Raw genomic sequence first — 52,842 nt, forward strand, 5'->3', positions numbered from 1 at the left:
AGCATTATAATGGCTGGAATATAGTTATATCAAGTATATTCTTTACTATTTCTGCGTGCGCTTCATCATCTCATCACACTTTAAACAAACCATCTAGTGAGGCAGAGAGCCTCCGTTTAAACGAGGCTTATCATCGCTTAACGACCGAGCACCCCGAGTTCAACTGGAAATTCGTTGAGGGGCTCAGCAATGATTAAACCTATCACATCACTGGCAGCTTGTATTTTTATCGCTGCACCTTCGCTCTCGTTTGCAGCTTGCAAGTTTTACGACGGCCATTCACAAAAACAGATAAATATAAGTATACCTTCCACGCTTTCCATCCCCAGAGACGCAGCAGTCAACACCGTGATTTACGAATCCCCGGCTATGACCTTTAATGGCAACGCATCGTACGAATGCTCGACCACATTCACGAACGGGATTAAAAACAACGCGGGTGCGGATTCAACGTCAACTTATTTCCCAATAGGTAATACGGGGCTTTCGTGGCAGTGGATTTATCAGGGAAATGCATATATCGGATTTGGCGGTGGAACACCTCGACAACCTGGCGGATACGGATTCAATACCACTACAAACGCCCTACGCATAGTTAAAACGGGAGAAATCTCACCAGGCGCAACCATACCAGCCGGAGTCCTAGGGTATATACAAATAGAATCGGCAAGCGTAAGACCTTTAGCAATGGCAACTGATAATAGCTCAGCCATTATACTTCAGTCGTGCGAAACTCCAAACATCGCCGTTACAATGGGCGAATACAACCTAAGCATATTTTCAAAAAATGGAAATTCCACTCCACCAAAAGCGTTCAATATACAATTGAATAACTGCCCGAGTGGGATCCAGAAAGTGAGCTATAGCTTATCTGCCACGTCAGGCTCCCCGGCGGTGGACAGTGCACTCGGCATTATCGAATTAAACAAAAGCTCGACAGCGAAAGGTATAGCACTGCAATTACTTGACCGCAATCAGGCCCCCATACAACTCGACAAAACTTATATCTTCAACGAATACTCCACAGGCGGAGGAAACTTCTCGATACCCTTGAACGCCAAGTATATCCGTACCTTACCGACTGGTAATAATGGCCAATATGATGAAGGGATGGGTGCTGGCTCCGCCAACAGCGAAGTGACCTTCGTTATGAATTATCTGTGACTACTGTCTGGAACGTGGCGGCTTTCCGATAGCTGTGAACGCCTGTGAACGCCTGTGGACGTCGTACCCACGTTCATATTGCTGACCAGCTATCGAGGTGGGCCATACTGTCACCAGCTCCCGCTCTAGCATCAGCCCGTGCTAGCAGCTTGAAGATGGCGACGCGTATCGCTGTTTGGTCTCAATACAGCTGTGGTTCAGCCATAAGCGCAGCCTAGTGCAGCGGAGCCAGATCCTTCCCCCGCGCCTTGGCGACAGCGCGCGACTGCCAGTCGGAGACCGCTTGGAATAGCGACTCGGCCAATAGCCGCAGGCGCTCGATTTCTTCAGGCGGCGCGCCACGGTCCTGGGCCTAGTGGTACTCCCGCATGGCGTCGACGGCCTTCTGAATCAGCGGCTCGCCTGCTTCGATCAACCCTGTACAGCTGCGCTTTTCCACTTCCCTGCTCCGTGCCAGCCAGCAGGCTCGTCGCCACACATCACCGTACCCGAGACCTCCGGCAAACACTTCAACCAGGCGGTCGAAGCGAAGGGCTTCAAGCATCGCCCTCAGTACAACTGCCGGCACACTTATGCCACGATGTGCCTCATGTCAGGGATGAACCCGGCTTTCATTGCAGGGCAGCTTGAGCACTCGGTTCAGGTGCTCCTTTCCACCTACGCGAAATGGCTGAATTCGGCTAACGACTGGACCAAACTGGCGAAGCTGGAAGCGAACGTAATTGGTACAGGATTAAATTTCGTTCACGTTGCGCCCTTTGGATATAAGGCATTCGACAGGCGTTCAGCCATACTCCAGAGATGTTTTCCGCGTTTTGGTGAGTTTTCGAAAGTGAGGAAAGCCCGTGTTTACGGGCCTTCCAGCCCTCCCAGCCACGCTGCATCCCACCCCAAAACACAGCCATTGGTACAAAAATTGGTACGAGCCGGCTGTACACCTATCCAGTGGTTTCCAACCCGTCTCCCGGCGTTCTGCCGACCTAACCCCAACCCCCTTTACGCCCCGAAGTCAAACGCCTCTGGCGATTGCGTCGTCACGTAGTGCGCCAGGTAGTTGTCCAGCACCGACTCTGGATCCTCGAGCAGGCGGTAATCGGCAAAGTCATCGTTCTTAACGTGATAGACCTTCCCATCGCACTTGCCTTCGTCAAGAAACAGGGCATCGCCCGCATCAGTCAGCAGCCAGCAACGCAGGTAGTGCTCGGAACTCGCCTGAATGCTTTTGACGAAATCCCTGATCATGGCCTTCTTCACCCCACGTAGCACTCGATAGCGTTCGATTGACAGACGTCCGCTGTAGGAAAACGGGGTGTTGGTCCAATCAATGGACAGATAGGAATACTCGGTCAGCATAAAAGAATCGAAATAGCGATACAGCTCCTTCCAACGGGGCGGCAGCATCGCACATTTTCTTTCGAACTCTGCCCCCTCTGCTACACGTGTTTCGGATATCAGGTAGAAGAATAGGTTTAGCGCGCGCCCTTCAGCCGCAAGCGATACTAACCAAGTACCCTCAAAACGCTCGCACAGCACTATCGGCAGCGCATACTCACGCTCGATTGCCGCCACGGTACGAGGAAAAGCGGCAGCAAAGCCAGGAAACATTTTACCTACGCAGGCGCCTAGTTTATCGATCACCACGCTGCTCACGTGCGGCCGCTGGGCCTCGCCAACATCGACTGCGCTCGTGCAGACTAAATCGTACCCATCCTTGTCAAGCATCATCTATCCCTATTCGAGTTCCATCGTCTGGAAACCTGTATCGGCCGGACGGATCATTCCTCCAGCTCCGGTATAGGCTCGGCCATGATCGGTACTAAATAGATCTGTATTGCCCACATTACCATGCGCTATGCAATGGGGTTTAGCGGGTGGGGATGTGTAGGTTTTACTGGCTGAAACTCCCCTCTATCCCCCACCAAAACGCACTGGTTGGTTCGGCGATTGGTCCGGCAGCCTTCAGGCGTCTGCGATGCCGATTCGGCATAACGGTCGCAACCTGGTATCGAATCAACGGATTTGCAATCCGGTCTCAACCTGCTATTTTATTGGAGCAAATCGCTCAACCCCCTGTATCCATTGGGGTTTCCCTCATTTTCCTGCATCTTGATTCATCATCATTTGGGACATTCAATGTCCCAGATTTGTCCCACGCTTCTTGCCGTCCCTCTCCGGCGTTCTGCCGACCGATTCCCTTCCTTTATATAACTCCTCACAGATCCGCGCCATCCAGCGCCCACAGCCTGGCCGACTCGACCAGTTCGAGCATATCGACCTCTCGCCGCCTGCGCGCGGCATAGGCCATCTCATCGAGCGCTGCTGCACGCCCATCGGGATCCTCGACCAAGGCAACCTAGTCGTCCAGTTCTGACACCCAGGCCTGCGGTACCCCGGCCATCATTCCTATCTGCACCGTCCGCTTTCGACCCATTGCGGACATTCAACAGAGGCTACAATACAGCACCAAATCACCAGCAACTGCCTGCCCTACTGTCTTCCTCAATAAAGCTCGCAATCGCATCAAGGTGTTGTATTGGGAGCGTCGACAGCCAGTCTCTGCCTAGCGTTCGTGCGCCAGTCGCCATGAAGGCGAGAGCTGTGATTTCTCCACGCCGCGGCACGGCGTGATAGAAGGCACGTGTCAGGCGCCCGAAGACCCTCGATAAGTGCTGCCCCTGCCTGAGGGCCTAAAGCATTGGTTAGGGGCCGTCAGCATCCTGCCCCGGGGCGACGGAATGCTGCATCCTTAAAATGAATTGCTGGGTTTCGGGCAATAGTTTCTGGAACACCTCGTCCAGTTCCGGGGCAATCTGGATATCCCCGCCTCGTAAACCCTGGGCAACCTGATCCTGGTAACGCTCAACAAAACGCTGCCGGATGTGCAGTGCCTCGGGGGTATCGTTGGCGACAAGTTCTTCAAGAACCCCTTGCACTGCCTGCATGAACACCAAGCTGCGCTTGTACTGCTGGTCTCGAAGCCTGGATTGCTCGAGCGCTGCTGCATAATGCTCATCCATGACCTCAACCCTTGCCTGCAACAGGTCATTGGTGCTCTGCAACGCCTCAAACGCTTTTGACATTCCCGTCGTCTGTCCGCCCTCGGCGCGCTTGCCCGCTTTCGCGACTTGGGAGAGTTGTTGGTACATCAGGTCAATCATTGTCTCCTGGCGCTCAACAACGGCCCTGAGCTGCACTGCCTCCTCGAAATACTGCCGGAGATGCCCCCTCAGCGGCTCCAATTTTTCATTGGCGCACGCCGCCCCCGCATCCCAGCCTTGCGAGTAGCCTTGGGAATGCCCTTCATCGAAGCCCTCCTTGCGCCCTTCTTGCTGCCCCTGGCTGCGCCCGACATGCAAGTTGGAGATCGCATGGTCCAGCGACCCGGTATAACCGCCATCCAGGCCGCCACCGCGCCTGCCCGCACCCCAGTTGTGATCCATCCGCCACCTCCTTTGATCCGCCTGTCGTTAGCATGCCCACCGGCAGTCTGGCACAGGGTGGCGGATGAATGTCAGCGTCGTACAGCGCTCGGAATCGGGCAACATTAGTGTGGGTAGCCTTGGGCTGGCCATGTCCTTGTTGCTGCCAGTACCATCAAAGTGCACCGTGACGTGCAATGAATCATTCATGCCATTTCCCTATGAACATACGTCGGATCAGTCCGCATTCAACTTCAGAATGTGATCACGTATTGCAAACCCGGCCTGGTCGATGAGTGGCTCCCAGAACTCACGCCCCCTGGTCATGAGTGGCGATCCTCGCAAAGCGTCCGCCGAGGCATGCAGTGCAAGCACTCCGAACTCTTCAGCCATGCTGGTGACGCTGCGCTTACGCCTGTCCAGGTTGTCATACGGTTTCTGATACCACGTCGCGATCTGGAACTCGACACCCTGCTCTTCGAACTTGGCGTACAGATGAGAGACCAGTGAAATGATGGTTTCGCGAATCAGGCCAGGGTCAACGCCCTGTCTTTCCAGGAAAGCCTGGGTAGCAATCTGGGCAACCGCAGACAGATCTTCGTGGGTATAGCCAGACATCGGCGGAAAAACGCCATCCGGCAATTCCATCTCGGCACCTAAGTCGTGGCAGGTATTTTCATCATCTTGCATGAAGGGCTCCAGAGCAGTTCAGCTCATGAAAATGAATGCCGACAAAGTGCAGTTGAACACATGCAGCCCTTGCTGGGCGAGTGTGGCCAGGCTTACCCAGCGCTCGTAACGCCGGTCGAGGGCTCCATCCTGGCTCGCGAGTTTGCCCACGAACGTGCCGCACAGCAGGCTGACGTCAGCCAAGACTGGCTGAACGCTGCCGATATACCCACCACAGGGATCATCGAGTCAGCCGCAGACGGCATCTGGAACATGAACCCTTAGCCAAAAATGCAGGCACAAAACCGACAAAAGCAGGTGAATTCACGCGCTATCGCGAAGCAGTCTTGAACTGCCGGGTGCTGTCCTTGCACCCCATGGATGCAACCGTGAACAACACCTCATACCGCGTGTATGCACTGGCATAAATGCTCGATGGCCTAGGCCCCTTGTCCACGGTCTTGCTGTATGCAAGCACCGCATCGCACGCGATAGCATCCACGACCTGGTTGCTGACACTAGCCGCACGCTGGCGCATCCCCAGCTCGAACTGCGCATCATCCAGAACAACCGGCGTACGCGCTGGCGTGGTCGCCAATGCAGCGTAAGTCCCTTGGGTTTCCCCCAGCAAACGTACGGCAATCGTGATACCGCCACCGTTCTCGATCCGCGGATACCCGGCAAACCGCGCAGTGAACTTATCCGTAGCCGCCAACTGGCTTACCGTGCGACCCACCACTTTGGCCCAGTATTCATTTGGCGGATTGGACGGCTCATAAGCTGGCGCCCCTCGATCATAGGGCTTGCCCGCCATCCTGAGCTGCTCCTGGCGCAAGAAGTAGCTGGAGCGGCATTTATTACTAATCTGCGCCTCCAGCGGCCGACCAGACTTTGCGCTGTAAAGCAAAGCAGATGCGCATTGCAGCTCGAACTGCCCATTGAGGTACAGTGGCTCACCGGTCCCCAGCGGGCTTATAGTGGGGATAAGGTTGACCGCCCCCCCACCTGCACCACCCGCAACCCCGGTCACAAGGGCATTAGGCATCATCGAGGTCAGCGAATTGACAGCCTCGTCCGAAAAGCGAATCTTGGTGGTCCCGTCCGGCATCTGCTCGGTGGTTACACAGCCCGCCATTCCCGCAGTCGCCAGCAGGAGCAGGATGAGTTTGTACTTGGTCATGCTTGTGTCCTTACTTGAAAAATCGAACCAATTTATCAACCCCACCTGCCTACAAGGTGAGGCCTTAGTTTACCGTGGCATTACTGGCTTACAGTTCCACGGCAACAACGCTTCGAAGTCACCAACTGTTGACGTATGCGGCAACAGTTTCAGTGCGTAGCGCAGCCACGCATAGGGGCGCTGGCTATCGATCCATTGAAACTCGCATGAATGTGACGATGTTAGGCCAGACCGACTCAATACGCATGACGCTGAGGTTGCCTGAGCATCACGCAAGCAAAGGGCGAAGGAAGGTTCTCTCGTAGCTCACGATGAACTTCAATTCGGACGCTTCCTCAACCAAACGTACACATTCAGGATCGACTGCGGCTTCTTGCCGATACCGTTCGTAGTCGGCAAGGCTGGAGAAGCTAAAGAGGCAATACGCGACGTTATTTGCTCCTTCAGCCGGTAGGAAGTAGCCGTGATGCTGGCCACCCATTCGGGTTACTACCGGAATCCAAGAGCGAGAATAGCGTTCGAACGCATTGATCTGATGGGGGTCGATGATGTACCGGACATGACAGGTGATCATGAAATCGTTCCTTGATTTGGGATCGCTATTTTAGGGGGGGGCAACGACGGGTCAAGAGCAATGACAATCGATCACGTGCGGATGTGATTCTTGAGTCGCTCTTGGTTTGGTACCTCGAATGGCTGCAAAGGGTCGAAAGCAGCCATTCACGACCGGCAACTAACGCCCCCTAGCCGCGGGGCGCATCGAGCGGCTCAAGCTGCCTCTTCATCCTCAATCAGTGCCCACAGCCTAGCCGTCTCGGCAAACTCCAGCATGTCGGCCAACTGACCCGCATCAACGTCCCCGCGTCGGTGCGAAGAAATCGCGAGCTCGGCAAGCACCGCGGCTCGGCCATCAGGATCAGCAACCAGGGCAACCTGGTCATTCAGCTCGGCCAGCCAAGCCTGCGGAAGTTCAGTTGCCATAAGCGCCCACCACCCGGCACCACCAGGATTGGGCGTACAGTACCCCGTCAATTTCCTCGACACCGTTGATGTTGATGCCGAGCTGGGCCATGCCATTGAGCTTGGCGTCGTGCAGCCGGGGGATGATGTCGGGCCCGGGTGACGGGTTGAACACCCACGCCTGGGTCGACACCCGGCCCAGCGGCTCACTGTGGTGGTCGCCGATATGGATGTCGGCCCGCAGGGGCTGGATCTTCCTGAGCTGATCGGAAGGGATGGCCACGCCATTCACACGGCGGCGAACGAGGAGGAAGTACATGCTGCACCAAATACTGTATATAGATACAGTATTTCAGCATCAGGCAAAGCACCCGCGCCAGTACCGCCCGGCGGACTATGCTTGTTTGCTCAGGCAGGAGGGAGGCGTATGTGTGGAAGGTTGAGCCAGTACCGGGGTATACACGACTTCGTTGAAACCCTGAGCCTGCCAGAATCCTGGAGGAACAACGTCGGCGACCAACCGCTTGGCCGTTACAATGTCGCGCCAACCACGCCGGTGGCAGTGCTGCGGGTGGATGATGCAGGCCCGCGGGCGGACCTGGTGAGGTGGGGATGGCGGCCGCATTGGGCGACCGACCGTGCTGCGCCGATCAACGCCAGGGTCGAAAAAGTGGCACACGGCACATTCTTCCGAGCGATCTGGCCGCACCGAGCCATCACACCCATCGACGGCTGGTACGAATGGGTTGATGAGGGTGGACCGAAGAAGCAGCCGTATTACATCCGCCGCTGGGACGGGCGCCCAGCCCTATGCGCCAGCATCGGCCAGTTCGCCGGCAGCGAGCACGACGGGTTTGTGATCATCACCGCCGACGCCCAGGGCGGCATGGTCGATGTTCACGACCGCCGGCCTGTCGTGCTGTCACCTGAGCTGGCGCACGAGTGGATCGCGGCAGGAATGCCGAGCGAGCATGCAGAGCAACTGGTGCTCAACTTGGGCGAGCCGGCCGAGGCCTTCGAGTGGTACCGGGTCAGCACGGACGTTGGAAATGTGCGGAACCAAGGGGCAGAGCTGATCAACCCAATCAGTGAGCCTGGCCAGCAGGGCCGCCTAACGCTTTGAGCTGGTAGTCGGTGACCGCCTGGAACTGCGACTCGGCAATCATCCGCAGACGCTCCACCTCTTCCGCCGGTTCATCAGAAGCCAGCGCCTCATGGTAACGCTTCAATGCCTCTACGGCGTCGGTATACATGGGATGGTCAGGGTAAAGGATCGGCGGCTTACACTTCATCGGGGTCCATCCTGAGGAGGCCATCATTGAATGGTAGACGGTGCCCGCCCCGCTTGGATTAACTGGTAATCGATAACCGCTTGGTATAGCGAATCCGCAAATAGGCGTAGACGCTCGACCTCTTCAGGCGGCGCGCCACGATCCTGGGCCTGGTGGTACTCCCGTATGGCGTCGATGGCCTGCTGGATCAGCGGCTCGCCGGCTTCGACAATCCCAATGAAGGTGCGCTTGTCCATTGCCCTGCTCCGATCAGTTGACTAGCGCATCATACTCTCGCGACCCAAGCGGCGACGGTTCGGGAGTACCAATGTGGGTCGAAAACCTGTTATTTGAGGAAAATCCTCTTTGCTGCCAGGATGGCCGCAGCACCCGCTAAACCAACAGGACCGCCAATGATAGTGGCTGCGCCAATGACTGCAGCACTACTCATTGCTTCCTTCGCCGCGACTTTGACCGCCGTCTTAACCGGTTCTTCAGATTGTGAGGCCGCAGCTACGACAGCAGCTACACCTGGGACGATAGTGGTTCCAGGAATACCGGCGGCGCGGAGCACATTTCTAATCTGCTCACTGGTCGAAGCTCCGTAAATGCACCAGCTCACAAAATGCTCGCAATTGTTGGTGACGAGGTTGTAGGAGTTTTCACCCAAGCGCGAATATCCTCGGGCAATTCGCTCTTCGGGATCGTAAACAGCAGCAGGATGAGACAAAACAGTGGTTGGGTTTCCGCCACTAAACCGATCCAAGCTGGCTCTGCAGATAGGCCCCGAAACACTGTCTCCGAAGCCGGAATAGTGAAGGACCTCTCCACATCCAATGTAGATACCATGATGCGTATAACCTGCCCGTAGGCTTACGAGATGGTCTCCCCGACGCATTTGGATGCTCCTTAAAAACGGAAACCAATCATGGCACCGCGCCATCCTCAGAACAATCGTTTCAAGGACAAATGCTATCTCGGGTCGCTGAATGCTCCACTATTTCTGATTTTTTGATGAATGGCTTCACATGCGATTCCTGCTATTCGGCTTCGCTCAAGCGCTGCCGCGAGGTCTCCCGCCATTCGGTCAGCTTCTTCAAGCAGTCCCCCGAGCACCACGACGGCAGAGGTTCCTGCCTGGCGCTGCTGGGTAGCGTTGGTATCGCAGGTTGCTGATCGGCCGGCGCGCAGTCGGGCGATTTCCCCGCGCAGCCCGCCAGCAGCAGACTCAGCAGCAGTAGCGCGGTCGGTGACCTCTTCCAGTTTCTTGCGTGCATGCTCACCTTCCTCGTCTGCCACCTTCTGGCGGCGTTTCTCCTCGGCGCGCGCTTGTGCTGCAACTCGCCGATTGTTCTCTGCGACCACCAGGCGGTAGTCGGCCAGTTCGGTGCGTGCCTCAGCCGTCCCGACCTGGGCTACCACCACCCGGTACTGCTGACCGCCGGCGACCAGCACCATGGCGATCAGCCACCAACACCAGGCCGGTCCCGCGCCAAGCCAGTTCACGCCAGCGCCCTCCGCACACCCTCGTCGATCACCTGGTCCGAGTACGGGTTGCCGCCGTTCTCGTGAACGATGATGCCGAGCACCATGCCGCGTAGCGTGGCCGGGTCCTTGATGTTGATCGGGTCGGCTGGCCGTACGCCCAGGCGCTTGGCTACAGCCGCAGCGTAAGCTTGGGTGTCGTTCTCGCTACTCGGCGCCCAGCGGTTGATGGTTTCGAGCACGGTATCGATGCCCTTCCCGCCCACGCTGGGCATTCCGTCTTTGCTGCGGTAGTTGATCAGCAGCTTGCCCAGGGCGCGGATGCCATTCTCGGGCTCGTCGAACCGGGCGAAACGCGGCTTTGGAGCGCCGACCTCCAAACCGAGCTGGCCCTGCCAGGCATTCCTTGGGTTGAAATCGATGTTGCCAGGGTTGTTGTTGCGTACACCTCGTGGTGTTGCCATAGGTTTTCTCCAGGCACAAAAAAGCCCGCACTGGGCGGGCTGTGTGAATTTGGTATGAGGGTCAGTTCTGCTTGTACATCTCGAATATCTTCTGCGCGTACAGGGAGTGGCCATAGTCGTTCGGATGCCACATTACGCCGGCGGACTTGCCGCGGCCCTGCGTCCCAAGGATCGCCGCAATGTCAGAAACGGACCTGTATGGGACCCGCTTCAACGCGGCGATTGAGCGCATTTCTTGATCGATTTTGACCTGGTCGGCGGGGTAGATCCCGTTCGACTCCAGCGCCGATGGGTACCAAGGGCCCACCGCGACGACCTTAGGGTGACTGCTCATCCCCTTGGCCATGTCCAGAAGGCGGCCGTAGTCAAAGCGAAACTGGTAGACATCAGCCTCGGCATCGTCGTGCTCACCAAGCTGGATCACCACCAGGTCTGGCCTCGCATCTGCAACGTTCCTGAAGCCTTGAATGCGCTCGGCAATGCTCCCGCCGCCTCCATAGGTGTGATAACAGCGGACAACTGGCTGACCTCGATCCTGTTGGATCAAGCGAGATACCACGCCGGGAAAGTCCATCTGATCGCTGGTTGCAGCCATGCCGGAAACGTGATCCCACCCAAGATCACGAATTGTCCCCTCGTTGACAGAGTGCCTGGTGATGCTGTCGCCAATGAACAGGATGCGGAAATGCCCAGGCTCCGGCGCTGGACATGCGATATGGTCGTCCAACTGTGACTTAGACCCAGCGAAGCAGGCAAAGCTGAAAACCAGTGACGCAAGGAATACAGCGGCGCGCATCGTCAACTCCTTTTTTCGATGCGCGCAATATACACGCGTTCCTTACAGCCATGGCCAAACTATGAGGATGTTTAAGCAACATCGGAAGGCTGCTCACCAGCATCCGCCGCAATTACCGTAACCGTGGCGGAGTAACGCTTGAGCAGTTGCGCAGTCCTCACGTGCGCGGTTGGTTGCTCCTCCAGCAGCTTGCGCGCCGCAGCGTCCGCCTCCTGCGCGCTGGCGTACTCATTTTGATGTATAGGGTCGAAGTTGTTGCTGGTGTTAATGACGATATATGGCATGCGCATTCTCCGGGCAAAAAAATACCGCCTAGTGGCGGTTGGGTTGGTTTAAGCGTTAGGTGAAGTTGGCATATCCGGCCATTCGATCGTATCGGGAAAGCCAGGCTGATCGGGCAATCGATTAAGCGCCACACGATAGCGCTTCCAAGCTTCCAAGGCGCCGATCTCACCGATAGTGGCGTCGTCCAAGTCCACTGCATCCTGTAGCGGCGCAATGGCCGTATCCGCTAGGGCCCTCCTCTGGCTAATCTCAGCCATAGCGGTATCTCGCTGTTGCTCGGCGGCCTCCTGGACTTTGTCCTCAGCGGTCACCAGGTGGCTCCAATCGATAGCGGCGTAGCCCTGCGCCGGCGCTGGCTGCTCTGCCTCCGGTATAGGCAACGCGACAAGGCCATCAGCAGGTGAAACGATGTCGCGCGGAAAACAGGCCTCCTGATTGGCGTCGACCGGAACAGGCAACTGCAGAGTAATGACCAATTCGCCCCCGATGCGCTCGACGGGGGCAATAATCCATGGGCACCGGGTTGCCTCACTTGGCAGCGTAGCCCCGTCGGGTAGTGGTGCGAAATCCAGCGTTAGCCCGTTGATGGTCAGGCTGTCGTCCTGCTTGTAGATCGTTAATGAGGCCGGTGTTAACGGGAGCACCGGGCTTAGCTTGATACGCATTAGAACCACCTGCCTATTGCAACGTACTGATACTGAATGTCAGCGGTTGTGGCGAACCGATATGACCATGAGTTCGCTTCTGCGAAGGTTGTAGACGCCCCCCACCAAACGCCGTTGTAGGCCTGCTGACCGATAGCAGATTGGTCTCCGCTCGCCGCGACGGAAGTCAACGGAGTGGTAAATATTTTGGGAACGGCTGCAAACACAGCCGGAAAATTAGATCGCCCAATGGATAGGCTACCCAGCGCTTGTTTAGGTAGGGTGATTAACCCCAAGCAAATTTGGGTGCCATCCGCGAAGCGAATGAAGTCACCGTTAGAATTTGCCCCCCTTTGGAAAAGCGCACCCGTGGGCGCTCCAGCGGTCTGGCTGACAGTTCCGAGAACGTTGGTCTTGAGATATGCCGTTGCGATTAAGCTATATAGTTCGTCAAAGTTCGCAATCGCCTTGAGCCAGGCGCTTCGACGATCGTCCCCTCCGGCGCCGCTGGGCGCGGTGCCGAGGTTGATGGTTTGCTTCGCCATAATAGTTCCTTAAAGCGGCTTCATTGGCCTGGAAGCGAACAGCGTTCGCCCGTTGGCTGTGAGCGGATTGATCCCCGATCCGTTGTCGCAATACATCTGCAGCACAGATCTGTTTCCAGGCAGAAAACCGCCAAAATTGGCGCGAAATGGTTGGGTTGTTTGTCCAATGGCAGTGACAGAAAACAAGGCATTCGCCAAGACATAATCTTGGTAACTCCCGGTCCAGGGCATTTGATTGCTAGGCGCATACCAAGCCCCACCTGTGAGCGGATCCCCAGCCACAACAAAGGAGTTGGACGCAGGCTGGCCATTGAGCAGCGCCAGGTTAGCGGTGGTGACAAATGTCCGGTTGCCTGCAGCGTCCCGGACCGAGGCTCCGTATTGCCCCGGAACTGCATCCGGCACCATGTAACTCGCGCAGAACCAGTTGATCATCATCGGATAAAGGGCAGCTTCTCCATGCCCGCTTTGGTTGTTCCAGGCTTTCAGCCTGAATCCGGTCCAGTTCCCTGGGCTACCTTTCACCGAAAAGTTACCGACCATCATGTAGTCATCGGCATTCAGAAAGACCATGGGTCGTTCATACGTGGTGATCGGCGCAGCGAAGTTCACATCTGCCCATTGGATCTGGTTCCTGCTACCAGGTCCCTGGAAGCCAATGTTGAACCTGCCGTTGTAACGAACCGTTAGCACCTGGTTAATTGAGTCGATCTGCGTTCGAATGTTGTTGTTCGAAGCGCGGATGCCATAAGAACCAGGAGCAGCGAACGGCTCGCCACCCAACGACAGAATCATCACCTGCCAGGTCTGGGTGTAGGGTTGCCGCAGTTGCAGCTGCCCCGTCGAGTACCATGCTTGTGGGCTGCTTGTGTTTTCTCCTCCGTCATACAGTGCGTCCACGACCACGAACGACTGCGCCTGGATCTCGGGAATGGAGATGTACTGGTCGAACGCTCCGTTGCCGGCAACCTGCATCATTTTCAGCGAACGCACCGAGGTGATGGTGGTGTCCAAGGTGATAGCCCCGGACGCATCGCGCGTCCGGAGCCCATACAGATCAGCCATCAGGTAAGTCTCCCCACTGCTGTCCGCTCGATGCCGTTGGCGTCATAGACGTACAGGCCGCCGTTGTTGAGCAGCGTCGAACCGTTGGCATCCTGCCCCCTTAGTGTGAACGTGCCCGCTGCGAAGTTGATCTCAAGCAGCGGTAGGCCCTGGGTGTTCAGCGCAGCAGATCGAATGGTCATACCGGCCACAATTTGCTGGATGAACGCGGTATTGATCACCGCCTGGTTGATGAACACCTGTCCGCCTTCGACTACGAACGGCAGGATCGTCTGGCCATTCAGGCTGTCGATGATCGCCAGCCGTTGGGCCATCAGCAGGATCTCCCCCTCCTCCCCATTACTGCCGATCGCGATGCCCGAGACGACCTTTCGGCCGCCTTGGTTCGTTTCGACCTTCAGCGTGGTTTGAGCCGATACCCTGCCATTGATGTCAGCCATGACCTCGCTGACCTGCTGGACCGACGCATTGGTCTGGCCTAACTGCGCCTGGACCGTCTCGACCTGCCGCCCCATTGCGATGCCGTCCGCGATCCGAGCCGATTGCTCGGTCCAGACGCCTACCAGGCCACCCGTTGCGCCGGCCAGGCCGGAGCTGTCACCTTCCATTTCCGGATTCACCTGGACATACAGCCCGTCCAGGCGGCTGGCCTGCGCGGTGATCGCGGTGCCCTGCTGCTTCACAGCCGTGTCCATCTGGCTGATCGCAGTAGCCTGGCCGCCAACCGCTCGAGCACTGGGGCCAGCGACAAATGGCGACGGGACGTTACTCTCCCCGATGCGCTTTTCGATCATCACCGAATCGATCACCAAGGTCAGATCGGCAACGGCAGTCCGGTTCAGGTAAAGCGTAATGGCTGCACGGGTGCTGTCCGTAACCGTGATCGGCAGGGTGATCCTTGTCCTGCTCGTGGTGTACGCCACGTCCGCGGAGATTCGCCCTGTGCCATCGAACAGCGAGGCCCTCATGGAACCTGCCGCGCTGCCTCGTACATACATGGATATCAGGTAGACGCCAGGCTCGATCCTGACGTTGTAACCGGCCACGTTATTGGTCGGGCTGAGCATCAGGAAATGCCCTGCTGTAGCCAAACCACCGACCTGATAGCCAAAGCCGGAGTCAGCCTCAGGAACTGCTACCCCAGCCCGCGTCACACCTGACGAAGAGACCAATGCTGGTAGCACTGTGGACGTTAACCAGCTGTACTCGTCACTGAGCAGGTTGGCGCCATTCCCCCCGATGCCCCCCACGCTGCTTTGAAGCTGCGTGAGCGCCTGGCCCTGACTGGTCAGTGTGCTGCCTTGCTGGGTGACACTCGCACCTAGGGTGCTGATGGCATCCGCGTTAGCAGTGTCAGCAGCTGTGATCCGCCGCCCCACGATGTTGCACCACAGCGCTCTCCCTGTGCCGTCAGCCGGCTGAATACGGGTCAGAAAACGCGCTGACACCGCTGTGGGCGGCGCCGTGATGCGCCCCGAAAAGGTCTGGAATCCACCGCCGGCCGAGAACGTGAAGGCGGTGACGTAACCGATGCTCGCCCCGGCCTTGTCGAAGAACTGCATCTGGAAGTTGCCGGTCTGCCCGGTGGTCATGTAGGCCCGATAGATGTCGGCAGACAGGTCGAACTGCTCGCCTCCGGTGGTCAGCACGTTGGCAGCTACGCCGCAGAAGCTGTTCGCCGTGAACGAAATCGCCTTGCCCGCTGACGCATGGGCAGTGAGACCGGCAATCGTCGGCCCAGCAGTCCATGGATCGGTCATCCCATCCTCGAAACTGCCACGTAGCACCAGGTTGTCCGGCTGCTGGTTCAAGGAAGCCTTCAACTGGGTCAACGAGGAGCCCTGACTTTCGATCGTGTTGCCTTGACTGGTGACTGTAGACTGCAAGGTCTGCAGCGCCGACGCATCCGCTTTGGAAGCCAGCTGCGTCAGTGCCGACTGGGCTGCCGCCGCCGCGTCGGTAGCCACCTTATCGGTCACCGCCACCCACGCCGAACCGTTCCATCGCTTCGGTGTATTGGCGGCGCCAGTCGTGTCGATCCACAGGTTCTCGGCTTGCCGGTCGGCGACCGCCGGTGTGCCGGTCTGGTACAGCACCTTGCCCTTGCTACCCGCCAAATCGGACGCCGCCTGTGCCGCCTGTTGGGCGGTCGTGACATTGCCGTTGGTGGTTTGCAGGCTGTTGGTCAGGTTGGTGATGCTGTTGCCCTGACTGGACAAGGTGTTGCCCTGGTTTGTCACGGTGGTGCTGAGCGCCTGCAGCGCCGAAGCATCCGCTTTGGTCTGAGCAACCGCTAGGGCGTTGGCCGCTGCCGCAGCAGCATCCGTGGCTGCCTTGTCAGTGACCGCCACCCAGGTGCTACCACTCCAGCGCTTCGGCGTATTAGCGTTGCCGGTCGTATCGATCCAGAGATTCTGGCTCAACCGATCAGCCACATCAGGCGCCGCTGATTGCACAATCACCTTGCCCTTGCTACCAGCCAGGTTCGACGCTGACTGCGCAGCCTGCTGCGCCACAGTGACGTTCTGATTGGTAGTCGCCAGGCTATTGCCCAAGTTGGTGATCGAGTTGCTGGCCGACGACAGTCCGCTCTCGGTCTGCGTCACCCGCACATCCAGCGCCTGGTTGGCCGCCGCCAACACGCCAGTTGCACGCGCGGACGGCCCCGCCACGAATGGCGAAGGGACATTGCTCTCGCCCACCCGCTTCTCGACCATGATCGAGTCCACAACCACCGAGGCGCTGGCCGCAGCATGGCGGTTCGGGTAAATCAGCAGGCCGACCTTGCCGCTGTCCGTAATGGTGATCGGGAACGTGATGCGCGTACGCTCCGTGGTGTACGGCTGGATCACCGAACGAGAAGTAACCCCGTCGTACAGGTTGGCCATCATGGAGCCGGCCGCGCCACCTTTCACATACATCGACACCAGGTAAACCCCGGGTTCGACCCGAATGTTGAGGTTTGCCTGGTTGTTGGCCGGGGCCATGACGATGTACGAAAAGACGCTGTCGGTCGCGGCATGCAGGGAATAGCCGAATCCGGAGTCAGCCTCAGGAACGGCCACGCCGGTTTTGGTCAACAAAGCGCCGCCCGTGACTGGCAAGGTGGGCGAGGCAAGCCAGCTGTAGTCACTGTCGAGCAGGTTGGCACCGTTGCCCGCCAGGCTACCGATTGAGGCCTGCAGGCCCGTGAGCGCATTACCCTGGCTCGTCAGTGTGTTGCCCTGACTGGTCACAGTATTGCTCAGTGTCTGCAGCGCCGAGGCGTCCGCCTTCCCTTGCGCAACGGTCTGCAGGTCGTTGTTCAGCTGGGTCAGCGCCTGACCATGGCTGGTCAGGGTAGTACCCTGCTTAGTAACGGTGGTCGTCAGGTTGCTCAGCGCATCAGCGTTGGCTGCGTCAGCTGCTGTCACCCGGCGTGCCAGGATATTGCACCAGAGCGAGCGCCCGGTACCGTCCGCTGGCTCGGTTCGGGTCACAAACCGGGCCGAGACCGCCCCCTCCGGCGCAGTGATCCGACCGGTGTACGTCTTGAAACCGGTGGTTCCCGCCGGCACCGTGAACGCGGTGAAGTAGCCCAGGTTGGTGTTGGTCTTGTCGTAGAACTGCATCTGCAGGCGGGTGGTCTGCCCGGCCGTCATGTAGTTCGGCCAGATGTCCGCCGCCAGGTCGAACTGCTCACCGCCCTTGGTCAAGACGTTGAAGCCTATGCCGCAGAAGCTGTTGTCGTAGAACGAAACGCCCTTCCCTGCCGACGGGTGCGCCGAGATATTGGTGATCATGGGGCCATTCGTCCAAGGATCAACCAGACCATCCTCGAAGCTGCCACGTAGGAGCAGGTTATCGGGCTGCTGCCCGATCGAGGCCTTGAGCTGGGTGAGCGCCGCACCTTGACTGGTCAGGGTATTGCCCTGACTTGTCACGGTGGAGTCCAGCGCTTGAAGCGCCGAGGCATCGGCCTTGTTCGCCACCTGCGCCAGCGCGCTGGCAGCCGCCGCTGCAGCATCGGTCGCCACCTTGTCGGTGACGGCCACCCAGGCACTGCCGTTCCAGCGTTTGGGCGTATTCGCCGCGCCGGTCGTGTCGATCCACAGGTTCTCAGCCTGACGGTCGGCCACCGCCGGCACCGCCGACTGGTACAGCACCTTACCCTTGCTCCCGGCCAGACTGGCCGCAGCCTGAGCGGCCTGCTGAGCCGTGGCAACGTTGCCGTTGGTGGTTTGCAGACTGTTGTTGAGCTCGGTGATGCTGCTGCCCTGGCTCGACAGCGTGTTGCCCTGATTCGCCACCGTGGTGCTCAGCGTTTGCAGAGCAGATGCATCAGCCTTGCCGGCCAACTGCGACAATGCCGACTGCGCAGCCGCGGCGGCATCCGTGGCCACCTTGTCCGTCACAGCCACCCACGCGGTACCGTTCCAGCGTTTCGGGGTGTTGGCGTTGCCGGTGGTGTCGATCCAAAGGTTCTGCGCCAGGCGGTCTGCAGCGGCCGGCGCAGTTGCTTGCACCAGCACCTTACCTTTGCCCCCCGCCAGCGTAGCCGCGTCCTGGGCGGCTTGCTGGGCGGCGGTGACGTTCTGGTTAGTGGTGGTCAGGCTGCTGGTCAGCGCAGTAACAGCAGAGGCGTTCGCCTCATCTCCGCTGATCCTGGCTGTGCGTTCATCTACAACCGAAGCCACCGACGCAGATGGCGCGATCTGACCGACTGCAATCCAGTCGATTTCGAACACATCGCCCGCCGCCGAGCTGAGCCACAGGTAGAACCTGGTGATCGTATTCTCCGACCAGTCGCTACCGCCGTTGGTCAGCTGCGACATGTCCCATTCGAGGACCATGGTCTGGCCGATCGCCAACCCCGGGTCGGCGATCAGCTTGCGGTACGACGAAGACGAAGCATGGCCCGCCGTAACGTAGGTCACCTGACCATTCCAGCCCGATCCTGCGCGCCGCGTGATACGGCAGCGAATACGATCGTGATCGCGCCCCTTGATCGAAACCACCGGCGAGTTCAGGTATGCCGCACCAGTATCGTCATTGGTCACGATCAGCCGGCCGTTTTCTACTGCGACGGCGCAGCGCGTACCGGTCCAGCCTTCAACGGACGAGGCAAAGCCGTAGTTAAGCGTGGAATCGAACCCGCCCGACTCGGCGCGCAGGCTCGCAATCTGCGAAGCCATAGCGGCATCCGCAGTGGTCCGCGCCGTGGTCTCGTTGCTGATCGCCGCGGCGTTTGAGGCGGTGCTAGCCGCCACGGTGTCGATACGCTGCCCCAGCGCCGAGTCGGCATTGGCCCGGGTGGTGGCCTCCGCCTGGATCGCGGCGGCGTTGTTGCCAGCCGAAGCCGTGACGGTGTCGATCTTCTGGCTCAGCGACTCATCCGCCGACTGGCGGGCCTGTGCCTCGCTGGTGATTGCCGCACCGCGAGCCTGGGCCTCGGACAGCAGGCCCTGCGCACGGGCTGCCGATTCATCACTGATAGCCTTGGTCCTTGCCTGGGTTTCGACGGCAATCGCCTTGTTGCGGTCCACCACCTCGGTGGCAATGGCCTGGTTCCTGGCCGTCGTTTCAGCGGCGATGGCCTGGCCGCGGGCCGTGGCCTCGGCCGCAATAGCTTGTCCGCGCGCTGTCGCTTCAGCAGCGATCCGCTGGGCGACAGAACCGTTCTGGGTAGGCGGCCCCGAGATCAGAGCGATTTCTTCCCGCAGCGCGGGCGCCAACTGGCCACCCTCGATCTTGTCCTTCAGCGCATCGAGCATGTTCTCGACATCAGTCGATGTAGAGGCCACGACTTTCAGGAAGGCGCTCACCCCGTAGGCATTCTTCGAGCGAACGAAATAGGCATAGTTGGTGGCAAACGCCAGACCGGTGTGGGTCAGGGACAGGCCTTGGCCCAAGTACTGACCCTCGGTTGCCTGCGGGTTCGTCGAGAAGAAATACTCGTAGGTGCCGCCATTCAGTCCATGCAGTATGTTGCCCGGGATCAGGGTAATGGTGTCAATGGTCGCCTGAACAACGCACGACTCTGGGATCGGCGGACCATCGATGCTCACCGTGATGCTGGCCTCGCCGGAACGAGTCAGCGGCCCAAGAGCGGCCACGCTCATGGTGTAGCTACCCGATGACAGACCGGACAAAGGTAGCTTGAGCGCCGTCGCCGGCACCTGTTGCGCCTGAACTGCGGTCGAGCCTTGGCGAACCGTGATGGCGTAGCTGGTCACCACGCCAGAAGGTGCCGCCCACGACAAAGTGCCTTGTACCGACTCGGCGTTATCATCGGTTGACCAAGTGAGCCCAGTGGGACTCCCGAGGCCACCAGCCGGCAGTTTGATAAAGCCGATTGGGTTGTATGGCTGGCCAACGGCGTCGTCAAACTGTGCGGGGTCGTACTGCTGCAGCTGGGCAGTACACCCTTGGTCCGAGCCCATACTCCAGTTGGTTACGATAAACTCGCCCAGGATGTTCAGCGACGGCAGGTGCACGCGCACGGCGCGGCCCGGCCGGCAGTTGTAGCCCATGAAGTTCATCGGCACGCTGATGGTGCCGCCTGCACGCCGGCGGCGCAGCTCGATGTTCGCCAAGCGCTGGGCCTGGTACGCATCAGTGACGTAGGAAAAGGACAGCGTTTCTGCAGCCTCGCCGCCGTCCTCGATTACCCATTCTGAAATGCTGACCTCAGGGTAGTCGGTCTCCGTCCACGATTGAGAGGTGTCAATGAACGTGCCGCGCACCGTGTTGATCGCGGCGTCGTTGGTCGGCTCGGTGCTGCCGGTGATGGTGCCGACCACCATGTCCTCGGTGATATCGAAGTCGTACGGACCGTAGTAGGCCCCAGCCTGGAACATCCAGCGACCACCCACACGGATAGTCCGGCCGCCGCAGGCAGCTTCGAGCTTCTGCAGTACGTTCGTGCGCTGCTCGTCGGCGCCGATCACACAGCTGCTGCGATAACGCGGACTGGTGGTGTTATCAGGGTTGGCGACAGACTCGTCGCAGATATTGGCACCGCTGGCGAACGTCTCGAACACGATCTCATCGTCCGGCACGCCACAACGATTGCGCAGGTACCACAGGATGTGAAGCGCAGTGTTCTCGGTGTAAACGGCCGTTCCGCTGCGCGGGTCGTAGATGTCGTTGCGGCCACGGACGATGAAGCGTGCGTCAGGGATGCCAGAAGGGAATTTCTCGGCGCTGTACTTCAGCGACAGGCGCACGAACGACAGCCCACGGCCGATCTGCTCGTCTTTCCAGTCCGGGCAGTTGGCTTTGAGAAACGCGTTCACCTGGGTCGGGTTTACAACCAGCTCATAGGTCGCGTGCTCGCCGTAGGTGGCGATCTCCTCCTCGCCGAGGTAGATGTTCTCCAGAGCATCGACCGGGCCCTCGCAAAGGACGTAGACCAGGTGCAGCCATTCGCCATCGGTTTGGTCGCCGGCCTGCTCCTGAGCCCAGACCAAGACGCCGCCGGTACTGACGCGGCCAAGGATGAAGCGCGCTGGCGCCTTGGAGGAGCGAACGGTCTGGGCCGACGGCTCGTTGTCGCGCATCGGCGACTTGGTGTTCAGCTTCTCCTGCTGCTCAGCCATGTAGAAGGCCATGCCGGCGCCGATAGCCGCCCCCACCGGGCCGCCCTGGACAAAGCCAATCACCGCACCAACAGCTACCTGAGCAATCTTCTTAACGCCACCAGACATTATTCAACTCTCCAGACTGCAAGCGGGTCGCACACCACGCGGGCCACGCCGTCGTCAGTGGCCGCCCAGAATTCGTTTGCCCAGTACACGGCCATGGACCGGCCGCCAGGTGCGTTGTACATGGCGATGTCGCCGCGCTGGATGAACGCCGGTGCCACCCGGGCGAAGCAGGCATCCCAGGCTGCCTCGAGGCTGCCGTGCCGCTTCTTCAGCGCCCGCTTCGCCCCTGCCTCGGTCTTGTAGGTGCCGCGGTACGCTTCAGCCGGGTCGGTACCGCACACCGCTACCGCGCAGTCCGCCGCGAACAGGCAGCAGTCAAATTCACCCCATGAAAAAGGCCGCTCTATGGCGGCCTTGATCACTTCACTGAGGCGTGTGGTCCAGTCTCGGTAGCGCATGGCTATTTCTCGTAGGTGAACGTCGGAGCGTCCTTCTTGGAGCCCCAGTAGATGGGCCATTCGGACATTTGGGCGATTGCATAGAAGAAGCGGTCGCCCTGGTGGCGGGCGCGGTGGTTCTCGTCGGTGAAGCGCTCGGTACCCGTGCGGCTCCACTCGGCCATCCGGTCAACGATCGGGACGGTGATCTTGTTGCCGTCTTCGCCATTGCCAGCATAGGAAAAGGTGGCGGCGTCCATGCGGCCGGAGAACAGGATGTCGGCGGCGTAGTTGCCCTGCTCGTCGAACACCACAAACATCAGCTTGCCAGAGCGCCCACGGCAGCCACGGATATTGGTCTCGGTGATGATGTAGCTGTCCAGGCCCGTGAGTGCTAGGTCGATCGACATGGGCGAGTTCGAGTTGTCGCTCTCCTGCGACTGCCCTACTTCGCCGAACTGCCCTACCCCCAGATACGTGATGCCGCCGATCACCAGGTCACCGGTACCCGTGTGCGCGTATACAGGGCCGTCTTCGAAGTCGAGCTGGCAGGCGTACACGCTGAGGAACCTGCCCGTGGCGATGATATCGACCACGCTCTGGCTGAATGGGAACGTCGAGGGCATCAGAAGGCCTCCCTGAACTGGTAGCTGCCGTTCGACACGGCCTGGCGCACGGTCATGCTCCAGGTGTCCTGGGTCATGCGCATTTCGGAATACGGGTTGAGGTATTCGATGGCCGAACCAACCGCCAAGGTTTGGCGAATGCGCTTGTTCACCTGCACCAATGCCTGCCCCTGGGCGTTGGCCACGGCCGGCTTGATCACTTCAAACATCTCGCCGGCGATCGTCATGTAATCCCCGACCGAGAACATCTGAGCGTTTGGTGTGGCACCGCCGACCTGGATAGAGCGGGACTGCGACGGGCCACTCACGACCGTTAGAGCACCCACACTATTGCCACGACGCCGCGTGAAGGCTGGCACATTGACCGTACCGAACATCCCGTCCAGTTCGCCCAAGAACGACGACAGCTGCCGCTCCTGCTTGCGCGTGAGCAACCCGAACGTGATGGTGCATTGCCAATAGGCGCCCGGCTGCCCAACGATCTGCTGGGCGTTAGAGAGCGTTGAGGTGAAGGCACGGCTGTTATTGACTATGCCCCACGTCATTTCAGACGGGCGCAGCGATGCCGGCCATTGGATAGCCATGCAGTACTCCTTCTTGCTATCGGTTTCGGGCGATCAGTTGCCGCGCCGGGCCGTTCATCTTGAGGTCGCGCAGCACAAGGTTGTAGCCATCCTGCGCGCCCTTCTGTGCGGCCTGCTGGATTCGGGCCAGGGTGGCGTCGTCAGCAGTACCTTGGACGCTGATGTGCTGAACGATCCCGGGCGCCGAACTGGTCGACGCTTCGGGTTGGCTGGCAGCCATTTGCGTAGCGGTCGAGGCTATCCGCGGCGTCACGAATCCGCCGGAGGCGTAACCCCTGACGTTCAGCCCCTCCAGGTAGTTGCGCATACCTGGCTGGGCCACCACCTCCTTGCGGAGGACGAATTCACCGCCGTGCACCACACCCTTCGGTTCAAACTTGCCGCCGTCTCCGGTATAGCCGCCGGTGGAAAGCTGTTTTAGAGGCTCACTGAATCCAGTCATGGTGCCCTGTCCCAGCGATTGGCTACCTCCGGTGAGGAAACCGAATGCCGAGCCAAGGAAGCCGGCCGCAGCCTGCCGAACCTGGATGCGGATCAAGTCCTCGATCACGCCGTCAGCAAAATCCTTGAACGACAACTTACCAGTCTTCACGAAGGTGACCACAGCGTCTTCCATGTTGCTGAAGGCGTTGGTGAACAACGTTCGTGTCTGGCCTGCTACGTTCTGCGCCTGCTCCAGGTAGGTATTGAACGCTGCACGCGCACCTAACGACCAGTCGGATTGCTGCTCGTCGACACGGAGGTAGTACTGCTCCTGCAGAGCCAGGCGCTGATCCAACGCGTTCTGCAGCGCCGCGTTTTGCTTCTGGTAAAGCTCTTCGCTGATCCGCCCCTCGTTGCGCTGCTGCAAGAGGTTGTCCATTTGCTGTTGGTATTGCTGCTCGATGCTGAACCGCTCTTGCAGGCGCTGCTGGGCCAGGTCGCCAAGACCCATGCCGGCCAGGTTGTTGTCCAAGCCCACCGATGCGCGCTGCAGCTGGCTGTTCAGGTTTGCTTCGAAGGCCGCCAGTTTCTGCGCTTCTTCCGTTGCTACTTTACGCAGTTGCATTTCGCGCTCGAGCCCTGCGTTGCGCTTCAGCTGAGCAGTGATCAGCTCCTGGTTCGCCAGCAGCGACTTCTGGTCGGCCGTCAGGATCTTCTTGTCCTTGATGTCCGCCAGCTGCTGCTCCCAGCGCACCAGGGCTTGGCCAGCTTCGCCCAGCTTCTGCATCTCGCCGCGCTGGGCACCGATTAGGCCATTCTGCTGCTGGAGCACCGAGTATTGCTGGCGAGCTTGGTCGAGGGCCTTGGTGCCGGCGTCTTCGCGGTAGGCAGGGGGCTTCTGGTCCTTGTTTCTGTCCTCGATACCTTTTACCAGGGTATCGAAGGCGCCCCCGGAGATCTTGACGCCATCGAAAGTCACGCCGGCAAGTAAAGCGCTCTGCTTTCCTGTTTCTTTTGCAGCATCCCGCAGATCGAAGAATTGCTGCTTGAGGTCTTGAAGTGCCTTTCCTCTCTTTTTTTCCGGGCTAGCTTTGTCGAGTTGGTCGTTAATCTTCTTTTGCAGATCAGCCTGCTTCTGTAACGCCGCCTCGCCGTCAGCCCGGCTCTGGCGCTCTTTGGCGCTGGCCTCAATCCTCTTCTCAATCAGCGCGATCTCGTCTGTGTACTGCTTTTTAAGCGAGTCACGAGCTTTGTCACTGAACCAGAACTGATTGTCGATGTCCTTCACTTGTTGCTGCAGGACCTGCATGCGGAACTGCTCAGGATCGGCCGCCACTCCTTGTTTGAGCTCAGCCCAATAACGGCGCACCGCGCTTGTAGCTTCGTCCCAGAGCTTTGCAATCCCCCTCGTCGAATCGGTGATCTCCTCATTGCGACGGGTCATCTCCGCGGACACTTCGCCCGCCAGCAACTTCAAAGCGTCCATGTGTCGCCCCTGGTCTTCCAGGGCTTGGATCTGCTCAAATGTCGCCAGCGTGATGGCGTGATACCTGGAGTTGAACTCCAGTGCAAAGGCGGATACGTCGTTCTTCGCCTCAACGAACTGCCCTACAAACTTACTAGCGCTTTCGCCGGTCGCTGCGGAAAGCTGGGTAGCAGCAAAGGCGACCGCCTCAAATGCTGCCCCCGTCAGTTTCCCGGACTGAACCAGCGCTAGCAGAGCGTCGTTGGCCTCACTGAAGTATTTCCCGTTCGCCAGCTTGTTCTGTAGGCCCACCAATTGATTCGAAGACTTACCTGCAGCACCCCCTGTCGCGACCAGAGCCCTATTTAGCTCGTTGAGGTCACTAACGCCAGCGAACGCCGCGACTGATAACCCTGTAACTGCAGCTGCTCCGAGTGTTAGCGGACTTATGAGCCCCGAAACGTAGCCACCCATGGCTTTTGCTGCAGCGCCAATGCCGCCGAAAGAATCTCGGATTTGCGAGCCCTGCTGAAGAAGCACCGTTAGCGGGGCTTGCCCCCCCTGCAGGCTGACCACAATGTCGCTGAACTGGGCTGGAAGCATCCGCATAGCCGCGGCGGTCTGCTTAGCGCTTACGCCAGACCTGCCCAGGACGTCATTAAACCTTGCCAGTTCCTCCCGGGACCTTTGAATCTTCGCGTGGTATTCATTGAATGTTGCTGGATCGAGGTTGCCTAGGGAGCGCTGCTTGGATAAGCGGGTTTCAAGGTCGTCGAGGCGACCAAGCGCCTTGACGGTTGGATCAATCTCCCCTAGCAAAGCGGAGAGATCTTCCGCCTGCCCCTTCAATGCTTGGCCAGCCTTCTTTGCGCTCTGCTCGACTCCCGCAGCAGCTCGTTCAGCCCTGGTACCAGCATCGGTGAGACGATCTAAGTCCGTGGCAGCCGAAGCCGCATCCCCGGAATCAATCCGAATTCCCAGTTCGGCGATGGTTGGCATATTTTCTCCAAGCAATAAAAAACCCGCCGAAGCGGGTCGTGGCGTTACAAGTTCAGATCAGCCGTTGAGGATCTTCGCCTTGGCCGCCTCAAACTCCTCGGGCGTGAGGTGTCCGCGCTCTTTCAAGGCTGCGAGTTTCTCGAGCTGCTGGTAAGGATCGCCGGGCAGCTCTATCGAGCTGGCGACTAGCTGCGGCTGAGCGGGTTGCCCTGTGATCGCTGAAGCAGACCAAATGAGCGCAACTAGCCATCCGATGAATGTCCATCCCAGAAACAGGTTCAAGAGGAAAATGGGGGTTCCGTTTGGATGCCCTCTTTTGCCAGCGATAAACGTAGGCAAGAAATAAATGATGACCATGATGGCCAGTAGGATGAACGCTCCGAACGAGCTCGAATCCCCAGACATGCGCACCCTCCTTGTTGATGAGGGCAATCTACCATCGCAGGATGCAATCACCAAACTGAGTAATGCCACAAAAAGAAAAGGCACCCGAAGGTGCCCTCTCGATGCCGTTTACGGCCCATGCCCTACCAAATCGAACCCAGGCTAACCAAGCCTTTGCCTAGCACACCGCAGCTCAGCGTACCTAGCAGAACCCAGCCATGCCGAACGATGGCTTACGCCTTCGCAATACCCCCTCACTGAAGGGGCATTACGCTGTTTTCAGCCCAAACCTAACCAAACCTTAACCTGCCATGACCCGCCGAATCATGCCGAGCCGTGTCGGATGATGCTTCGACCGCAATGCGTTCTCATAAGAAAGGGCATGACACTAATCAGCGCAAGGTCTTAGTTGCCATCCCGCGTAGCGCTGAGAACTTCGCCACCTGATCCAGGTTATCCCGTCGCTGGTCGTCGGTAAGCTCGGTGATGCGCAGGTTTCTCAGCTTCTGTCCGGTGCTGCGGAACACCTTGCGAACGTTTCGCCCTAACTCCTCCATGGCCACGCCGGTCTGCTCATGCGGTGGAACCCAGCGGTAGCCACGCCCTCGTACCGACTGCAGGCAAACCTGGTGATCGCGCAGCAGCTCAGCCTTGAACGCCTCGACGTTTGCCAGCCATTCGAACTGCCGGTCGCGGAACTGCTCGACCGTGAGCGACTTTGAGTCGCTCATTGAAGGCATACCGAAGCGCGCCTCAAGCCAGTCGTGGCCTACTAGGTCGCCGTACTTGAACTCTTTGAGGAAGTCCTCTACCGCCTGCTTGTGGCCTGGATACTTGGCGATCTCAGACATAGGCCACCTCGAAGCGCCCGAAGCGCGGCCGGTACTCGCAGACGCCAATCAGCTTGCCGGCATCCTCGATGGCCTTCTTCACCTCCTGTAGGTCCAACACATCGGCGTTGATCGCCACCTCAAGCTGGCAAGCCCAGTCGAGAAAGATCGGCCGGTACCGCATGATCTTAGCCTGGCCAACCTTCACGCCACGGCAGTCGACGAAACGCTGATCCTCCCACAGCGCCTCCGGCGTCGATGGGCCGGCGAATTCAAGCTCAGCCTTGTCAGTCATTACCAGCGCCCCGCGCTTCCAGTGCGTGCCAAGCTTCTGAAGCTTGGCGCCTGCGAGGAATGTCGCGTCGAAGTTCGCGCCCGGTATGAAGAACCCGGACGATGAATCGAAGTAAGCGCCGGCGATGAACTCCGACCGAGCAATAGCCAAGTGATCATCATCAGTTTTCTTGCGCTTAGCGGTCAGCTCCTTGTGAGCTTTCGTCGCAGGGTGCAGCGGGTTGGCCAGCTTGTCGCTGTGCATCATCAGGGGCGAAGTGCCCTTGATGCTCAGGGAGAGCAATTCCATGCTCATTTCACAGCCCTCCGCGCCAAGTGCTCGAATCGGCCGCGAAGGTTCACCACTGCCGCCATCAAGAATTCGAACATGTCAGGGGTCGAGACGGGGATATCCCCTGGCGACATGACCATGCCCTTAATGAGGTCGCGCGTCGACAGTACGCAGGCATCGTCAGGCACCTCATGGACTTGCTGCCCGCCCTTGTGATCGAACGAGACCAGATAGCGCTTCTGTGGTCCGCCAACGATCTGGACCTGATCGCGTCTCGGCAAAAACTCACCCTCAACCACCGCATAGGCGGCAATGAAGTTTCGAGCGCCATCCAGGTGCTCTGCCGGAATATCTGCTGCGGAACGGACTCCGAACGCAGCATGCACTTGAGACCAGATCTTTGCCGTTGCGCGCCGCTGAATGTGAACAGGAAGCGCAGCGACCTTGCCCTTAACGATTGCACCGAGCATGTGGAATCCATCGGTACCAATGGTCTGGCCGAGCAGGGTCATCGATTGGTTTGTCTCGCGATGATTCACTGCGCGACCTTGATTCCAGTAGGACCACAGTGCGTCGTCGCATTCATTCTGGTAGTCGATCACGCCATCGCGCAGTTCGGGACGAACCTTGCTCGCATGAATCGACATCAACCAGCCCGCGAGCTTACGCAGAGGGAGGCATGCCATTTCGTACTGCTTACCATCGGCCCCAGTTGTGGTGATCATCACCATAACTGAATTGAACCGGCCGCCTTGAAGCTTTGCATGCTGGCTCTTCCAATCCAGCCCCATGCCTTCAACCACTGGCTTCATTGGGATGAATGGTTGGCCGTCGCGCTCAACGAGCAGAAGCTTTGCTGAGCGGAACGGGATGACACTGGATGCAGCTGTGCTATTATCGCCCATGACGTTGTTTTCCTGATCGATGACTGCGTTGATTCCCAAAGCCCTGGCCGTTGGCGCGACCGGGGCTTTTTCATGCCCGCTGTTTCTGCCCATCTTGCATTTCCTCCTCCAGGGATTTCCTCAAGCGGAATACGATCTCGCCGCTCAGGCTGCGCCCGTTTTCAGCTGCACGTTTCTCGAGCTTCTGCCGCATCGTGCACAGCATGCGTACCGCAGTGGTGATCTTGCTGGTTGACATACATGCCTCCTTTTTTGCGTTTTGTGAGTTTTATTGCTTTCTATGAGTTTGTCAAACGCATTTTTGCTTTTTGTGCGTTTGTATTACTCTAGAGCTATCCACGAGGCCCCTATGAATACTGAATTCGCGACCAATCTCATTCGACTGCGCGGCGAGAAAAACCTAACCCAGCAGGAACTGGGTGATGCAAGCGGCGTTTCGCCTTCTCAAATCTCGAGATACGAGGCTGGCCAGGCCAGACCGCGGAAGACTGTACTCGGGAAACTAGCTTATGCCCTGGGCGTGAGCGTCGATGAGCTGCAGGGGCAGCCCCCTGAGTCAGGAACTGTCACACTGATCCTTGAGGAGCCAGGCGGCGAAGACATGCCGTTGACCATCGACCGATCTGCCTTTGAGCTGCTGCAGAAGGCGGCCGAAGAGACTGGCAAGCCGCTGGGCGACATCGTGTCGGATACCCTGGTCTGGGGGCTGCGAATGATCAAAGAGAGCCCCGAATTCGCCGCCAGCCTGAAGCGCCAGATCAAGGACAGCCGGGAGCTGGATGACGGCGAGTAAGCCCGGCCGGCCATGCACCGGGCTTGTTATTGGATAAATTCACAGTCTTCGATTATCCGCTGGCAATGGCATAATGGTGGCACTAGACTCGATCCACTCACCCCACATTCCTCCTCGCCAGGTCTTTAAATGGATATTACCTCTATACCGCCAACTGTGTTTGTTGCTTTTGGCGTTATAACAGCAGCGCTTCTGACTGGTGTTTTCTCTATAATGAACATGGTTAGCGCTAAGGAAAATAAGGTTTCTGAGTTTAGACTGGCATGGATTGATGGATTACGAAATGAGATCGCGGAATACACCTCCGCAGCACAGGAAATATCCAGAGCGTACAACCCTGACAGATTTAAGCCATTAAGAACACACTCCCCAGAAGATGCGCACAAGCTACAAATAGATATTTACAAGGAAACTCGCGAGGCCTATGCAAAAGCAGCTGAAAATCTTACAAGAATTCAATTACGCCTAAATCCAGTACAAATAGAAAAAAACCCTGATAGCGACGAAGCTAAGCTTATGGCTGCTGTACTTAAAGCCAGGAAGGTTGGATCAAAATCACTTAATGACGTTATCAAAAACAGCAACGAGATAAGGAAAGCCGCTGCACCAATTCTTAAGAGCACTTGGAATTCAGTAAAGCTTGGGGAGCCTTCATACCGTAGATTCAGATCAATTGCGATCACAACGGTAGTTATAGGATTTTATTCAATTATCATTACTGCCGCTTACATCGGCTACAGCACTTACGCGCTAAAAAAAGAGAATGCGCACCAAGAGCAGATAAAAAAAACCATCGAGCTCAACAAAAAGCCCCAGCAAAACCAAGAGCAGAAATCTGGCTTATAAGATAACAAACTCGTTGACTTCTCCGCCCCAATACGCCAACGCACATCACAAGATTAGTAGCCTAAACAGAGAGCCCAGCGCGGGGCTGGGCTCTTTGATCAGCGCTCAGAGGTCAGTTGCTCATCCGATATATCTCTGTAGGCATCTTGCTCGGTGATGCGAGTGACCTTCTCAACTTCAGCTTTGACAAGTTTTCCAGCCCTGGTCTTCGTGACCAAATGAAGCATCACGACCTTACCACCCCACTCAGCTTCTTGGATTACATCCAAGATTGCATCAGAGACAAATGAGCCATCCCTAGGCAGGGTGGCAGTAATTTCGGTTTTACGCACTACATCATACAATGACAGCTTGTACTCAGCGGTCGATTTGTGATCGACCCCTAGAACTCTAAACACGCCGGCACTGCGATCCTCTACCGAAACGTTTCGTGGAGTCTTGCTTAGCTCTTCAACAACCGGGCCAGATAGATCGATCCCTTGCACGCTGATTGAGTCCGAATCCTTGGTTGCAGCTATTAGCTTATTATATGTGCCCGCCATGTGCTCCGAAATCGTTTGAACCTGTGGAGCGTGCTGCACGACCATGCCCATCAGCTGAGCGTATCGCTCAGAAGAGGCATCTGACACTTCTTTGACAAGCTCAAGCGTTTTCATTCGTTCTTGACGCTCAGCGTCAGATTCGATTTTAGCTAGCTCCGCTTTCCTCGCCTCGGATTGATGGTCGAGATGATTGCTATAACCAAGATAGCCAAACGCCATGGCTCCAAGCGCAAGAAACGTGATCAGCTTGTGCCTTGAATCCATGTTTTTGAACCCCTCACATAATCCGGCTGTGATGGCAGAGGCCTGCTCCTCCAGCTTAGCAACGAACCCTGAGCTTCCTTCACGAACCTCCACGAGGATCTTCAGGTCATCACGATCAGCATTCGTCAATCGCTTGCTGGAATCCGAGTAGCGAACCAGCGCGAACGACTTGTTGATGGTCTTCTGAAGGTCAAGGAAAGACTCCATGAGCTCAGGGGTGATGGTGGAATGGTAGCGCTCGCCTTTGACATGCATCTCAAAACGAGGCCAGTCCTTGAACTCGACGTCCGGTGCCGGAAGGTCGGGATCTCGTAGAAGAGTCTCCAGCAAAGCCAGCGCTGACTCATCGTTGTCAATTACTACCGTGCCCATCCTAGGTCTCCCCATCGCGATGGGCCGGCACACTACCATAGTGCCACTACGAATTCCCAGCGTTCAGACGAGCGCCCTGTCCACCCCTCCACCCTGGACGGAAAACCAGTAACCCGCCCAACCACCGCTGTAGTAGCGTTTGGCCTTCAAGACGATTAGGGATATTTGGAGGCAGAAGTGAAGATGCTCAAGAAAGCAGTCCAGTTGATCCGAAACGAAAGCAAGCGGCCCTGGTCGGAGGTTAGTAGCTGGGCCCTGGCTCCAATTGGTGGCGCAAGCAAATTTATCGCATGGGCTCTAACACTGGCCGTGTTGGGTGTAATGCCGGGCCTGATCCAAGCTACAAACGAGGTTGGCATTACCGCTCTCGGTGTCGGAGCATACAGCGTAATTGGTTTGATGGCATTGACCGCCGGCCACTTCAGGACTGTGGCCAAACGCTGCTCCGAGCTGCTCTACCAACGCCATTACAGATAATCCACTGACCGGATAACCAGCTTGGAAATGTAGCAGACACGCAAGAGCAGAAAGCCCAGCGCGGGGCTGGGCCGGTCGCTTTGACCTACCAACTACTGCGCTTGGGACGGTAATAGAGAAACAAGCTCACGGGTATCAAAAGCGCTATCAACAAGCAAAGGATGCTTACTCCACCATCCAGCTTCAGCCAACCAGCAATCGCAAGAATTTCTCCAACTATCCATGCAAGCACCCACTCACCCGTCGAGTACTTCCTAGGTCCTCCGCTCGAGCTCGCTCGGTTTTGCTTGGCCTTGTAAAGCGTTGAGCTTGAAATGCCGGTACCTGGAATTCCTGCCGTGACGCGAGTGCCGCGCTTGCTGAGATTGACAGTTGCCCCTTTGACGCCGAGCGAGGTGCTAACGCCACTCTTGCTAAGGTTGATTCGCACGCCGGGGGCGACTTTGATGCTTTTTCGAAAACGCAGCGCCATAGCTCGACTCCTTGAGGAAGGCAATGCGCCATCATCCATCAAACTTTATCCTCTCGCCATCCTGTCCAGCCATCCAGCGTGGATGGAAAGCCAGTAACTGGCCTGCCTGACGCCGTAGTAGCGTTATGCCTCCACAATACAGAGGTGGTGAACAATGCCGTACTTCACGAAGGATTCAGCGCAGTATTTTCAAGAGGAAACACCGGTTCGGAGCCTTCTGGGTGGTGACATATGGGGTACCGCGTATCCAATCGCGTCTGAAGTTCCTGTATCAGGCATCTATCGCTGCACAGGATGCGGCGACGAGATCACTTCGAATCGCGGCGATCGCTTCCCGCCCCAGAATACCCATCAGCACAACAGCCTTTCTCCGGTTGCCTGGAAGCTGGTTGCGCGCACAAAAACCAAATAATAGAACCGCCCCAGTCCGTTGCCGGAAAGCCCATGGACTGGGGCACGCACTAACAAGGAGCTGTGAATGTCGTTCAAAGTCGTTTCGCTAGGTATCGATCCCAGCGGTCGGATCCTAGTTACGCTCAAAAAGCAATCTACAGATGCTTCCACAACCCTTTGGGTAACGCCTGGAGTGCCGGTGGAAAGCCTAACCATTGGGCAAATCGAGCAACTCGCTCGACAGGAAGCAGCCAAAGAGCACGCCTGCTAAACCCTAGCGTGCAATTCCATGGCGCTGATCCGCTGAGCTAAAGCAGCATCAGACGCCGCTCGTTGGCTCGCCTCATTTTCGAGGCGAGCTGCTAGAGCCGATAATGCTTCACGAGCCTGCGTCAGCTCAATTTCCAATTTTTCGACTCGAATGCTTTCGCTCATCATTTTATCTCCTGCGGATTAACAGTTTGATTTCGCGTCCCGATGACGCAACACAAGGCGCGCCCGGTCGAGCCAGGGTCCTCCGGATACGACTATTCCTAAGACCACCCTAATCCGCCGCCTCGGCCATCACTACCAGCGCCTCGTTCTCCATGAGGCGGAGATCGTGAAAGGCTTCCGACAACTCGCGCCGCTTCAATCCGAGCATCTTGGCGGTTCCGGGGATGGCTGCGTAATCGAGCCCTGACGGCCCCCCCGGCCCCAAGCGCCATTGTGTACCCAGCGCTTCAAATAGGCAGAAGGCCGGCCATGCATCCGGCCAGACCTCTACATTCTCGGTTTCAATGTCGTCCAGGGTGAGCCCCAGAAACGCTAGCTGCTCGGCGGAGGGGCCCTGCTCATACAGGGCCCGCGCCGCCGCCTTCAGTTTCCCAGGCGGGCCGGGTTGTAGGCTTGCTGATAGGCGTCCAGAACTGCTTGCGGAGCTCCTACGCAGGTGGTCACCAGGTCAAGGATGGCCTCGTCGGTGAACCTGTCGTCGAAGCCCCAGCCAACGGTGACAGCTTTGATCTGCTCGGCCTGCAGCTGGATTTGTCCGGCAGTGAACCGCTCTAGGCTCGCGTTTTCAGACTTGGTCTTCTCAGCGTTGTCTTCGGACGCTTGGTTCCAACTGTCGTAGAGCTTGGCCAGCGCGGTGCGGTCGAGGTAGCGGAAGGTGAACTCCACCGGCACCGGCTCTCCCCCAACGCGCGGAATCTTCACCTCAGCGGTGAACGTGGGATTCTGCGCAATCTTGATCTTCGCCATGAGGACTCCTTACGCGCCGGCCAGGTAACGAAGCGAGCGAGCCGACAGGCCGACGCTGATGGTGCGGGTCATCACGTTGTTCCGCTCCATGGTCGGGTCGGGAGTGATGCTGACGTAGCCCGGGTACAGGATCTGGTCACCGTTGCGGAGCTTCATGCGGATCACGGCCAGTTCCTTGGAGGCGTCGTAGCCTTCCACGGCCTCGACGTACGCGGCGGTGGGCTGGTCCTCGACCACAATCGACAAGCTGGTTGGGTTCCGGTTGGTAGGGAACTGCTTGTCGTCGTCATCCTCCAGGTAACCAACAGTCGCATACTGCTGCTCGCCACCCGAGGAAGTGAACGAGGTTACCTTGGAGATCTGCACCCAGTCAGATACAGGCAGCACGGAGCCGACGCCGGCGCCAGCGGTGAAGCGCTCCACATTGCTGGTGTCCAGGCCTCCTAGGGAGAACGAGTCTGCGGCAACACTGGATGCCTTGACGGCTCGATCATTGATCAGCGCCCAGCCGGAGTTGACCAGCAGGATATCGCCGTTCTTGATGGTGTGGCCGGCAGCAGTAGCGACTGGTGGCTTGGCGTTGGTCAGCTTGGTAAAAGGGATGGCGGAGCCAATGACTCGTGCGATCTCAAGCACGGCGCCGTTCGGCAGCGGGAAGCGTGCGGCCATGGGTTGTTTCCTCTTGATAGCCCGCCAGACGGCGGTTGGTTATGCCCCAGCGGGCGGTTGGTCCGCGACACCGCGGTAGGTGAAGCTGGCCGGGACCGTGTAGGTCGCCGACTCGGTGATGGTTGGGCCTTGGTCAACTGGTTCGGTGACTAAGCCCTCGAAGCCGTTGCGGCTGAGCAGTGAGTCGACCCGGAACAGTCCGCTGAGCTCTTCGACTAGTGTCTCGGCAGTCGTCAGCGCCTGGCCGGCCGGGCAAACGATGCTCACCTGGTAGACACCGGTGTATTCGTAGGCCTCACCGCCTAGGTATCGGCAGGTGGTCGCACCAGGTAGCTGAAACGCGTGCAGGTATGTTTCACCCTGCTGAGCCACGAACTCCTGTTCGAAGTTCGCAACACGGATCGGGCGCGCAGCGGCCCAAGCCATCAGCTTGATTTCGATAGCTTGGCGGGCCTTTGCTTGGCTCATACGCGGTTTTTCCTGATGGCTTCGTCGACGATGCGCTGGAAGTTTGCGAGCGTGACCCGGACCATGCCGGCCGGAGCCTGCGACGAATGCCCGTATTCCAGCGGGATGGCATACGGCAAGTTGTTCACGATGAACGCGGTCTGGCCGATGGTCAGCGCCTGCACCTGGCCCATGAGCTCGGCAATAGCTTGACTGCCCGACGGGTCGATGCGGTCGAGCTCTTCTGCCGCCGGAGAATCGATGGAGAACTGCCAGTTGCCCCGGAACCGTCCGCCCACATAGCCCTGGCCCGCCACCAGTCCGTTCACAGCAAAGTTTTGCTCGCGCTCGGTCTTGGTGAGGGGCTTGGCGTATTTCACGCCCTTGCGCAGCCTACCGGCCTTGGTGAAGTTGTCCTGGTTTAGGTTGATCAGCGTATTGCGCACCGAGACCTTGAAGTCGTAGTCGTCGGCAGCCTTGTTGGCCTTGGCCCGGTGGGCCACGTTGGCCGCCCATAGTTCCGGGTTGCCCACCGGCGACATGAGGATGACGCTGCTGCCGATCTCGATCACAATTGTCCTGAAGGTGGAGTCCAACGCCTGCTGAGCTTGCTCCGTAAATGCTCGAATGCTGTCGGCAAAATCACCTTCAAGCCCTCCGTATCGTTGAGCCATATGCGAGCCGCGCGACATGTCACTTCCTCAGTTGGATAGTCCAGGTAGCCCTAGCCGGGTCCTCTGATACGTTGAGCGCCCGGTAACCACTGACTTGATCGCCAATCTTGGGAACTGCCGGGGTTTCCCCAACCACTCCGGCCTGCTGCTCAAACAGTTCGTTCTGCAGTACCAGCAGCTTCACATCCTCAGTCTGGATGCGTGATCCGTCGATCTCCTTGGCCAGGTAACTGCCAAACACCCCGCGGCCAGAGTATTGGATGGTCTTGGCTGGGGCAGCACCTCCTAAACCTGGGTCGTAGATCCCTTTCACCGTGCGAATGCCGGCGACTGGCCTTACAGCATCAGCCAAACCGTCGGGATCATCGAATGACTCGGCCAAGTCGGACTGAATATCTTCACGCAAGCCCATGGCTATCCCCTTTTCACCGCAAAGGCGAATGGGTTACTGCGCCAGGGTGCCAGAATGGCCAGCGCAAGCTGTACGGCGGCTGGCTGGGCGAGAGAGCCCGTCTTATCGATCGAGCCAAATGTCTTGCTTGTCGATACCGAGTCAGCCTTGACCGTTTTCGATTCGAGCGTACCCTCGGTCTGCTGCACGTACAGCTTTCCTTGGGAGGCGCACTTGGCCAACCGGGCGCCGGCCTTCTTCACGTCGTCAGGGATGTTGCTCATGTCGATGCCAACCAGATTGAGCGCGGTCAGATAGGCGTTCGCCTCGAAGACCGCCTCTTCCTTCAGCCCTGCATCTGCCCAGTCAGGCCCGAGGATGGTGTCCACGTCAGCCACGGTGATGTAGGTAGCCATCAGGCCTCCGCTTGAATGAGTGGGGCCGCAGCCCCGGGATTACTGCTGGCCGAGTTCAGCGACCTGCTTCTGCAGCGACTCTTTCGAGGCGTTGGCGCGGTAGGTGACGTTCGCGGCGTCGAGCTTGGCCTTGAGCTCGGCGACCTCTTTGGCCTCGCGGCTTTCTTCGGTCTCAAGCTCCCGCTTGGCTGCTTGGGCCAGCAGATCGTCCACTTGCTTCTGCAGCACTCTGGCCTTCTCGACTTCACCGTCGCGCTCGAGCTGAAGGCTCGCGATACCGGCGTTGACCGCTTCCAACACCTGGAATAGGTGGCCAGCAGTTTCGCCAAGCTCGCCTTCAGGGCGCTCCAGGCGCTGCGCAGCGAAGGAGTCGACGATCACACCGATGGATGCAAGCTCGGTGACCAGTCGATCGAGCGCTGCAGGATCGGGGCCTTCGACAAGAGCCACACGTGTCGGTACCTCAACCACTGACACATCAGCGCCAGCGGCTTCGTAAGCATCGACCACCTTGGGCCAATCGCCAATCACCACAACCGATTCGACGCCTGGTTCGGCCTGATCAAAGTGTCGTGGGTTGCGATAGGTACGGCCTTGCTCGAAGCCGTCACGCTGGGTGGTGTAAATCAGTTCCATGGATTATCTCCAAGGCAGGCCCGCTGGACCCGCCTTTGCTGTGGCCGATTAAGGCGCGGACAGGTCGATCAGGACGCCGGCAGTAGCCTTGTCGCTGGTCGCGTGCTTACGCCAGTTCGCGCCGGTGCCGAGCGCTGCGAGGTTCGGGTTTACGCCTGCGGTGTCCTTCCAGGAGTAACCCATGATGTCGACGTTGAAGGCGCCTTCCGCGCGATAGCCGATCGCCAAGTTTTCCTGGGTGTTTACCGGATACGAGCGCACACCCGGGGCTTGGGACTCAGTCACCGAAACAGCGCCCACCTGCAGGCCGAAGATGCGCTCTTCGGTGACCTTGTCGGATACGAGGACCGGTTTGCCCATGGTGCCAGGTGAGCCGCCGTAGATGACCACGCCCGCCTCTTCGTAAATCTTCTGGTCGATTGCGTCGTCAACCAGATCGAAGTAGGTGGCGGAGTCCATGGCGAAGAGCGCGATGCGATTGAAACGATCGCCAAACTTGCGCATGCCCTTGGTCAGCACCTTCTTGTGATCGACTGCGAAGGAGCCGGTGGCGACCATGTTGGCGTTAGCACCGATAGCCGCGCCCAGTGCCGCGAAGGCAGTCTGGATGTAGTAGTCCAGGGCTGCGTCGGCCATATCCTGGCCAACCAGCATGGAGAACTCTTCGGGGCTTCGCGCACGTCGCTTGAAGGCCTCCTCCGTGGTCTCGTACGGGCCGTACTTCCACGGGGTTTTCACGCCGACCGCTTCGTCGGCGCCGATCTTGATGCCGGCTACAGTGGCGTCGGAGTTGACGTTACGGTGGCCCAACGTGCCGCCGATCTTGTAGAACGAACGCTTGCGCAGGTCGCCCTCGATCAGTTCGTTACGCAGGATCAGCGCACCGCCCGACGAGGCGTTGAACACCTCCAGAACGTCCTGCAGACGCTCCAGATAAGCGGTTTGGGCAAGATCGTTGTAGATGATCATGTCCGAGTTGAGGGTGGTAGGCATCTGCTACTTCCTATTTTGGCAATTTGAGGTATGCCTCCTGCCCATGCGCTTCGATGTATTCGCGCTTCTGGACAGAGGTCATTTCGGAGCGTTTCTGTGCGGCCCCGCCGCCTTTTCCAGCACCGCCGGCCCCGCCGCCAGATGCCTTGCTGCCAGCGATCAGCGGGCCAAAGGCCGGATCGTTGGTGAATTCTGCTTTCAGCTCGTCCAGCGTTGCCGCCGAGAGCTTGCCGGCGGCGTCCAGCACGACAACGGTGGGTTTACCGTCGCGCTGCTCGACACTCAGCCGGCGTTCGATATGGGGAAGCAATGCCTTTGCGGTACCTGGCACAGCCAACTCGGTGGCCAACTCGGTTGCGGTACGCCCCACGGTCAGATCCCGGATCTGGCCCTGCAAGGTTGAGCGCTCAGTTTCCAGAGCCGAGGTCAGCTCAGCTTCGCGACGGTTGAACTTGTCGGACCAGGACTTCTCCAGGCCCTCGATGTCACCTGCCTTGCGGGCAGCCTCCTCGGCCTCGGCGCGAGCCTTATCTTCAGCCTCGCGGCGTGCCTTCTCGGCCGCCTTCTTCTCGCCCAGGAGTTCCTCCACCTTGGCCTTCAGGCCGGTGACATCCTCCTGCTGCGGCAGACCATCGATGCCGAGGACGAACTTGCCGTCCTTCTCGACATACAGGGCTGCTACCGATTCATCGACGCCTTCGAGGCTGTCCAGTTGGAATTTCAAGGTCATTGCTGTCTCCCAGAGACTTGTGCAGGCCCTGCCTGCGGGCATAAAAAAGCCCCGCACTGGGCGAGGCCTTGGATTTGCGCGCCACGTTTAACGAGGCAGCTTTTTGTGGCGCGGGGAGCTCATAACGAAAAAGCCCCGGCGGATGCCAGGGCTTTCATTGATGTCTGTAGCTCAGGGTTTGTCGAAGTCGTCTTCGAGCTTTTGCAATACTGCATCTGCCATCTGCTTGCTGAGTTCTCTCCAGGCTTTGCCGCCATCAAAAACGCCAACGCCTCGGGCAAGATTCGCCTGATGCTCACGCCGGGCTTCTTGAATCAAATCCTGCGCGCTTTTTTTGTTGGTCGTCATGATCTCTCCCGGCTGTATTTCAAGCCCACCCTGCCGCTCAGGATACTCCAGAACTGGTGTTCAGCTTCCGACTGGGTATGCTCGCGTTCAAGCTCGCCTCGATTGACCAAATCATACACGCGTTTTATGGCCTCTTGCTCGACCTGGCCAGACAGCCTGTCGACGACCTCACCACTTGGCCATCCCTTTTCAGCAACCATCGAATAGCGAAGGGTCGGGCCGACGGCCCGCAGTTCATACAGGCCAATGTAGGATGCAAGCTCAACATCCTCAATCGAGAACGGGCTATTGCCCGGATGATTGTGGGTGAAGGTCGTTCCCTTCAGCTTGCCGAACTCGCTCACTGGGAAGCCGACACGATCAGGCTGACCCTGACGCTGAAGCAGAATCGAGCCGTCGTCACCAATGAACGCTCCCGTTTCCAGCGCGTCGCTACGAATTCGATTTTCGAGCTCGACTGCGGTCCGTCGCGCAGGCGTGGATACATCCGGTTTTGCCACCGGATAACCAATGTCATACACCGTGAACTCACCAGTCGGCTGCTTGAAAGTAACCGCTTCGCGTTGTCGCAGTTGCTGCAGGGTAAGGGTCTTCCCGTTGTCATCTACGAATTTGTCCAGCGTCAGTTCGCCCTTGCTGAACAACTCATAGCGGGCTGGGCCCAGCACATCCTTTTGGAACGCCGCGGGCTGCCGCGCCAGCCATTCGCCGTAGCTGGTCTTGCTGCTCACCTGCTCAACGCCATTCGGGCCAATAGCTGGCCTGGTCGAACCGGGGATCTCCCTAGCGAACTCGTCTTTCAGCACCGGGATTACCGTAGTCCGGCACCGCCAGTGATACGGCGGCTTCGGACCATCCAGTGGGATGATCGTCTGGTCGATGCTCATGCAGAACAGCGTGGTTCGACTGTCCAAGGTGGCGATCCGGCGCATCCCCTTGAGGATGTCGTCGTTATCCTTGAGCACTTCCACCCGCGCCGTGGTGGCGATGTGGTTGGTCATGGTGTTGACCAGGGCCTGAGCTTGATCGCGCTGCTGGACGCCCAGTGACGTCAGCCGGCGACTGATCTGGCCGGTTGTCTCGCCCAGTGCCGACCCCATGCGAATCTCGCTGATGATCTCGGCGCTCTTCTTGGTGCCGTACTGGTCGAGCGCGCCGTTGATGCTGATGCGCTGCCGACCCTTGCCGACTTCCAAGTCGAGCGGATCGGCCAGCGCTGCGGCGGCGACCTGCTCGATGCTGGGCCTGTTCAGTTGCACGACCGTTTTCACGACCTTGCCAAGTAGGGTCAGGTTGAACTCGGCCTCGTACCCGGCGAATTCCGTCAGGTCGAGCACGGCCTGCTGCTTCATCTCGCCGTATACGCCCGCCAGCTCGCCCTGTAGCTCTTGGATCTGCTTTTCGTACCGTTGGGTGCCGTAACGGCTCAATCCCTCTGATACGCGAGATTTCGCGGTGCTGATGGCCTTGGTGATGAACTTCGCCAAGCGTTTGAGGCTACCGCCGGCGTAGCGCTGCACGTGTACCTGGTGGCGAGTCGCTGCGTCGGACAGGTAGCCGTCACTGCTCATCGCCGCCATCTCCAGTGTCGTTGCCGGTCACCGGCGGCTGCTGGGCCAGTTCATCGTCGATCAACTCGTCGGTGCGGTCGGCCTCAAGCACGCCGCCCTGGCGCAGGTTGGTGCGCAGGTCGGACTTCGCGATGATGCCCTGCTGCCACAACTGGACCTGGGCAAGGATGTCCTGGGCGGTCATCGTCTCGTCGAAGAACGACTGGTTGAGCCAGAAGACCGTCCCGTCCTCGTCCGGCTCGTCCATCATGAAGCGCTCGGCGTCGAGGATGGCCCGTTTCAGGGCCTCGGACACGTTGCCGGCGATGGTGCCCAGCACGCTGTTGTCCGAGCTGTAGCGAATGCGAACGGCCTCTGCTGTCTCGGCACCGCCCGCCTTCTGGACGATGCGTGCGCCGATCATCAGCATCTGCTCTTCCTTGTCCTTCATCAGCGTGCGAGAGAGCTGGCTCTCGTCCGCCTGGACAAGCTTTGCGTCACCGGACTTGCCGAGGTTGAACCCGCGGGTAGAGCCGATGTGGATACCGTTGGGGTTCAGCTTGGCGAAATCGTCCGCGCTGATGTCGGTGGTGATGAACAGAGTTGGCTGGCTGCTGATGAACCCGCTCTCTTCCACCGTGGCGCTGTTGCCGTAGTGCAGGATGTTCACATCAGCCAGGTCTTCCAGCGGCGACTTGTCGATGCTGGCGTCGTTGTTCTGGGCGCCGTAGAAGCTGAACAGGATGTGGTCGAAGGCCCGGCCGTTCTTGTCGAGCGGCGCGAACTCCGTGAAGGTATTGCCATCCTTTGCGTAGACACGCTGGAAATACCTGCCTTCGATCAGCAGAAGCACCCGGTACTGGGTATCAGTAGTGCGTTCCAGGCTGTCCGGGCTGAATGCAGACACGCGCTCGAGCAGACAGACGTAGACCAGACGCTTCACACCATCGATCACCTGCTCATCCCAGTCGATGATCGACTCGGCGCCATAGTGATGGATAAGCGCCCGCCGGCCCTGCATGTCAGCCATCGAGGACACGCCCTCAACAGCCGGGAAGTCCACCAGAAAGCCCCCTCGCCCTGCATCCAGGCATTCCCCTACGGCATCCTTGGAAAGCTGCTCCAGGCTCGTGCCGTCGCCGCTGGCGTTCTCCTTCAGATAATCGACACCGGTGGGCAACTCCAGCTCAGCAGTCTTGCGGAACACCGCACCCAGCAGGCCGGTACGGGTGCGCCCGGTGATGTTCAGGAACATCGCCCGCTTCTTGTACTGCTTGTACCGCGCCAGGTTCTCCGAAGACTTGTTCTCCGGGTCTGGCATCGGCAGGTATTCGTCGTGCTTGCGCACCTCGCGGGCGCCGGCCACGCAGCGCTTGACCAGCAGCCAGCCGGGCAAGGCCTCCGAGTACTCTGCCCGGGGAATGAAGTTCGGCATGGGTGGCCTCAGAAAGTGAACGTGATTGGAACGTGAGTTACCGGCCTGCTGATCGGGTAATCGTGGTGAATGAAGTAGCCGCCCGCGTCGTTCGCGTGATCCACGCCGGATTTCTTGTCAGGCTCGCCATTGGCAGCCCACACCTGCTGCTCCAGGCCGTCCGCATAGGTCGGGCAGCGCAGCGGGTTGACCAGGTAGCGCCGCTCACCATTCGCGTTGCAGAACATCGCGTTCATGGCGTTGATGCGGTCTTTCACTGGCGGGTTGGCATCGGGAGCTATGACGCTGAAGCCGGCCTGGCGCAGGATGGCAATGTCCGTCTCGCTGGCGTTCACCGACTTGCGTGACCCGCCCGAGGCGTCGGGGTAGATCCTGATCTCGCAGGTCTTCTCGTAGTCCCTGCCGTTGTGCCGCCAGTAGCGCTCCTTGATGCGCCGGATCATGTCCGGGGTATCGAAGCCGTCGATCAGCTCATCCACGGCCCTGGGCTTCCCGTCAGGCCTATTGACATGGACGATCGCCGCCATCTTGCCGACGTTGAAGTCCATGCCGATGAACAGGGGCTCTCCAGGCTCTACGGTGTCGAAGCAGGAATTCAGCTTCCGGTCGTAGGCGTGGTAGATCGACCCCGAGTTCAGGTTGACGAACTGGCCGTTCAGGTAGGCCAGGATCAGCTGGGCCGGGTAGGACTCCATCAGCGACGGTATGTAGTCAGGCGGCAGGTTCAGCTCGTTGTCGAACGTGCTGGCTTGCACCAGACCGTACATGCCCTGCAGGGCCGGCTTCTCGCGCAGCTGCTTCACGAACTGCTGGTAGACGAACTTGAACCCCTCAGGGGTCGTGGTCACATCCACACCGTTCTTCAGCCCAGGCTCGTTGTAGCGCATCCGGGCAATGATCTTGCGCCAGGCGTGTTCGGCCTTCAGCGCGGGCAGAACGTCGAGTTCATCGACCAGGGCATGGCCGATCTTGAAACCAACGATGGTCTGCGGCTTCTCCATTGAGCGGCAGATGGTCGTGCTGCGGTACTGGCCGCCGCTGTAGAACTCGACCTCCTTGTCGCTCTCCTTCGTCTTGACCTTCAAGCCCCAGTCGAAGGCGACCTCCTCGATGGTCGGGAAGAAAATGTCGCGGATCTGCGGGTACGTCGGGGCGAAGTAGCCGGAGTCGATCCGGGGCCACTCCCACACATGCTTGCAGAGCGCCGCGCAACCTACCCAAGTCTTCCCGCTGCCAAAACCAGCCACGAAGCCGCGGAACTTGTTCTCCATCCGGAGGAAGCTAGCCTGCGGGACGTTCAGCGATGGCATCAGGCTTCCTCGCATCCACCACATCGACCTGCACCCGGGTAGGCGGCACGTTGTCGTGGGGATTCTCGTTCTTGGTCTGGCGGTTCACGTAGGCGTCGCCAACTTCCTTGGCGGCCTGCTCAAGGATTTGAAGGGTCAGCCCGTAGTTGCGCATGCCTTCGACCTTTTCGGCCAGCCTGCCAAGCGCACGGAGCCGGTAGGCCCGGTTCGCGATGGGTATCTCGGCCGTCTCTTCACGGAATCGCGCCCGGGTATCTTCGAACAACGTCACCCAGCGCTTGGCCAGGCCCTTGCCTGAGTACTTCGTGGGGTCGTGCGTCTCCACCTGCTGGCGGGTCACGGTGATGCTAAATTCTTTCTGGACGGCCTCTACCACCTGTGAAGGCGTGTCGAAGCACGCCAAGGCCTGAACGATAAAGGCCTTCACGTCATTGCTGAGGGCTGCCATAGGCTTTCATCCGTCCAGAGCCTGTCCAGAATCAAGCCGACTTGAGCAGACAGGTTCCGCAGGCCCTCGAAATGTTGATCTTGGCCACCTCAGGCGGCCGGCTTGCAGCGTCGATCAGCTGCTGGACTTCTTCGCTGGCACCGTAGCGCCGTACCACTCCGACGAACTCTTCGACGTCATGGCCGCGCAGGTACAGCTTGGGCAGTCCGTCCTGGGTGAACTTGGGTCCACCGAACTCATCAGTCGCCTGGGCGATGTGGTACAGCTCGTGTTCGACCAGGGCGCAGAACTCGGCGTCGGTGCACTGGGTGCAGTAGTCGGCAGCCAGGGTGATCAGATAGGCCGGCTCCTCGCCGAACCACTCCCGCATCTGCTGCTCTTGCCGGGCCTTCTGCCACCCACCAGCGCGGAACATCAACTGCTCGGCCTGACCAAGAACAACCCGCCCGTGCTTGGCGAACCCGGACGAAGCCCAAAGCACGCCAATGTTGGCGTCCATCAGGTGGGCGTGTTCAGGGTTATGGATGCTGCCGGTGTCGGCAAGAATCTCGGCCTTAAGCCAATCCCATATTTCAGGGGCAGGAGCCAAGCGGATACCGAAGTCGGATAGCTCGGACAGTTGAAGCAGTGACGATGGAGGATACGGCCTATCCATAGGTCACCTTGTGTTTGAAATGATGTTGCGGTGCCGGGACGGCAGGAGTCTATTCAGTGCAGGAGGGAGTACTAAGCCGAAAGGCGATTGGCTCAACGCAAGCTATGCATGGTGATTGCCCCATCTGGCTGCCATGCGGCATTCCATTTCAAGCGTTCGCACGAGAGGCCGACCCGATTAGCTCTTATCATCATGCACAGTGACCCTCACTCCCGTAGCAACGATCTCATACTCCGTTTCGGAGATCTTGTTCACGGCACCACCCATTTGCATTTCGAAATGCTTCAAGCCTTCATGTCGAACCATTCCGCTCGAAGAGCGCTCGACCGTCTCGTCTTGGTAGATGTAGATGACGTACTCGACATTATCCGTGCCAAGCCCAACTATTCTTCCAACATATTTATCTGCCATGTCCGGACTCCTTGCGTGAAGCCTCAAGGTAGCCGGTGCCAACAGATCAATCCACTGCATTGGAGTGTTAATCATGAATATGATGCTGGTCTGAGCGTGAGCACGCTCATGCAGCAAGGGGCGACCCGGCCCGGCAGGCTCGTTCCATCGCCTCCCAATCGGGTTGCTTCGTTGTCATGGGATACCTACTTAAACCAGCCGGTCGCCTCTACACCACAGCCACGGCAGTGAACCGCGCCGCTGGCTTGGCCTGGCTTGCGCATGATGAAGAATGTTTCGCTACCGCAGTTGCAGTGAAATGCCTCGTCACCTGGCTGCGGACCAAATGGATACTTGAAGGCGCCGCGATGGGTACCGCACTCCGGACACTCCATCTGCGTGACACCTACCGGTGCAGCCGCTACCCATTCATGCTGACAGTTCGCGCAGATGCACTCGCCGGAGGCGTGCGGCTCCTCTCGCTCTCGCCGTTTCAGTTCAACCACGTTCATTTGGCCACCATCTTGTGTGATTCGGCGTGGGCGTGGCCGTGCATCAGGCTGACCAGCAGCCCCTGCGGCAGCCCGGCATCCTTGGCTGCATCAATGGCTTTCACCAGAGCGGCATCGAACTCTGCCACCGCATGGACGATATCCGTGCTTACCGGCAGCTCATGGCGAATTCGTGTGACGTTGCTCATGGCTACTCCCGCGCCACGAAACGGCGCATCTCTATTTTGTGGCGCGGATCAATCAGCCTTGCGGGCCGGCAGCTTGAAGTCAGTGACGCGGTCGGCAATGTTGCGCACCTTCTCCACACCCAAGAAGCCGACCCATCCACCTACAAACGTGGACATGCTCTGCGGCAGACCGAAGAACTCCAGGCCGCTGATGATCGTCAGGGTCAGGCCGCCGCATATTGCACCCTCGACCAACATCTGGCGACGGGTGCCACCTCCGTAGGTGATTCGCAGGACAGCCATGGCGCAGGAAAGGCCTGCCGCGTACAGGAGGGGCGAATGCTGGCTCAACCACGCAAGAGCAATCGCCCAGGTGTCTGGTTTGTCTGGCATGTTGGACATACTCGATATCCCCTGAGGGGCGGCAAGAAGAAAAGGCCCGCTGAGGCCCTATTCAGGGACCGGGCAAACGTGCGGAGCAGCACATAACGAAAAACCCCGGAAGTTCCGAGGCGTAGAATGGTAAGCGTACATCCGTTGATCTGATGGGAAGACAATTCACCTGAACAAAAAACCGCCCGAAGGCGGCTAGCTAGTGATTTATTAGCGCTTTCCCAATTTATTGGGCGCTTCAATCAGCTCAAATGTTCTACTTCACGACTTTCGCGGATCATTTTTGACATCTTTCTCAGCAACCTTGTCGTGCCGACTATATAGCTCTGCCTTTGAAGCCCGCTCGGTGTTGGCACCCTTACTTCCCTCCGCCCTTGGGCCTTGGGGAGATGTATTTTCGCCAGAACTTCTTTCACCCTGGTGCGATGTTTTATCTGTCATATAAACCTCTGATGAGCCCGGTTATCCGAGCTCAAATAAATGAATTACTCAGCGAGTGATCCATCATGTGTACGCATCTGCCTCCGGTCACTCTCCGGACCTTTATCAAGGCCTGGCTTGTCATCATCTGGGGTGTAGCCTAGAGGGCAACCAGCTTCGAGGAGCGTATGTGGCGAAAGAGCCGTACTTGGTTGGGTGCCTCTACCAACGGCGCCCAGGATAAGTCCAACCAGTCTGCTGACTACTGAACTTTTCCGTATTTGAAGCTTTTTGACGTTCAGGGGACTCAGGCTCTTGTTCAGGCGTAGCGTCGGGATCTATATAATCGTCCCTATCCTCTGGGCTAGATTTGTCCAACCCCTCACGCTTTTCTGTACCTGCTTCAACTTCCGATTCAAGTCCCGGAGATCCATTTGGTTTGGTAATGTCACTAGACATAAGTACCTCTCAATAACTCAGAAAATCTGAGCTAAAGCGAGTATGCGCCCTAAGTCTGGCACAGGGTAAAATAACAGACCACCGGGGCAATTAATAAGACCGGCGCAGTGCTGGGCCTCTTGAGGCCCTCTTCTGGCAGTAAAAAACCCGGCGCAATGGCCGGGTTCTGGTGCGTCACTCCTCAACACGCGCAGGAATGACAGGATGGACGCATATTGGCTCATTGGCTCAGTCGCAGTCAAGCGACATTTGCCACCAAAAGGCCTTCATGGTCGAGAATGTGCTGCACCTCCACCAGCGCAGCGTCTACCTCTCGCTCTAGGGTGCGCCGAATATCCCGCCGCCAGCGCTCCTGAGTCTTGATTGGGTGCGGGTCGTCGCTCCAGTTGTCCATCTCGTACCAGGCCGCTGGCAACACGCTGGTGCTGCGCTTTCCGTCGATCCCTGGCAGCTTGGGCATTGCCCAGGTCAGGATGGCGCAGTGGCGGAACCGCTCCGGCGCCGGTGAGCGATGGGTGCGCGTCAGCTCCTCGATAGCGGCATGCTTGCGGTCGACGTGCGTCGAGTACTTTGCCACTAGGTGGCGCCAGTGCGACACGCTCAGATTCTTGTGCAGCCGGCTAAACACCATGCAATCGAACAGGAAGGCAGCTTCCTTGCCCACGATGGCGCCCTTCTGCTTGGCCGCCTGGACCTTCGGCTCGAAGTCGCACCCACCCGCGCTGTTGATCGTCTCCGCCGCAAGGGCGCGGACCACTGCCGATACCACGCTCTGATAGCTCATTGCCCACCCCCTGCCCGCTTAGCCTTTCTCAAGATGAATTCTTCGTAGTGCCGCTTGCGGCGCACTGCGGCTGCCCAGGACAACGCCACACCGGCCACCACCATGAACACGGCCATAATCAAAAACCCCCACGCTGGGATCATGCCGCTGCCCTCCTCAGGTCTCTGAGCTTCTGCCGGTACAGGGCCTTGATGCCCTGCAGGTCCTCGATGGTGTAGCGCCGGACTGATTGGTCCCTTTCGAGGGCCTCTACAGCTTCCAGACCGATGCGCTTGATGAGCCCGATGCGGTAGTCCGCTACGTTGCCGGACAGGTACCGGTTGTCGTGCTTCGACTGGGCGTGGCAGTTGTTCTCGTCGAAGCGGAGGTGTGGCGCAGCACCGGTGCTGCGATAGTGCCCCGCATCTACGGCGTTGCCGTTCCAGTCTAGGGGGCGTCCGCTGGAGATGCAGCGATACCCCGCCAGGCGGTCCCGCTCGCGGATGTACGCGTTGAACGCCTGCTGAGCCTCCCGCAGGTGATCGCCTTTTGACTTCAGCTTCTCCCGGCGCTCCTTGAGGTCTTCCCGCGCCTGCTTGGTGATGGCCTTGGCCGCGACCTTCTGCAGCTTCGGGTCCTTGGCCATGGCCTTGGCGCAGGCGATGCTGCACACCTTCTGCGTGGTCATGGTCGGTTTGAAGGGCTTGCCGCAACCTGGCGCCTTGCACTTCTTCGGTTTGATCTCCTTGGCAAGCATCAGTACTGCCCTCCCCACCGATCCGGCTCAGTCCAGCGCACGCCATGTTCGGCGCCGAAGGCATACATCACCTCGAACAGGTCGCTGAACCACTTTTGCGACTGCTTGCGGGTCGAGACGCCCAGGACGACGAAGCCGCCGTTGATGCCAGGTACCGCGTCCTGCTTCTGCACCGCGGCGCTGAAAATGTGCTTCCAGTCCTCGTCTGTGAGCTTGCGGCCGTACCACTCCACCTGCTGGGAGACGTCACGGAGCATGGCCCACATCTTTCGGTTGCAGACGTCCGGGCGCTTCTCGTCCTTGATGACCACTACCTTGGGCTTGGTCAGGTCGATGGCGTGCAGGGCGCCATAGAGGCGGTTGAGGTCCTGGGCGCTACGGAGAGCGAACTCAGACACTGACCACCTCCTGCAGCTGCTTCTCCGCAGCGCGTACACGGGCGGTGAGCTCGCTGATCTCATCGAGCAGGCCCAGCGCGACTTCCTCCACAGTCGTCTCACCAAGGAACTTGTCCAGCGCATCGGTGTGTCGCTCAAAGGCATCACTACCCGACCGCCAGGACGCCACAACGGACCACAGCAAGGGCTGAAGTTTTTTCTTGTCGACGGTCATACGCCCTCCCCGGCCGGCTGCCCGGCACGCTTGATGTTCAACTGAGCTATGGCGACGCGTGTCTGCCGCTTGCGCAGATAGGTTTCGATGCGGCGCCGTTGGTCTTCCTTGGCGCGCTCGCGGTCTTTCTTGGCCTTGGCGGCCTTGAGGATGCAGCGCACCTCGGCGAGCTTTTCCCGAGTCTTGGCGCTGGCCTGAGGGCGCACCTCCCCGGTGAGCAGGCCGGCAATGGCCTGGCCGTCCTGGGTGATTGGTGCAATACGCAGGTCGGCCAGGTACTTGGTCCCCGTCTCGTGGCTGATGAGCTGGGCGCGGACTGCGGATTCGATCGCCACTACCCGGCGGCCGGCGTCGTAACCCAGCGACACCTCCCACTTGGCGGGCTGGTCCTCGGCTCGGGCAAAGCTGACCAGGCGCTCGTAGGCGCTGATGAAGGCCATCCGGGCGCCGACCTTGTCGCCAGCCTCAAGAATCGGCTCGGAGGCGATCATTGCTTGGCGGATTTCAGTGGTGAGCACGACCGTTTCATGCTCGTCACTGGCCGCCAGGGCAATCGACCACGCCTCATCCTTGCCGGGTCGGGTGTCGGCCGCGTGAATGTGCTTGAGCATCATGCCGAGCGAAAGGCGCCCAACTGGCTCTCTACGGCACGCTCGCAGTGCAACAATAATCACGCCAGGCTCATAGGCCGAAAGGTCCTCAGCGATGAGCTGAGCGCCTCCAGAGCTGATTGCCTGCCCCATTGCCTCGGCGGTGGCGCAGATGGCCACGGCCAATTCGGCTTGCTGGTCAGAGGAAAGCATTGCGCTTACCCCGCTGGCCGTTGCGGATCGCGTCAGCCGCTTCCTGTGCCGCGTTCATGTTCGCCTGGGTCTGCTCCTGCTGGCGAGCAGTGGTGGCGTTCATCTGGCGGTTGGTTACCCACTGGGTGTGGTAGGCCTCAGCCTTAGCCAGCAGGTCGCCCAGGTTGTGGCAGCCGTTGATCAAGCGTGCGTCGTTGATTGTTAGGAAGTACGCAGCCACATGGTGGGCAACGTCGATGCCGAGCCGGCTGATCAGTTGCCCAACCTGCCCGCCTGCCTTGGCGTTCCATACCGGCCATGCGTGGTAGCGCTTGCGGTAGGCCATGGCGTAGTTCGCCCAGGCCTTGAACGTTTTGCAGGACTGGTCCTTGGGCCCTGGCATATCTTCCGGAATCTCGCAGCGCGGTTGCTGAGCCGTAAACGGAACCACGATACCCTCCGCGACCACGGCTTCAGCCTGGGTCGCAACTGGTTCAGTGACTGGTTCCTTTACTGATTCAAAAGAGTGACTGGTTCTGGGTGCAGCTCCTGCACTACCCCCTAGTGAATCTGCTGCACTAGGGGGTGAACCTGCTGCACTACCCTGGTGAATCTCCTGCACTACCCCTGGTGAATCTGCTGCACCACTCAAGGTCAGGTAGTAGACGTTCGAGGAGTTACCCTTAGGGCCACCCTTGCGGATCTCTTTGCGCAACAGGCCGGCACCGCACAGGGTGTTGATGTGGTTCATGACCGAGCGCTTGCTGATCTCGCATTGATCGGCGATGTGCTGATACGAAGGCCAGCACTCTCCCTGGTCGCTCGCGTTATCGGCCAGCTTGATGAGCACCAGCTTGCGCAGCGGATTGCCAACCTTGGTCTTCATGGCCTTGACCATCAGCTCCATGCTCACTGGGCACGCTCCTCGACTATGCCGTTGTAGTGCTCGTAGCCGTCGCCGTACTCGTAGCAGTAGGTCGCCGGCCACGAACCTCGAGTACCCTGCGGCACGAAGTGGTAGATGCTGGCGTAGCTACCCCGGCCAGGAACTGTTTTGACCCAGACGTGCTCAGGGCCGCCCAGGCACCAGCGCGGCCGCTCTTTCACCGCCTCGGCCATGAAAAGGCCCAGGTCGTGGTGGCCACGACTCATGACGATATAGGTGTCCTCACCTACCGATTCGATATCCAGCGGGTACGTCTTCATGCTGCCCCCCGCACGGCCTTGTCGTGGGTGTGCAGGCCGTCCCAGTTCTTCTTCATGGGCAGCTCGCCGGCCAGGTACAGCTCGTACAGGCGCACGGCGCCCTTGCGCAGAAGGATCGGCGTGTAGCTGATGAACGCCTCTTTGCCGTGCGGGGTGATTTCCTGCTGATGCTCGGTCATGTACTTGTCGCGGGCGTAGGCGGCGACGCGGTACCGGGTACCGGACTTGCTCTCGTTGTAGAGCCAGTTGCGGCGCTCGAGGAAGTGGCCCACCTGCATAACATTGACCCCATTGAGGCCCTTGCAGAACTGAACATGGCTCATGCCTTCCTTGAACAGGTTCTCCAGGCGGTCGATCTTCTTGGCCTGGGCCTCGACCTGAACAGTGAGCAGGACGCGAGCTTTCTCCGACTCCAGGGCCATCTGAAGGATCTCCAGCTTGCTCAGGTCGGCGGGCTGGGCCGGGGCGGCTTTCGCCAAGCGCCAGAACTCCTTGACCAGGCGCTTCTTGAAGTCGCGGACGATCGAGGTGTTGCGCATATAGGTGAGCAAGAGGGTCGCTTGCTGCTCGTTAAGCAGCGCGATCTCGCGGGACTGGGCGCCGCCAGCGGTTTCAAAGGGTTCGATTTGAAATCTGACCCCTCCGAACTCTCCGAAATCGGCCTGATACTTGCGAACCAGCGCGATCACGCTGGCGTGCTCGTTGCCAGTTTCGCGGGCGACGGTGACGGTGCTGGTGACAGCTTCACCATCGAACACCGTCACAATTTCCGTGCGCGCCACGATATCGTGGTTCGCGTTTGGTGGCGCGGCCCTGGACAGGGCCTGTACATGAGGGAAGGAGGTATGCATAATCGTCCTCGAAGCAGTATTAGAAGAAACCGCCCCGCCAGGCGGTTTTTTTGTGCCCGGGGTTCGTACTTTGATAGTGCGAAACCCATGGGCACCGATCCGCGCATGCGCGGAAAAATGAAGCCATTCCGGTTGCGCTGCCTGTAGCCAGGCCTTCCCTTTTCAGGGCCTTTTAAGGCCGAGGCAGATGCCGGAGCTTCCCGGCGCCTTTAGGCCTCGTTTTCTCGAGGAGGCTTTCCCGTACTAACTGGACGGCGTATTGCTCGGGGGTCATCCCGGCTTTCATCGCCATCTCTTCAAGCTTTCGGTAGAAGCGCTCCTCGAGGCCGTGACAAATCAACGTTTCGGCCATGAGTCCCCCTTGCGGGCCTTCAGGCCGTGTGCGCAGTCTCGTTATCATCCTGAGCAATTAGCAGAGCGAGCTTCTCCTCTACACACATGCGCACGAACACCGCTGGTTGAAGGCGGTGAAGCTTTGCAACCGCCCTCACAGCCTCATAGGTGTCCTCGTCGTAACGGGACTTAATCTCCCGGTCTTTCAGATGGCGGCTATCGTCGTAGCTCATTGAGTGGTGGCTCCTTGCTTGGGAAAGTGGTTAAGCGGCGGAAAGCGCGGGGCTCGGATTGCTGTCGA

The 52,842-nt window shown here is 58.8% G+C and carries 66 protein-coding genes and 4 pseudogenes (1 of these 70 only partly in view); 8 read left to right on the forward strand and 62 right to left on the reverse strand.

Annotated features, from left to right (window positions below; translation table 11 throughout):
* Positions 1-189: 189 nt before the first annotated feature.
* On the forward strand, positions 190-1,164 hold the full coding sequence (locus J5M71_RS29290) for a fimbrial protein (RefSeq protein WP_243434215.1): 975 nt from the start codon (positions 190-192) through the stop codon (positions 1,162-1,164).
* A gap of 214 nt (positions 1,165-1,378) precedes the next feature.
* Here J5M71_RS29290 and J5M71_RS29295 read toward each other — a convergent pair.
* A pseudogene (locus J5M71_RS29295) lies at positions 1,379-1,603 on the reverse strand (hypothetical protein).
* 63 nt (positions 1,604-1,666) lie between these two features.
* Between J5M71_RS29295 and J5M71_RS29300 the strand changes: the two are divergent.
* Positions 1,667-1,876, forward strand: a pseudogene (locus J5M71_RS29300) (site-specific integrase); the annotation flags it as partial.
* A 284-nt stretch (positions 1,877-2,160) separates the two neighbouring features.
* On the opposite strand, the gene J5M71_RS15685 reads toward J5M71_RS29300, so the two are convergent.
* The 4 genes from J5M71_RS15685 to J5M71_RS15700 all read right to left on the reverse strand — a co-directional run bounded on the left by J5M71_RS15685 (position 2,161) and on the right by J5M71_RS15700 (position 5,273).
* The gene (locus J5M71_RS15685; protein WP_207833383.1) at positions 2,161-2,886 is read right to left on the reverse strand and encodes a hypothetical protein; all 726 of its coding nucleotides are present in this window, start codon (positions 2,884-2,886) and stop codon (positions 2,161-2,163) included.
* Positions 2,887-3,376: 490 nt separating this feature from the next.
* Positions 3,377-3,511, reverse strand: coding sequence for a hypothetical protein (locus J5M71_RS29565; RefSeq protein WP_279382369.1), 135 nt, complete (start codon positions 3,509-3,511; stop codon positions 3,377-3,379).
* Positions 3,512-3,863: 352 nt separating this feature from the next.
* The gene (locus J5M71_RS15695) at positions 3,864-4,604 is read right to left on the reverse strand and encodes a hypothetical protein (RefSeq protein ID WP_063912469.1); all 741 of its coding nucleotides are present in this window, start codon (positions 4,602-4,604) and stop codon (positions 3,864-3,866) included.
* A gap of 216 nt (positions 4,605-4,820) precedes the next feature.
* Positions 4,821-5,273, reverse strand: coding sequence for a hypothetical protein (locus tag J5M71_RS15700; protein WP_060709829.1), 453 nt, complete (start codon positions 5,271-5,273; stop codon positions 4,821-4,823).
* Between the two features lie 60 nt (positions 5,274-5,333).
* Between J5M71_RS15700 and J5M71_RS15705 the strand changes: the two genes are divergently transcribed.
* Positions 5,334-5,537: a hypothetical protein gene (locus J5M71_RS15705; protein ID WP_207833385.1), complete on the forward strand. Its 204-nt coding sequence runs from the start codon at positions 5,334-5,336 to the stop codon at positions 5,535-5,537.
* A gap of 46 nt (positions 5,538-5,583) precedes the next feature.
* Here the strand turns inward: J5M71_RS15705 and J5M71_RS15710 are convergent, their stop codons facing one another.
* The 5 genes and pseudogenes from J5M71_RS15710 to J5M71_RS15725 form a co-directional block, all read right to left on the reverse strand.
* Positions 5,584-6,432 carry a hypothetical protein gene (locus tag J5M71_RS15710; protein WP_063912471.1) on the reverse strand — a complete coding sequence of 283 codons (849 nt, stop codon included), beginning with the start codon at positions 6,430-6,432 and terminating at the stop codon, positions 5,584-5,586.
* Between the two features lie 69 nt (positions 6,433-6,501).
* A pseudogene (locus J5M71_RS29305) lies at positions 6,502-6,624 on the reverse strand (transposase domain-containing protein); the annotation flags it as partial.
* A gap of 76 nt (positions 6,625-6,700) precedes the next feature.
* The gene (locus J5M71_RS15715; RefSeq protein ID WP_016714925.1) at positions 6,701-7,006 is read right to left on the reverse strand and encodes an NIPSNAP family protein; all 306 of its coding nucleotides are present in this window, start codon (positions 7,004-7,006) and stop codon (positions 6,701-6,703) included.
* A gap of 194 nt (positions 7,007-7,200) precedes the next feature.
* Positions 7,201-7,413 carry a hypothetical protein gene (locus J5M71_RS15720; RefSeq protein ID WP_063912472.1) on the reverse strand — a complete coding sequence of 71 codons (213 nt, stop codon included), beginning with the start codon at positions 7,411-7,413 and terminating at the stop codon, positions 7,201-7,203.
* The gene (locus tag J5M71_RS15725; RefSeq protein WP_207833387.1) at positions 7,403-7,711 is read right to left on the reverse strand and encodes a hypothetical protein; all 309 of its coding nucleotides are present in this window, start codon (positions 7,709-7,711) and stop codon (positions 7,403-7,405) included. Before J5M71_RS15725 ends, J5M71_RS15720 begins: the two co-directional genes overlap by 11 nt.
* Positions 7,712-7,819: 108 nt before the next feature.
* Between J5M71_RS15725 and J5M71_RS15730 the strand changes: the two genes are divergently transcribed.
* Positions 7,820-8,515: an SOS response-associated peptidase family protein gene (locus J5M71_RS15730; RefSeq protein ID WP_063912474.1), complete on the forward strand. Its 696-nt coding sequence runs from the start codon at positions 7,820-7,822 to the stop codon at positions 8,513-8,515.
* On the opposite strand, the gene J5M71_RS15735 is transcribed toward J5M71_RS15730, so the two are convergent.
* The 20 genes from J5M71_RS15735 to J5M71_RS15830 all read right to left on the reverse strand — a co-directional run bounded on the left by J5M71_RS15735 (position 8,478) and on the right by J5M71_RS15830 (position 29,031).
* Positions 8,478-8,684 (reverse strand): hypothetical protein, encoded by a 207-nt coding sequence (locus J5M71_RS15735; RefSeq protein ID WP_207833389.1) that lies wholly within the window; start codon positions 8,682-8,684, stop codon positions 8,478-8,480. The genes J5M71_RS15730 and J5M71_RS15735 overlap by 38 nt on opposite strands.
* Before the next feature lie 23 nt (positions 8,685-8,707).
* Positions 8,708-8,920 (reverse strand): hypothetical protein, encoded by a 213-nt coding sequence (locus J5M71_RS15740; protein WP_207833392.1) that lies wholly within the window; start codon positions 8,918-8,920, stop codon positions 8,708-8,710.
* An 89-nt stretch (positions 8,921-9,009) separates the two neighbouring features.
* Positions 9,010-9,561 (reverse strand): lecithin retinol acyltransferase family protein, encoded by a 552-nt coding sequence (locus tag J5M71_RS15745; protein ID WP_207833401.1) that lies wholly within the window; start codon positions 9,559-9,561, stop codon positions 9,010-9,012.
* A gap of 74 nt (positions 9,562-9,635) precedes the next feature.
* A complete protein-coding gene (locus tag J5M71_RS15750; protein WP_207833403.1) occupies positions 9,636-10,169 on the reverse strand; it encodes a DUF2514 family protein in 534 nt (177 codons plus the stop codon).
* A complete protein-coding gene (locus tag J5M71_RS15755) occupies positions 10,166-10,612 on the reverse strand; it encodes a structural protein P5 (protein WP_207833405.1) in 447 nt (148 codons plus the stop codon). The genes J5M71_RS15750 and J5M71_RS15755 overlap by 4 nt, the downstream gene beginning before the upstream one ends.
* 61 nt (positions 10,613-10,673) lie before the next feature.
* Positions 10,674-11,408: an SGNH/GDSL hydrolase family protein gene (locus J5M71_RS15760; RefSeq protein ID WP_207833408.1), complete on the reverse strand. Its 735-nt coding sequence runs from the start codon at positions 11,406-11,408 to the stop codon at positions 10,674-10,676.
* A 71-nt stretch (positions 11,409-11,479) separates the two neighbouring features.
* A complete protein-coding gene (locus tag J5M71_RS15765; RefSeq protein WP_207833410.1) occupies positions 11,480-11,692 on the reverse strand; it encodes a hypothetical protein in 213 nt (70 codons plus the stop codon).
* A 48-nt stretch (positions 11,693-11,740) separates the two neighbouring features.
* Positions 11,741-12,358 carry a tail fiber assembly protein gene (locus J5M71_RS29310; protein ID WP_243434216.1) on the reverse strand — a complete coding sequence of 206 codons (618 nt, stop codon included), beginning with the start codon at positions 12,356-12,358 and terminating at the stop codon, positions 11,741-11,743.
* Complete coding sequence (locus J5M71_RS15775; protein WP_207833412.1) at positions 12,358-12,882, reverse strand: hypothetical protein; 525 nt, start codon at positions 12,880-12,882, stop codon at positions 12,358-12,360. Before J5M71_RS15775 ends, J5M71_RS29310 begins: the two co-directional genes overlap by 1 nt.
* A gap of 9 nt (positions 12,883-12,891) precedes the next feature.
* Positions 12,892-13,947 carry a hypothetical protein gene (locus J5M71_RS15780; protein WP_207833414.1) on the reverse strand — a complete coding sequence of 352 codons (1,056 nt, stop codon included), beginning with the start codon at positions 13,945-13,947 and terminating at the stop codon, positions 12,892-12,894.
* Positions 13,947-21,635 carry a DUF1983 domain-containing protein gene (locus J5M71_RS15785; protein WP_207833902.1) on the reverse strand — a complete coding sequence of 2,563 codons (7,689 nt, stop codon included), beginning with the start codon at positions 21,633-21,635 and terminating at the stop codon, positions 13,947-13,949. The genes J5M71_RS15780 and J5M71_RS15785 overlap by 1 nt, the downstream gene beginning before the upstream one ends.
* Positions 21,635-22,033 carry a hypothetical protein gene (locus J5M71_RS15790; RefSeq protein ID WP_207833423.1) on the reverse strand — a complete coding sequence of 133 codons (399 nt, stop codon included), beginning with the start codon at positions 22,031-22,033 and terminating at the stop codon, positions 21,635-21,637. Before J5M71_RS15790 ends, J5M71_RS15785 begins: the two co-directional genes overlap by 1 nt.
* Positions 22,034-22,035: 2 nt before the next feature.
* Entirely contained in the window at positions 22,036-22,638 is a 603-nt protein-coding gene (locus tag J5M71_RS15795) for a hypothetical protein (RefSeq protein WP_061302528.1), read from the reverse strand.
* The gene (locus J5M71_RS15800; RefSeq protein WP_207833425.1) at positions 22,638-23,222 is read right to left on the reverse strand and encodes a hypothetical protein; all 585 of its coding nucleotides are present in this window, start codon (positions 23,220-23,222) and stop codon (positions 22,638-22,640) included. Before J5M71_RS15800 ends, J5M71_RS15795 begins: the two co-directional genes overlap by 1 nt.
* 16 nt (positions 23,223-23,238) lie before the next feature.
* Positions 23,239-26,109 carry a phage tail tape measure protein gene (locus J5M71_RS15805; protein WP_207833461.1) on the reverse strand — a complete coding sequence of 957 codons (2,871 nt, stop codon included), beginning with the start codon at positions 26,107-26,109 and terminating at the stop codon, positions 23,239-23,241.
* A 57-nt stretch (positions 26,110-26,166) separates the two neighbouring features.
* Positions 26,167-26,514 (reverse strand): superinfection immunity protein, encoded by a 348-nt coding sequence (locus J5M71_RS15810; protein ID WP_207833471.1) that lies wholly within the window; start codon positions 26,512-26,514, stop codon positions 26,167-26,169.
* A 371-nt stretch (positions 26,515-26,885) separates the two neighbouring features.
* Positions 26,886-27,344, reverse strand: a complete 459-nt coding sequence (locus J5M71_RS15815) for a hypothetical protein (protein ID WP_207833479.1) — start codon at positions 27,342-27,344, stop codon at positions 26,886-26,888.
* Positions 27,337-27,912, reverse strand: coding sequence for a hypothetical protein (locus J5M71_RS15820; RefSeq protein WP_207833481.1), 576 nt, complete (start codon positions 27,910-27,912; stop codon positions 27,337-27,339). The genes J5M71_RS15815 and J5M71_RS15820 overlap by 8 nt, the downstream gene beginning before the upstream one ends.
* Complete coding sequence (locus J5M71_RS29315) at positions 27,909-28,886, reverse strand: phage antirepressor N-terminal domain-containing protein (protein ID WP_243434217.1); 978 nt, start codon at positions 28,884-28,886, stop codon at positions 27,909-27,911. The genes J5M71_RS15820 and J5M71_RS29315 overlap by 4 nt, the downstream gene beginning before the upstream one ends.
* On the reverse strand, positions 28,864-29,031 hold the full coding sequence (locus tag J5M71_RS15830; protein WP_207833491.1) for an Arc family DNA-binding protein: 168 nt from the start codon (positions 29,029-29,031) through the stop codon (positions 28,864-28,866). Before J5M71_RS15830 ends, J5M71_RS29315 begins: the two co-directional genes overlap by 23 nt.
* Before the next feature lie 111 nt (positions 29,032-29,142).
* Here J5M71_RS15830 and J5M71_RS15835 point away from each other — a divergent pair, with 111 nt between their 5' ends.
* On the forward strand, positions 29,143-29,586 hold the full coding sequence (locus tag J5M71_RS15835; RefSeq protein WP_243434218.1) for a helix-turn-helix transcriptional regulator: 444 nt from the start codon (positions 29,143-29,145) through the stop codon (positions 29,584-29,586).
* Between the two features lie 129 nt (positions 29,587-29,715).
* Entirely contained in the window at positions 29,716-30,432 is a 717-nt protein-coding gene (locus J5M71_RS15840) for a hypothetical protein (RefSeq protein ID WP_207833495.1), read from the forward strand.
* A gap of 98 nt (positions 30,433-30,530) precedes the next feature.
* Here the strand turns inward: J5M71_RS15840 and J5M71_RS15845 are convergent, their stop codons facing one another.
* Positions 30,531-31,610, reverse strand: coding sequence for a hypothetical protein (locus tag J5M71_RS15845; RefSeq protein WP_207833497.1), 1,080 nt, complete (start codon positions 31,608-31,610; stop codon positions 30,531-30,533).
* Between the two features lie 562 nt (positions 31,611-32,172).
* Entirely contained in the window at positions 32,173-32,559 is a 387-nt protein-coding gene (locus tag J5M71_RS15850) for a DUF4236 domain-containing protein (protein ID WP_207833499.1), read from the reverse strand.
* Positions 32,560-32,713: 154 nt separating this feature from the next.
* On the opposite strand from J5M71_RS15850, the gene J5M71_RS15855 reads away from it, so the two are divergent.
* Complete coding sequence (locus tag J5M71_RS15855) at positions 32,714-32,971, forward strand: protein L (protein WP_207833508.1); 258 nt, start codon at positions 32,714-32,716, stop codon at positions 32,969-32,971.
* Positions 32,972-33,037: 66 nt separating this feature from the next.
* A complete protein-coding gene (locus J5M71_RS15860; RefSeq protein WP_207833509.1) occupies positions 33,038-33,223 on the forward strand; it encodes a hypothetical protein in 186 nt (61 codons plus the stop codon).
* On the opposite strand, the gene J5M71_RS15865 is transcribed toward J5M71_RS15860, so the two are convergent.
* From J5M71_RS15865 to J5M71_RS16010, 30 genes and pseudogenes are all read right to left on the reverse strand, one after another.
* The gene (locus tag J5M71_RS15865) at positions 33,220-33,387 is read right to left on the reverse strand and encodes a hypothetical protein (protein ID WP_207833511.1); all 168 of its coding nucleotides are present in this window, start codon (positions 33,385-33,387) and stop codon (positions 33,220-33,222) included. The two genes, J5M71_RS15860 and J5M71_RS15865, sit on opposite strands and share 4 nt — an antisense overlap.
* Positions 33,388-33,496: 109 nt before the next feature.
* Positions 33,497-33,793, reverse strand: coding sequence for a DUF1799 domain-containing protein (locus tag J5M71_RS15870; RefSeq protein WP_207833893.1), 297 nt, complete (start codon positions 33,791-33,793; stop codon positions 33,497-33,499).
* Positions 33,794-33,810: 17 nt separating this feature from the next.
* A complete protein-coding gene (locus J5M71_RS15875; protein ID WP_207833513.1) occupies positions 33,811-34,194 on the reverse strand; it encodes a phage tail assembly chaperone in 384 nt (127 codons plus the stop codon).
* A 9-nt stretch (positions 34,195-34,203) separates the two neighbouring features.
* Positions 34,204-34,863 (reverse strand): phage tail protein, encoded by a 660-nt coding sequence (locus J5M71_RS15880; protein ID WP_207833515.1) that lies wholly within the window; start codon positions 34,861-34,863, stop codon positions 34,204-34,206.
* 39 nt (positions 34,864-34,902) lie between these two features.
* On the reverse strand, positions 34,903-35,331 hold the full coding sequence (locus tag J5M71_RS15885; RefSeq protein ID WP_207833517.1) for a phage tail terminator-like protein: 429 nt from the start codon (positions 35,329-35,331) through the stop codon (positions 34,903-34,905).
* Positions 35,328-36,002 (reverse strand): hypothetical protein, encoded by a 675-nt coding sequence (locus tag J5M71_RS15890; protein ID WP_207833525.1) that lies wholly within the window; start codon positions 36,000-36,002, stop codon positions 35,328-35,330. The genes J5M71_RS15885 and J5M71_RS15890 overlap by 4 nt, the downstream gene beginning before the upstream one ends.
* Before the next feature lies 1 nt (position 36,003).
* A complete protein-coding gene (locus J5M71_RS15895) occupies positions 36,004-36,396 on the reverse strand; it encodes a hypothetical protein (protein WP_186723013.1) in 393 nt (130 codons plus the stop codon).
* Positions 36,397-36,398: 2 nt separating this feature from the next.
* Positions 36,399-36,791 carry a protein singed gene (locus tag J5M71_RS15900; RefSeq protein WP_207833533.1) on the reverse strand — a complete coding sequence of 131 codons (393 nt, stop codon included), beginning with the start codon at positions 36,789-36,791 and terminating at the stop codon, positions 36,399-36,401.
* Between the two features lie 39 nt (positions 36,792-36,830).
* A complete protein-coding gene (locus J5M71_RS15905; RefSeq protein ID WP_207833535.1) occupies positions 36,831-37,427 on the reverse strand; it encodes a hypothetical protein in 597 nt (198 codons plus the stop codon).
* A gap of 48 nt (positions 37,428-37,475) precedes the next feature.
* Positions 37,476-38,420: a major capsid protein gene (locus tag J5M71_RS15910; protein WP_104886286.1), complete on the reverse strand. Its 945-nt coding sequence runs from the start codon at positions 38,418-38,420 to the stop codon at positions 37,476-37,478.
* A gap of 10 nt (positions 38,421-38,430) precedes the next feature.
* The gene (locus tag J5M71_RS15915; protein ID WP_186723009.1) at positions 38,431-39,150 is read right to left on the reverse strand and encodes a hypothetical protein; all 720 of its coding nucleotides are present in this window, start codon (positions 39,148-39,150) and stop codon (positions 38,431-38,433) included.
* A gap of 171 nt (positions 39,151-39,321) precedes the next feature.
* On the reverse strand, positions 39,322-39,498 hold the full coding sequence (locus J5M71_RS15920) for a hypothetical protein (protein WP_207833537.1): 177 nt from the start codon (positions 39,496-39,498) through the stop codon (positions 39,322-39,324).
* A gap of 539 nt (positions 39,499-40,037) precedes the next feature.
* Positions 40,038-41,069 (reverse strand): annotated as a pseudogene (locus J5M71_RS15925) (phage head morphogenesis protein); the annotation flags it as partial.
* The gene (locus J5M71_RS15930) at positions 41,059-42,483 is read right to left on the reverse strand and encodes a DUF4055 domain-containing protein (protein ID WP_207833543.1); all 1,425 of its coding nucleotides are present in this window, start codon (positions 42,481-42,483) and stop codon (positions 41,059-41,061) included. The gene J5M71_RS15930 and the pseudogene J5M71_RS15925, both read right to left, overlap by 11 nt.
* Before the next feature lie 8 nt (positions 42,484-42,491).
* Positions 42,492-43,793 carry a terminase family protein gene (locus J5M71_RS15935; RefSeq protein ID WP_207833552.1) on the reverse strand — a complete coding sequence of 434 codons (1,302 nt, stop codon included), beginning with the start codon at positions 43,791-43,793 and terminating at the stop codon, positions 42,492-42,494.
* On the reverse strand, positions 43,765-44,241 hold the full coding sequence (locus J5M71_RS15940) for a DUF2280 domain-containing protein (protein ID WP_207833561.1): 477 nt from the start codon (positions 44,239-44,241) through the stop codon (positions 43,765-43,767). The genes J5M71_RS15935 and J5M71_RS15940 overlap by 29 nt, the downstream gene beginning before the upstream one ends.
* A gap of 31 nt (positions 44,242-44,272) precedes the next feature.
* A complete protein-coding gene (locus tag J5M71_RS15945; RefSeq protein WP_207833563.1) occupies positions 44,273-44,896 on the reverse strand; it encodes a putative metallopeptidase in 624 nt (207 codons plus the stop codon).
* A gap of 177 nt (positions 44,897-45,073) precedes the next feature.
* Positions 45,074-45,307 (reverse strand): hypothetical protein, encoded by a 234-nt coding sequence (locus J5M71_RS15950; protein ID WP_026031959.1) that lies wholly within the window; start codon positions 45,305-45,307, stop codon positions 45,074-45,076.
* A gap of 487 nt (positions 45,308-45,794) precedes the next feature.
* On the reverse strand, positions 45,795-45,986 hold the full coding sequence (locus tag J5M71_RS15955; protein ID WP_207833565.1) for a hypothetical protein: 192 nt from the start codon (positions 45,984-45,986) through the stop codon (positions 45,795-45,797).
* Between the two features lie 48 nt (positions 45,987-46,034).
* On the reverse strand, positions 46,035-46,367 hold the full coding sequence (locus tag J5M71_RS15960; protein WP_054830717.1) for a phage holin, lambda family: 333 nt from the start codon (positions 46,365-46,367) through the stop codon (positions 46,035-46,037).
* A gap of 1,108 nt (positions 46,368-47,475) precedes the next feature.
* Positions 47,476-48,021, reverse strand: coding sequence for a hypothetical protein (locus J5M71_RS15965; protein ID WP_207833566.1), 546 nt, complete (start codon positions 48,019-48,021; stop codon positions 47,476-47,478).
* A 139-nt stretch (positions 48,022-48,160) separates the two neighbouring features.
* Entirely contained in the window at positions 48,161-48,757 is a 597-nt protein-coding gene (locus J5M71_RS15970; RefSeq protein ID WP_207833576.1) for a recombination protein NinG, read from the reverse strand.
* Positions 48,757-49,155 carry a recombination protein NinB gene (locus J5M71_RS15975; protein ID WP_207833585.1) on the reverse strand — a complete coding sequence of 133 codons (399 nt, stop codon included), beginning with the start codon at positions 49,153-49,155 and terminating at the stop codon, positions 48,757-48,759. The genes J5M71_RS15970 and J5M71_RS15975 overlap by 1 nt, the downstream gene beginning before the upstream one ends.
* Positions 49,148-49,369: a hypothetical protein gene (locus tag J5M71_RS15980; protein ID WP_207833587.1), complete on the reverse strand. Its 222-nt coding sequence runs from the start codon at positions 49,367-49,369 to the stop codon at positions 49,148-49,150. The genes J5M71_RS15975 and J5M71_RS15980 overlap by 8 nt, the downstream gene beginning before the upstream one ends.
* A complete protein-coding gene (locus tag J5M71_RS15985) occupies positions 49,366-49,983 on the reverse strand; it encodes a hypothetical protein (RefSeq protein ID WP_243434219.1) in 618 nt (205 codons plus the stop codon). The genes J5M71_RS15980 and J5M71_RS15985 overlap by 4 nt, the downstream gene beginning before the upstream one ends.
* Before the next feature lie 175 nt (positions 49,984-50,158).
* Complete coding sequence (locus J5M71_RS15990; RefSeq protein ID WP_207833604.1) at positions 50,159-51,064, reverse strand: helix-turn-helix domain-containing protein; 906 nt, start codon at positions 51,062-51,064, stop codon at positions 50,159-50,161.
* Positions 51,061-51,357 (reverse strand): hypothetical protein, encoded by a 297-nt coding sequence (locus J5M71_RS15995; protein WP_207833606.1) that lies wholly within the window; start codon positions 51,355-51,357, stop codon positions 51,061-51,063. Before J5M71_RS15995 ends, J5M71_RS15990 begins: the two co-directional genes overlap by 4 nt.
* The gene (locus J5M71_RS16000) at positions 51,354-52,208 is read right to left on the reverse strand and encodes a Rha family transcriptional regulator (protein ID WP_207833608.1); all 855 of its coding nucleotides are present in this window, start codon (positions 52,206-52,208) and stop codon (positions 51,354-51,356) included. Before J5M71_RS16000 ends, J5M71_RS15995 begins: the two co-directional genes overlap by 4 nt.
* A 371-nt stretch (positions 52,209-52,579) precedes the next feature.
* Positions 52,580-52,774, reverse strand: a complete 195-nt coding sequence (locus J5M71_RS16005) for a hypothetical protein (protein WP_085598710.1) — start codon at positions 52,772-52,774, stop codon at positions 52,580-52,582.
* A gap of 30 nt (positions 52,775-52,804) precedes the next feature.
* Positions 52,805-52,842: the final stretch of a Cro/CI family transcriptional regulator gene (locus J5M71_RS16010; RefSeq protein ID WP_207833625.1), read on the reverse strand. The gene runs 211 nt beyond the window's last position; the window shows 38 of its 249 coding nt (coding positions 212-249); its start codon lies off the right edge, out of view; the stop codon is at positions 52,805-52,807.

This window comes from Pseudomonas sp. 43(2021), assembly GCF_017490805.1.
Classification (GTDB): Bacteria; Pseudomonadota; Gammaproteobacteria; order Pseudomonadales; family Pseudomonadaceae; genus Aquipseudomonas.

Bases quoted from the DNA above. Each gene is read 5' to 3' on its own strand.
- J5M71_RS29290 (WP_243434215.1), top strand. From the start codon at position 190: ATGATTAAACCTATCACATCACTGGCAGCTTGTATTTTTATCGCTGCA.
- J5M71_RS15685 (WP_207833383.1), bottom strand. From the start codon at position 2,886: ATGCTTGACAAGGATGGGTACGATTTAGTCTGCACGAGCGCAGTCGAT.
- J5M71_RS15695 (WP_063912469.1), bottom strand. From the start codon at position 4,604: ATGGATCACAACTGGGGTGCGGGCAGGCGCGGTGGCGGCCTGGATGGC.
- J5M71_RS15700 (WP_060709829.1), bottom strand. From the start codon at position 5,273: ATGCAAGATGATGAAAATACCTGCCACGACTTAGGTGCCGAGATGGAA.
- J5M71_RS15705 (WP_207833385.1), top strand. From the start codon at position 5,334: ATGCAGCCCTTGCTGGGCGAGTGTGGCCAGGCTTACCCAGCGCTCGTA.
- J5M71_RS15710 (WP_063912471.1), bottom strand. From the start codon at position 6,432: ATGACCAAGTACAAACTCATCCTGCTCCTGCTGGCGACTGCGGGAATG.
- J5M71_RS15715 (WP_016714925.1), bottom strand. From the start codon at position 7,006: ATGATCACCTGTCATGTCCGGTACATCATCGACCCCCATCAGATCAAT.
- J5M71_RS15720 (WP_063912472.1), bottom strand. From the start codon at position 7,413: ATGGCAACTGAACTTCCGCAGGCTTGGCTGGCCGAGCTGAATGACCAG.
- J5M71_RS15725 (WP_207833387.1), bottom strand. From the start codon at position 7,711: ATGTACTTCCTCCTCGTTCGCCGCCGTGTGAATGGCGTGGCCATCCCT.
- J5M71_RS15730 (WP_063912474.1), top strand. From the start codon at position 7,820: ATGTGTGGAAGGTTGAGCCAGTACCGGGGTATACACGACTTCGTTGAA.
- J5M71_RS15735 (WP_207833389.1), bottom strand. From the start codon at position 8,684: ATGAAGTGTAAGCCGCCGATCCTTTACCCTGACCATCCCATGTATACC.
- J5M71_RS15740 (WP_207833392.1), bottom strand. From the start codon at position 8,920: ATGGACAAGCGCACCTTCATTGGGATTGTCGAAGCCGGCGAGCCGCTG.
- J5M71_RS15745 (WP_207833401.1), bottom strand. From the start codon at position 9,561: ATGCGTCGGGGAGACCATCTCGTAAGCCTACGGGCAGGTTATACGCAT.
- J5M71_RS15755 (WP_207833405.1), bottom strand. From the start codon at position 10,612: ATGGCAACACCACGAGGTGTACGCAACAACAACCCTGGCAACATCGAT.
- J5M71_RS15760 (WP_207833408.1), bottom strand. From the start codon at position 11,408: ATGCGCGCCGCTGTATTCCTTGCGTCACTGGTTTTCAGCTTTGCCTGC.
- J5M71_RS15765 (WP_207833410.1), bottom strand. From the start codon at position 11,692: ATGCCATATATCGTCATTAACACCAGCAACAACTTCGACCCTATACAT.
- J5M71_RS29310 (WP_243434216.1), bottom strand. From the start codon at position 12,358: ATGCGTATCAAGCTAAGCCCGGTGCTCCCGTTAACACCGGCCTCATTA.
- J5M71_RS15775 (WP_207833412.1), bottom strand. From the start codon at position 12,882: ATGGCGAAGCAAACCATCAACCTCGGCACCGCGCCCAGCGGCGCCGGA.
- J5M71_RS15780 (WP_207833414.1), bottom strand. From the start codon at position 13,947: ATGGCTGATCTGTATGGGCTCCGGACGCGCGATGCGTCCGGGGCTATC.
- J5M71_RS15785 (WP_207833902.1), bottom strand. From the start codon at position 21,635: ATGTCTGGTGGCGTTAAGAAGATTGCTCAGGTAGCTGTTGGTGCGGTG.
- J5M71_RS15790 (WP_207833423.1), bottom strand. From the start codon at position 22,033: ATGCGCTACCGAGACTGGACCACACGCCTCAGTGAAGTGATCAAGGCC.
- J5M71_RS15795 (WP_061302528.1), bottom strand. From the start codon at position 22,638: ATGCCCTCGACGTTCCCATTCAGCCAGAGCGTGGTCGATATCATCGCC.
- J5M71_RS15800 (WP_207833425.1), bottom strand. From the start codon at position 23,222: ATGGCTATCCAATGGCCGGCATCGCTGCGCCCGTCTGAAATGACGTGG.
- J5M71_RS15805 (WP_207833461.1), bottom strand. From the start codon at position 26,109: ATGCCAACCATCGCCGAACTGGGAATTCGGATTGATTCCGGGGATGCG.
- J5M71_RS15810 (WP_207833471.1), bottom strand. From the start codon at position 26,514: ATGTCTGGGGATTCGAGCTCGTTCGGAGCGTTCATCCTACTGGCCATC.
- J5M71_RS15815 (WP_207833479.1), bottom strand. From the start codon at position 27,344: ATGTCTGAGATCGCCAAGTATCCAGGCCACAAGCAGGCGGTAGAGGAC.
- J5M71_RS15820 (WP_207833481.1), bottom strand. From the start codon at position 27,912: ATGAGCATGGAATTGCTCTCCCTGAGCATCAAGGGCACTTCGCCCCTG.
- J5M71_RS29315 (WP_243434217.1), bottom strand. From the start codon at position 28,886: ATGGGCAGAAACAGCGGGCATGAAAAAGCCCCGGTCGCGCCAACGGCC.
- J5M71_RS15830 (WP_207833491.1), bottom strand. From the start codon at position 29,031: ATGTCAACCAGCAAGATCACCACTGCGGTACGCATGCTGTGCACGATG.
- J5M71_RS15835 (WP_243434218.1), top strand. From the start codon at position 29,143: ATGAATACTGAATTCGCGACCAATCTCATTCGACTGCGCGGCGAGAAA.
- J5M71_RS15840 (WP_207833495.1), top strand. From the start codon at position 29,716: ATGGATATTACCTCTATACCGCCAACTGTGTTTGTTGCTTTTGGCGTT.
- J5M71_RS15845 (WP_207833497.1), bottom strand. From the start codon at position 31,610: ATGGGCACGGTAGTAATTGACAACGATGAGTCAGCGCTGGCTTTGCTG.
- J5M71_RS15850 (WP_207833499.1), bottom strand. From the start codon at position 32,559: ATGGCGCTGCGTTTTCGAAAAAGCATCAAAGTCGCCCCCGGCGTGCGA.
- J5M71_RS15855 (WP_207833508.1), top strand. From the start codon at position 32,714: ATGCCGTACTTCACGAAGGATTCAGCGCAGTATTTTCAAGAGGAAACA.
- J5M71_RS15860 (WP_207833509.1), top strand. From the start codon at position 33,038: ATGTCGTTCAAAGTCGTTTCGCTAGGTATCGATCCCAGCGGTCGGATC.
- J5M71_RS15865 (WP_207833511.1), bottom strand. From the start codon at position 33,387: ATGAGCGAAAGCATTCGAGTCGAAAAATTGGAAATTGAGCTGACGCAG.
- J5M71_RS15875 (WP_207833513.1), bottom strand. From the start codon at position 34,194: ATGGCGAAGATCAAGATTGCGCAGAATCCCACGTTCACCGCTGAGGTG.
- J5M71_RS15880 (WP_207833515.1), bottom strand. From the start codon at position 34,863: ATGGCCGCACGCTTCCCGCTGCCGAACGGCGCCGTGCTTGAGATCGCA.
- J5M71_RS15885 (WP_207833517.1), bottom strand. From the start codon at position 35,331: ATGAGCCAAGCAAAGGCCCGCCAAGCTATCGAAATCAAGCTGATGGCT.
- J5M71_RS15890 (WP_207833525.1), bottom strand. From the start codon at position 36,002: ATGTCGCGCGGCTCGCATATGGCTCAACGATACGGAGGGCTTGAAGGT.
- J5M71_RS15895 (WP_186723013.1), bottom strand. From the start codon at position 36,396: ATGGGCTTGCGTGAAGATATTCAGTCCGACTTGGCCGAGTCATTCGAT.
- J5M71_RS15900 (WP_207833533.1), bottom strand. From the start codon at position 36,791: ATGGCTACCTACATCACCGTGGCTGACGTGGACACCATCCTCGGGCCT.
- J5M71_RS15905 (WP_207833535.1), bottom strand. From the start codon at position 37,427: ATGGAACTGATTTACACCACCCAGCGTGACGGCTTCGAGCAAGGCCGT.
- J5M71_RS15910 (WP_104886286.1), bottom strand. From the start codon at position 38,420: ATGCCTACCACCCTCAACTCGGACATGATCATCTACAACGATCTTGCC.
- J5M71_RS15915 (WP_186723009.1), bottom strand. From the start codon at position 39,150: ATGACCTTGAAATTCCAACTGGACAGCCTCGAAGGCGTCGATGAATCG.
- J5M71_RS15920 (WP_207833537.1), bottom strand. From the start codon at position 39,498: ATGACGACCAACAAAAAAAGCGCGCAGGATTTGATTCAAGAAGCCCGG.
- J5M71_RS15930 (WP_207833543.1), bottom strand. From the start codon at position 42,483: ATGCCGAACTTCATTCCCCGGGCAGAGTACTCGGAGGCCTTGCCCGGC.
- J5M71_RS15935 (WP_207833552.1), bottom strand. From the start codon at position 43,793: ATGCCATCGCTGAACGTCCCGCAGGCTAGCTTCCTCCGGATGGAGAAC.
- J5M71_RS15940 (WP_207833561.1), bottom strand. From the start codon at position 44,241: ATGGCAGCCCTCAGCAATGACGTGAAGGCCTTTATCGTTCAGGCCTTG.
- J5M71_RS15945 (WP_207833563.1), bottom strand. From the start codon at position 44,896: ATGGATAGGCCGTATCCTCCATCGTCACTGCTTCAACTGTCCGAGCTA.
- J5M71_RS15950 (WP_026031959.1), bottom strand. From the start codon at position 45,307: ATGGCAGATAAATATGTTGGAAGAATAGTTGGGCTTGGCACGGATAAT.
- J5M71_RS15955 (WP_207833565.1), bottom strand. From the start codon at position 45,986: ATGAGCAACGTCACACGAATTCGCCATGAGCTGCCGGTAAGCACGGAT.
- J5M71_RS15960 (WP_054830717.1), bottom strand. From the start codon at position 46,367: ATGTCCAACATGCCAGACAAACCAGACACCTGGGCGATTGCTCTTGCG.
- J5M71_RS15965 (WP_207833566.1), bottom strand. From the start codon at position 48,021: ATGAGCTATCAGAGCGTGGTATCGGCAGTGGTCCGCGCCCTTGCGGCG.
- J5M71_RS15970 (WP_207833576.1), bottom strand. From the start codon at position 48,757: ATGCTTGCCAAGGAGATCAAACCGAAGAAGTGCAAGGCGCCAGGTTGC.
- J5M71_RS15980 (WP_207833587.1), bottom strand. From the start codon at position 49,369: ATGACCGTCGACAAGAAAAAACTTCAGCCCTTGCTGTGGTCCGTTGTG.
- J5M71_RS15985 (WP_243434219.1), bottom strand. From the start codon at position 49,983: ATGATGCTCAAGCACATTCACGCGGCCGACACCCGACCCGGCAAGGAT.
- J5M71_RS15995 (WP_207833606.1), bottom strand. From the start codon at position 51,357: ATGAAGACGTACCCGCTGGATATCGAATCGGTAGGTGAGGACACCTAT.
- J5M71_RS16000 (WP_207833608.1), bottom strand. From the start codon at position 52,208: ATGCATACCTCCTTCCCTCATGTACAGGCCCTGTCCAGGGCCGCGCCA.
- J5M71_RS16005 (WP_085598710.1), bottom strand. From the start codon at position 52,774: ATGAGCTACGACGATAGCCGCCATCTGAAAGACCGGGAGATTAAGTCC.